The sequence below is a fragment of the Shewanella sp. KCT genome (genome assembly GCF_007636505.1).
Lineage (GTDB): Bacteria > Pseudomonadota > Gammaproteobacteria > Enterobacterales > Shewanellaceae > Shewanella > Shewanella halotolerans.
The window spans coordinates 1-57,671 of record NZ_LVDJ01000014.1 but is presented as its reverse complement, the minus strand read 5'-3'; the positions used below and the strand labels follow the sequence as shown (position 1 = coordinate 57,671).

Here is a 57,671-nt window from a genome sequence, read left to right as displayed (position 1 = left end):
GCTGATAGGTGGCGATCTGTATGGTCACCTCATCGAGCACCTTATTGTTGAGATCTTTGATCAGTACCTGGGTATCCTTGGTGAGCGTCAGCTCCAGCAGGTGATCCACGCTAAGGCGATCGAAGCACTGCTCAGGAGCTTCCTTAAGGGCTATCCAGATACAGGTTTGTTCCAATGCCTCAAGTTTATAGCTGATCTTGAGCGTCATGTGACAGGGCGTGCCGGCCTCGAGTACTGCACAGGTCTTGGGCTTAAAATTGACCTGAGTGCTGTTGGCCTGGCAGTAGAAGCTGGTGGCCAGGGCCAGTAGTAACATGCACTGTATCAGCTTGATGGCATTAGAAGGCATAGCTGACTCCGATGAACCCAGACAGGTATCCATCCTTCTCTATCATGAGGTTCTTAGTGATCTCGTCTCCTAACCAAGTGTAGGTGATAATGGCTACAAAATTAATGTCTTGCCACAGGGGCACGTTGACGACGCCGCTGGTGTGGTAGTTGATGGCCGCCGACTGAGGTTGCTGCACCCGGCTGCGGCCCAACTCCTCCTCGGTGAAATGGTAGTAGTAGCTGATCAGCTGGCTGCTCTTGCGGATCGCGCCCACCTCGAACCCCAGGGCCCCCCAGGAAAATGCCATGCTCTTCTTGGCCTTAAGATGGATCTCGTTGCCCTGGTGGACGCCGCTGATGTCGTGAAAATAGCCCAGGGTGAAATCGCTGTAGGGGGTGAGCCAGGTGGTGCTCAGTCCACCTAGGTAGGAGATGTTACGTTCGATCGGCACCTCGGGGATCGCCGGGCCGAATATCGGCTGCTTGTTGGGTTTAAAGCCGAGGATGTCGCTCAGGAAGACCTTGTTCCAGCCGTCGAGTTCGAAGAAGAAGCCATCTTCGTTCAGGCGGGTCTGTAGATCGACCAGCAGGCTATCGGACTCATACAGGCTGTAACCCAGAGTGAAATTTTCCACATAGAAGCGGTCGTCATAGTAGGACCAGCTAGGCAGGGCGTAGGTGGTGATATCGTCTGACTTGGCCCTGGGGTTCTCGATTCCGCCATAGCCTAAGGCGAGGGTGAGGTGAAATTCGCCCGTGATAATGTCATCTATCTGCTCTTCGGCCCTAGCCTCGCACAGGAAAAAAACCGTGAGGAAAATAAGACCGGACAAGAGGTACTTCATGGCCTTCATCCACATCCCGAAACTGAAATTAGCATCTAAAACCATCTCAGGTTAAAAGTCTGTAAAAATATATATAAGTGTACAAAATGCTACATGCCTTGGAGAGATTTTTCGAGTAGAGGCTTTGGGTTAGCTCATATCGAATCCCCAAGATCTGCCGCTTGCCAAATTTCAGCTTGGCAAATCTGCGCTTTCGCTTTGCTGGCATCCTTGATCGACATCAGTGCTAGAAATCAGAGTCATCCGGTCGATTTTTTCACTCATGGTGAGTCTGCTGGGCGACTCGTGTCTATTGAATGAATAATCATGCTTCAACCACTTAGTGCCGCCAGAGCATAACATTATTTTGCTATGTGGCAAGCATGGGGCTAAGCAGGTGATGCTTCATACTTGCCTATCGGTTGTGCTGTGCGCGCCTTACTTTTGTAGCGGCTTTGTTATCATGCTTTGTTTCGAGCGATTTTCGGGGGTTATGTTTTATTTGGTTGTTTTTAAATGATTTTGTTTGTATTTGAAGCTTGTTAGATAACTCTGGTCTGACCTGGTATCTTCAAAAAACACCGGGTGTTAATCAAATGTTTGTTTTTTAACAAAACTACAAAATGCTACACCAAAGCTATCCACCTTAGTTAAGCCATCATGATTATATGTTAGTCCGCTGGTGAATAAGTATGCAAACAACAAGCTTCATCAGGGCATAACTACAAAAAAGGTGGAAGTTCCATGAAGGTGAAAACATTAGTAACAGCCGTGGCAGCCGCACTCTACAGTGCCGGTATGGCCCATGCGGCGATACAGCCGGGTAAGGTCGAAAGACTCGAGCCGCTGAAGATCACCGCCGAGCAGGCGAAAAAACTCAATGCCGGTAGCACGCAAGAGGTTAACCTGTTGCAAAACGATGGCCTGAACGTTCAGATCAGCCATCAGAACCAGAAGTTCGTTGCCGAAGAGGGACTGACTGGTGAGCATGTCTACATCGTCAGACTCTATCAGAAACCTTTGGCTCAGGCGGGCGCTAGTCTGCTGGCTCAAGGCGGTGCCGAGCGTAGTGCTGTCAAGGCTAAGCCTGGTGAGGCTAAGTTGTTTGTGGCCGGTCAGCCGGTTAACCGCGAGATCAAACAGTACCGCGACCAACTGCTAAGCAAGCAGCAGGCAGTCATCTCTGAGCTGTCGGCTACCCTGGGCGATCGCCCTGTGCGTCAGCAGTTTACCAATGCGGTCAACGGTTTCTCTATGACCATGACCCAGGAGGAGGCGCAGCGTGTTTCTCAGATGGCAAGTGTCGCCTCTGTTCGTCGCTCTAAGACCTATGACCTGCTGTCCGATGTCGGCCCAGAGCTGATCGGCGCCGACAAGATCTGGACAGGTACTGTGACAGATTCGGTTCCCTACAAGGGGGAGAATGTGATCGTCGGTATTATCGATACCGGGGTGAACACAGACCACAGATCTTTTGCCGATGTGGGCGACGATGGCTATGACCATCAAAACCCTTGGGGGGCGGGCCAGTACGTGGGTGACTGTCTCAAAGAGGGCTTCGAGGGCATGTGTAACGACAAGCTTATCGGTGTGCGCTCATACCCAGTGATCACAGATTTTTTCACCAGTGGTGAATATGGCGATACCCGCCCAGCCGTAGGTGAAGACTACCAGGGCCATGGCTCTCACGTGGCCTCAACCGCCGCGGGTAACGTGCTGCTGGATGTGGATTTCGTCAATCCGGCGCCCGGCGCGGTTAACGATGGTAGCGTAGTCAAAGAGGCACTCTTCCCGCGCATGAGCGGTGTGGCGCCTCACGCCAATATCATCTCTTACCAGGTATGTCACCCATCGAACGAACTCAATCCAGGCTGTCCGGGTGAAGCCCTGATCGCCGGTATCGAAGATGCCATCAGCGACGGCGTCGACGTAATTAACTTCTCTATCGGTGGCCAGGATTCTCACCCATGGAGCGACGACGTCGAGCTAGCCTTCCTGTCGGCTCGCGAAGCCGGCATCTCAGTTGCGGCTGCGGCGGGGAACTCGGGTCAGCCAGCAGGCTACAAGGAATACTTCGGCGCTATCGACCATGCCTCGCCTTGGCTGATGAACGTGGCGGCGAGTACCCACTCTCGTGAGATCTTGGTAGAGACCAAGCTGGTCGATCCTATGGGTGGCGATGAAGCACCACGTTGGAGCGAGATCGTCGGCGGCGCGGTAAACACCAGCTCGGTGACGGGTATGGTGGTTAAGGCCAGCGACTATGGCGACGAGTACTGCGGTGAGCCGTTCCCGGCTGGCACCTTCGATCTGACCGACGCCGATGGCAACCCGACCGATGTGATCGTGGTGTGTAAGCGTAACGATCTGAACGATCCTAACGGTATCGCCCGTAGTGCTAAGGCCAACAACATTTTGGCTGGCGGCGCCGATGGCATGATCATGTACAACTACGCCAATGCCGACAGTATTGTGGCGACGGCAGCCTATTCTGTGCCAAGCATACACATCACCAAGCAGGAGTGGGATGGTCGCTGGGACAACGGCATGTCAGGTTACGGCCTGAGCGATTGGCTGGCCAAGGGTAGCAACCATGTGCTAACCATCTCTGAAACCACTATCGATCGCGACCTGGATCCAGAGCGCGCCGACTGGTTGGCGGCCTTCTCGTCACGCGGTCCTAGCCCATCGACCCCAGAAGCCCTGATCCCTGCGGTTGCGGCCCCTGGCGTTAACATCTACGCCGCCTTTGCCGATGAGCATCCATTCGTCTCTGGTGGTTCGTCAGGTGATTTCGCCTTCCTGAGCGGTACCTCTATGGCCTCGCCACATGTTGCCGGTGCCATGGCGCTGCTCAAGCAGGCCAAGCCGAGCTGGAGCGCTACCGAGATCCAATCTGCGCTGGCGATGACGGCGGAGAACAAGGTGCAATATCACAGACTCAACGATGAGAACGGTGATGTGGCGCTGGCGTCGACCTACCGTGCCGGTACCGGTCGTATCAATGTGGCTAACGCCGCTAAGGCCGGTTTCATCATGGATGAAACGGTTGAGAACTTTAAGGCTGCCGATCCGCAAAATGGCGGCGCGGTGCACAAGCTGAACATTCCTCAGCTGGTGAACTTCGAGTGTAAGCCACAGTGTCAGTGGATCCGTACCATCAAGGCGACAACCGCCGGTAGCTGGAGCGTGACCCATGACGACGTGATGAACTGGGCCTTCGATTCTCGTTCACAGATGGCACAGAACGGTGTGTCTATCAAGGTGACCCCGAGCGAGTTTACCCTGGAAGCGGGCGAAACCATGGATATCGTGGTCGAGGCGTCGATCATGGATACCCAGGACTGGTTCAGCAACGCGGAAGTTGAGCTGCACTCTAACCTGATCTTCACCGAAACCAGCGGCGCGGCGTCTGAGGCGCACTGGCCAGTGGTGTTCAAGTATGACAAGAACGGCATGCCAGGACGTCTGGCGGCAACGGCTCACCGCAATGATGGCAATGCGATCATCAAGGGGATCAGCCTGCCGGAAGGCGACAATATCCAAGGTCGCATCTTCGCGCCTGTGAAGGCGGATGTGAAAACCATCACGCTGCCGAAGGATAACGATGCTAGCTTCCCTTGGAGCAGCAATGCCGATCAGAGCGTGCCGATGGAAGAGCGCTTAGATGAGGCGACCCATGTGGAGATGATTCAGGTGCCGGCTAATGCTCGTCGTCTGATGGTCGAATCTTTCGGCACCACAGAGAGTGGCTTGGAAGGTACCTTAGAGAAAGGTAACCTGCTGGTGTACGTGGGTAAGGACTACAACGGCAATGGCAAGGCGGATCCGTTCGAAGAGCTATTGTGTGTCTCTAACCACATCCAGTACGACAACTTCTGTAACATCAACCAGCCGGAAGAGGGCCAATACTGGGCAATTTTCTACAACCCAAGAAAGGGCTCGGCGCAGAACAACTACCACGACTTCATGGAAGAGACCTTCCAGTTCGCGACAACCGTTGTGACCGACAATGTTGCCTCTGACATGAGCGTGGACGTGCCTGCCAGCAATGGTCAGGAGCCGGTGGATATTCAGGTGAACTGGAACCTGCCTGAGATGGTTGAGGGCGATGTTTACTACTCACTGATTGACTTTGGTACCTCAGAGATCAACGCCGGCAACATAGGCAAGGTTGCCTTCAAGCTTGAGCGTGGTATCGATGATGTGCATCTGGATGTACCGCAAACCGGTGCCCATCTGGGTGAGCAGGTGCCTTTCACCTTCGAGGTGCAGCCTAATGACAGCGGCGCGGATCGTGCCTTCACCATTAGTGCCGACATCCCGGCAGGCCTGAGCCTGAATGTGGAAGATGTACTGACCTCATCTAAGGCGATAGTGACAGACATCAGCCTGGAAGAAGGTAAGCTGACCATCAGCGGTGTTCAACCTAATACCGCCGACCAGACGCCTAGCTACAATGTCACCACTAACCTGGAAGACGCCATGTGTCGTACGCCAGACTTTGGTAACAAGAATCCAGGTGGTTATGTTGACCTCGAAGAGTTCCGTATCTATCCGATCTTCAGTGGCTTCGCGCCGGTGGAATACGACGCCAACGGCCGCGCCGTTAATGGTAAGGACAACAACATCCTGAGCCGCAACGGTATCGTACTGCCAGTCGATGTGATCTTCGGTGGTCGTTATGACAGCTTCCATCTGTATAACAACAATGAAGCGCTCAATGTCGGTAAGCAAAATGCCCTGGATATTCATGCGCACGGCATCGTGTCGCTATGGGAAGGTCAGCCTTTCTTCTTCCCATACCATGACATCTTCCCGTATAACAGCTTCCCGTATGAGACGATCGGCATGTTGTGGCGTGGCTTCGAGGTACTGGATCCAAGTGCACCTAAGGCTATCTTGTCGGCGCCACTGGTCAACAACTTCAGCGAGCGTTCGGGCATCTCTATCGCCAGCACGCAAACCGGTTGGGGTATCCTGGAATACGATAACGCACGTACATACCTGCCTGCGGGTCGCGATGCAAACCGCGTCTATCAGTGGCAAGAGCTGGATGACAGATTCGATTTCGAGCTGATCTTCAACGTCAATACCCGTCACGGTGACGGCGAGTACGAGATGATGATGGCCTATGACAATCTGGACTTCGGTAGCCAAGACGGTCGTGGTTCTATCGGTATCCAAGGCTTCAAGGGCGGTGTCTATTCCTATGGTCCACTGAATGCCTACCTGGGTGAGCAGTTTAGCTACGGCGAGCTGGATAAGAAATTATCTGACGGTCTGGTGATCTGTTACGACTACGTGGGCCCTGAGTCTTCGCAGTTCGAGGTTACAGCCTGGACTCGCGTGAAAGACAGCGCTGCTGGTCAAGACCTGACGGTTAACGCCGTGAGCCAGGTCGAAGGCATGGCCGACATCAGTATGAGTCACACAGTCAGTGTTGCCTCTAACATCACCCTGGGCGCCATCGCCGACCAGAGTGTGGAAGAGAACACTAGCCTGGAAGGCATCGCCGTGATGTACGCCGATGAGCAAAACAGCGTTAACCAGATCACCGTTACCGGTGAGCACATTACCGCTGTGGTCGATGGCCATACCTCAGGTAGCGAAATCACCATCACGCCGGAAGCCAACTTCTACGGCGAAGTGGAAGTCACGGTTACCGTGAGTGATGTGGAAAACCCAAGCGATGCGGCATCGACCAGCTTCATGCTGACCGTTGAGTCTGATGGCGTCGAGCCACAGCCTGAGCCAGAAACCAAACCTGAAGTCGAAGAGAAAGACGATGGTGGCGCGCTCGGTTTCGCGGCCCTGATGCTGCTGATGTTTGCCGGCCTGCGCCGCAAGCTAGCGCGCTAATCAGGTCAAGGTGTCAGGCGGTTTGCTATTGAGCCGCCTGATACTAAGCCGCCTCATACTAAGCCGGAAAGTGAGTGTGTAAAATTTGTGCTTAGCCGTCGGAGTGACACCTAAGTACTATTTGTTAGCACTATCCGTTAGCACAAACCAATTACTGAAGTGATTGCCAGTATTCCAGGGATGGAATGCTGGCTTTTTTTATGTTAGGCGGAAATTTCGGGCAAGTTGGCTAAGATTATTGATCTACTACAATTTATCTAGCATTAAGCACTGACACTGGTACTTTTTAGCTATATTTTACTTACAAATGTAATAAACCCTGTTGGAGTGGAACATGTGGCAATTAAGAATGAAAAATAAGCTGTTGGTATTTGCTCTCCTGCCCCTGATTTTGAGTTTTCTCTTTTTAGTTTCAATCACCTATAACCTGGAATCTAACTCCCTCGAAGAGAATATGTCGACCTTCAAGGCGAGCCTCTATAGCGAGCGTAAGGCGCAGCTCAAGGATCAGGTCGATATCGCCCTGGATATCGTCGAGCATCAGCTCTCCCTGGGGACGACGGGCGATGTGAACAAGGCGCTGCGTAACGTGCGCTTCGGCACCGCCGGTTACTTCTTTATCTACGACTTCGACGGCTTCAACCGTTTCCACGCGGTCAAGCCCGCGCTGGAGGGCACGGCGCAGATCGGCATGACTGACCCTAACGGCAAGAAGATAGTGGTCGGCCTGATTGATGCCGCCAGAAGCGGCGATGGCTTCTTCAATTATGACTACTCCAAACCTGGGGTCACGGGCCTGGTGCCTAAGATAGGCTATGCCGCAACCGTGCCGGGTAAAGATTGGATCTTGGGCACAGGTGCCTATACCGACGATATCGACGCCCAGGTGGAGAGCTATCGTGAGGTGATGACCAAGCACATGAACGACAAGGCGATGATGATCATGCTCTTTGCCTTGGTGCTGGTGGCGATCACCGCCGTGGTGATGCTGGTGGCCGCCCAACGCATGGTGAACCCGATTCATAACATGGTGCAGAACCTCGAAGATATCGCCAAGGGTGAGGGGGATCTGACCAAGCGCCTGGACGTGCAGGGCAGCGATGAGATCGCCATGCTGGGCCGCGCCTTCAACCAGTTTGTTGATAAGCTGCAGGGGATCATCAAGGATGTGGCCAGGGCCACCGTCGAGGTGAAGAGCGGCGCGGATAATATCTCCTCCCAGACCGCCGCCATGGCGCAGCAGCTGATCAGCCACAACAACGAGACGGATCAGGTGGTCACGGCGATCACCGAGATGTCGGCGACCGCCTCCGAGGTGGCCATGAGCACCACTCAGGTGGCCGAGGCAACTCAGGCGGCCACCCAGGATGTGGGCAACGCCCAGGAGTGTGTCGACAGCTCGCTGCATGAGGTCTCGACCCTGATGGCGGAGATCGATATGGCGGCCGGACACATTAACTCCCTCAACGAGCAGTCACAGAAGATCAACAGCGTGTTGAGTGTGATAGGTGGCATCGCCGAGCAGACCAACCTGCTTGCCCTCAACGCCGCCATCGAAGCGGCCCGCGCCGGTGAGCAGGGGCGCGGCTTTGCCGTGGTAGCCGATGAGGTGCGTAGCCTGGCCAGCCGGACACAGGCCAGTACCTTAGAGATCAACGAGATGCTGTCTGAGCTGCATAATCTGGTGTCGCTGGCGGTGAGCAGCATGGAGTCGAGCCAGCAGAGCTGTCATCGCTCGGTGACCTCGTCGCGGGCGATCTCCGATAGCCTGGGGGCGGTGACCTCGGCGGTGACCTCGATCAACGACATGAGTACCCAGATCGCCACGGCAGCCACAGAGCAGAGTTCGGTGACCGAGGAGATTAACCGCAACGTGTTTGCGATTCAGGAGATCGTCAACGAGCTGCTACAGGCCAGTAACAGCGCCTCGGATACCAGTCAGGGGCTGGCCAACGAGGGGCGCAATTTGGATATCCTGGTAGGCCAATTTAAGGTGTAGCAGCCTGATTAAGAATGACGTCTTAAGTTGCTTCGCCGCAAAGAAAAAGGCCACAACAGGAGTTGTGGCCTTTTTTACTACGTCAGCTTGCCCTAAGACCAGCAGATCGACTCGTTGGCCTTCTCGACCCTGACGGCGCAGATCTTAAACTCGGGGATCTTGGCCACAGGGTCCAGCACATTATTGGTTAGCTTGTTAGCCGCCGCCTCGGCAAAGTGGAAGGGCAGGAAAAGCACTCCCGGCTGGGCGCGGCGCGTGACGAAGGCGGCGATGTTGATGCTGCCGCGTCTCGTCGACAGAGTCAGCACGTCGCCGTTGTTCACCCCCAGACGGTCGGCGTCGATGGCCGACATCATCACCCTGGGCGACCCCAGGGTATTGAGGCCGTCCGTCTTGCGGGTCAGGGTGCCTGTGTGGAACTGCTCCAACAGGCGCCCGGTGGAGAGGGTGAAGGGGTAATCTTCGCAGGGCAGTTCGGCCGGTAGGCGGTAGCCGACGGGCGTCATCTTGCCAAGCCCGCGGGTAAAGCGCTCTTTATGCATCAGGCGGGTGCCCTCATGATCAGGCTCTGGGCAGGGCCAATGTTTACCCAGCAGGCCTTGTGGCGTACTCGGGTCTGTGTCCTGCCATTGGATGCCGCGGTACTGGGGGGTGACGCGGGTCAGCTCCTGCCAGATCGATTCCTCATTCTCATAGCGCCAGTCGGCGCCGAGTGCCTTGGCGATATCAGTGATGATCTGCCAGTCGCGGCGCGCCAAGCCTGGGCTCTCGATGGCCGCTTGTAGACGCTGCACCCGGCGCTCGGTATTGGTGAAGTGGCCAGGCTTCTCGGCGAAGCTGGCGGCCGGCAACACCACGTCGGCCAGCTGGGCGGTCTCCGTCATAAAGATATCCTGGACGATCAGCAGCTCGGCCGACTCCAGCCCCTGCATCACATGGGCCTGGTCGGGATCGCTCAGCACAGGGTTTTCCCCCATCACATAGAGGGCCTTGAGTCTGCCGTGGGCCAGGGCGTGCATCATCTCGGTTGCCGCCAGGCCTATCTGTTCCGGTAGCCATTCCTGTTGCCAGGCTTGTCTGAAGGCGGCTTGCACCTCGGGGTCGGTGACCTTCTGGTAGCCGGTGAAGTAGTTGGGCAGGGCGCCCATGTCACAGGCGCCCTGGACATTGCTCTGGCCCCGCAGCGGGTTGATCCCCGCGCCCTCGACGCCTATGTTGCCGCACAGCAGTTGCAGGTTGGCGATGGCGGTGACATTGTCGTGTCCCGAGGTGTGCTGGGTGATCCCCATGGCGTAGTAGATGGCGGACTTCTCTGCCGTGCCTATCATGCGCGCCAGATGCGCTATCTCATCGGCGTCGACGCCTGTGATCTTGGCGGCGTTAGTCAGGCTGTAGTCGTCCTTAATCACCTCGGCGCGAAGTGCGTCGAATCCTTCGACACGGCGACTGATGTAGTCGCTGTCGTGCCAGCCCTGCTTGATGATCTCCTGCATGATGGCGTTGAGCAGCATGACGTCGCTGCCGGGGCGGTGACGCAGGTAGAGCTCGGCGCTGTCGGCGATGCTCACCCGTTTGGGGTCGGCTACTACCAGGCGGGCACCGTGTTGGTTCACCGCCTGTTTGATCTTGGAGGCGATGATGGGGTGCGCCGCCTCGGTATCCGAGCCCAGGATGAAGATGAGATCCGAGGATTTTATCGACGGAATATCATTGGTCATGGCGCCGCTGCCCAGGCTTTCTTGCAGGGCGGTGACCGTCGAGGCATGACACAGGCGGGCGCAGTGATCTATGTTGTTGGTGCCGATGACGCTTCTAAACAGCTTTTGGAACAGATAGTTATCTTCGTTGGTCGCCTTGGCCGAGGCCAGGCCGGCGATGGCGTCGCCGCCATGTTCTGCCTTGATGCGATCTAGCTGGGTGCCTATGTAGTCGATCGCCTCATTCCAGCTGACCGGCACCAGCTCGCCATCTTTGCGCAGCAGCGGCTGGGTCAGGCGTTGCTGGCTGTTGATGAAGTCGAATCCGAAGCGGCCCTTGACGCAGAGCATCCCCTCGTTGACCTGAGATCGGTTGTCGCCCGAGACGCGTTTGATCTCGCCCGTTAAGGGATCGCTGTGGATGATGACACGGCAGCCCACGCCGCAGTAGGTGCAGACGGTGGAGGTCTGTTTCAGCTCATGTTTAACCCCCTGACGCTTGTCTCTGGCATCGGTCAGTGCCCCAGTGGGGCAGACCTGGACACAGTTACCGCACTGCACACATTGGCTGTCGGCCATGGTGGCGCTGAACCCGGCGCGAGGCGCCTGGCGAGTATGCGAGGCGGCCATCTCCTGGGGCAGGGCTAGATAGCTGTCGGGCTCGAAGCTGATCGCCTGATGGCCAGACTGCTCGCGGCACATGGCGACGCAGGCACCGCAGCTGATGCAGCGGTTGGGGTCGAAGTTGATAAAAGGTGTGCTGGCATCTTGGGTAAAGGCGCGGTGGCCCTGTTTATCGAGCGCGGCGCCATCGACACGGTACTCGGTGGCGTAGTCCCGCAGGGCACACTCTGTGTTGGCCTGACAGCCACACTCCAGGCAGCGGGCGGCCTCGAGCATCGCCTCCTTATCGTTAAAGCCAAGTTCAATCTCGTCGAAATTATCCAGGCGCTTGTTGATGGCCAGTTCCGGCATTTTGGCCTTGGCCTGTAGCAGACGGGCAGGGAAGTGACGGCTGTTTGGCTTCTGCTCATCCTGCTTCTGGGAGTTGAAGGGCGCGGGTGTCAGCTCACAGCTCAGCTCGCCGCTCAGCAGTTTCTCGATGGCGTTAGCCGCCTTGCGACCATCGGCCACTGCGGCGACTGCCGTGGCGGGGCCGGTGCGCGAATCCCCAAGCACGAACAGCTTCTCTACCCCTGAGGACATCGTATGTTCACAGCCGGAGAAGGTGTTCCAGCGGGTCAGGGCCACCTCGCCGGTGGAGAGCTGGCTCTCGGGATGTTCGAGGAAGGTCATGTCTGGTGTCTGGGAGACCGCCGGGATCACTGTATCGAACGCCTCGGTGAAGGTCTCGCCCGTGGCCTGGGGTGAGCGTCTGCCAGAGGCATCGGGCTCGCCCAGGCGCATCTTCTCGAAGGTGACGGCATTGATACGGCCATTGGCGTCGCCATGGTTTTCGATGGGATTAGTGAGGAAATAGAAGCGCACGCCCTCATGTTCGGCCTCCTCTATCTCATAGCGCTCCGCCGGCATCTCGTCGCGGGTGCGGCGATAGACCAGGGTTACCTCGGCGCCCTTGCGCAGCGCGGTGCGGGCGCAGTCGATGGCGGTGTTGCCGCCGCCGATCACCGCCACCTTCTGGCCTGTGTGGTAGTTGTTGTCTGTGCAGTGATCCTTAAGGTAATCCACGCCTAAATAGCAGCCTTCGAGGTTTACGCCAGGATAGTTCATGGGCACCGCCTTCTGGGCGCCGATGGCGAGACAGACGGCGTCGAATTGGCTGACCAGCTCCTTGAGGTGGATGTCTCGGCCGAGGCGAGTATCTGTCTGTATTATCAGGCCATTTTGACACAGGAGGTCTATCTCTCTGTCCAGTATCTGCTTGGGCAGACGGTACTCGGGAATACCGTATCTTAACCAGCCGCCCGCCTTGGGCATGGATTCATAGATGGTCACCTCGTGACCTGAATTGGAGAGGTAGTAACCCGCGCTGATCCCCGCCGGGCCGCTTCCTATGATGGCGACGCGTTTGCCGGTAGCGGGCGCCTTGGGCGGCACATAGGTGTCTTCACTGTCCAGATCCAGATCGGCGGCGTGACGCTTGAGCTGGCGAATGGCCAGGGGCTCATCCAGCTCGCCGCGGCGACAGGCCGATTCGCAAAACGCCGGGCAGACACGGCCGATAGAGAGCGGCAGCGGTAGGGTTTGTTTGATCACCTTGACCGCTTCCTTGTGGTTGCCCTGGGCGATATGCAGCAGATAGGACTGCACGTCTACGCCAGCGGGACAGGCCTGTTGGCAGGGGGCTTCGCAGTCGGCGAAATGGTCGCTCAAAAGGTGTTTCAGCGCCGCTTGGCGGCGTTTGCTGAGAGCGGCCGAATGGGTGATCACCTCGAGCGGTGCCTCGACCTGTGTCTTACAGGCCTTGACTGTGTGAAAGTCGCCCTTTTCGTCGCGTACCTCAACATAACAGAGGTTGCAATCTTGTTTGCCGGCGAGTTTGTCATCCAGTTGTTTGCCCAGATGACATAAATTTGGGATCGCTATGCCTGCGGCCTTGGCCGTGCTGAGCAGATCGTCGCCCCGGTTGGCTTTGACGACCTGGCCGTCGAAGGTGAGTTCTATCATGGTAGGGACCTTTTATTAGAATCTAAGCTTGAGCTTGGCTACCTTGGTCTCGTCGATGATTTTTTATGGACTGCCTATGGGTAAAGAGGCTTATCGTAAATTAGCGAAACAAGGTTTGCTTGAGTATACCCAGAGGCTTTTTCACCACAGGTCTTAGTAGTGATTTTTTGTGCTGCATTTGCAGTGCTGCTCACAAATTGTGCTGAGTTTGTTGGCTTGCACCGTGGCGGAATTAGTGTGATTTGAGGTGGATCACACTCTGGTTTTAGCGGGTCATCTTCTTAACGAATACCACCACGAACAGGGCGATGGTAAAGCTGCCGGTGAAGGCCTCGACGGCAGCGATGGCGCGGGAATAGCCAATGGGGGTGAAGTCGCCATAGCCTAGTGTGGTGAAGGTGACGACCGAGTAATAGATGCAGTTGAAGAAGAGTGCCAGGTTGGTGGTGAGATCGTTTTGCCAGTTGAAGACATGAATATTGCCGTCATAGTTGAGACCGGTAAACAGATAGAGCAGGGCGCAGACGAAGATGAGCCCCATGGAGAAGCCGATCACCCTAGTGGGCGCCTCGCCATAGCCGCAGAAGATGTCGATCATCTTGGAGAGGGCGCGGGAATAGCTGTATTTGGGCATCTGATGGCGGCGCATGGTGAGCTCTTTACGCAGGTAGTCGCCGCCCATGGCAAACAGACCTTCACGCTCGGCGGCCTTGCGCAGATCCCGGTAGATCTCCTCTGCCTGTTCGAAATAGTCGAGGGCGATCTCGTTTTCGCCGACCCTTTCCGCCTCGTTGGCCAGGCGTTCCTGCCTGAGGAGCTTACCGGTATTGATGTTCTCTATCTTGGCGCCGTTCCACTTGATCCCCAGCAGGTTGGTGCCTACCAGATTGGCGCAGTGAACATTGGCCTCACGTAGATCTGCCTTCATCAGGCTGGCGTGTTGCAGGTTGAGATTAAACATGTGCGCCCCCTGGAGGTTGGCGCGATACAGCTCGGCGTGGCTCATGTCGAAGCCTGTCTTCTGATGGTGCCTCACCAGATCGATGCCGGGCAGGTTGGCACGCTTGAGGGAGATCCCCCTCAGCATGCCGCCGTTGCGGGCGAAGGCCTCCAGACGGGCGACATCTTCCGGCTTATCTTTAATGATTTTAGGATCATGCCAATAACAGAGCCCTGAGGCTTCGGCTGGCTCGGTGCAGGAGAAACCTTCGTCTTCGTGATAGCAGCATTGGTTCGTCTGTTTCATATTGAACATTATAGCCAGCCTGTCGAAAAGGGGCGGGGATTCTCCCGTCGAGTCATTGGGAGCAATAATGCTGTTTTTTGCGATGAAATTCGCTCAATAAGACTGAGTGTGCCCCTATGCGAATTGGGGCGATTGCGTTAAAATACCGCGTTTGCATTCCTGCCAATCGAATTTTAAGTAGAAAGAGTCATGTTTGAAGTAAATCCGGTTAAATTTAAAATCAAGGAGCTGGCCGAGCGCACCCAACTTCTTCGGGGGTATCTTTGACTACGATGCCAAGAGTGAGCGTCTAGAAGAAGTCAGTCGTGAGCTAGAGAGCGCCGACGTTTGGAACAATCCCGATAATGCCCAGGCCCTGGGTAAAGAGCGCGCCTCCCTTGAGGCAGTGGTCAAGACCATAGACGATATGGACAGCGGCCTTGAGGATGTGGAAGGCCTGCTGGAGCTGGCGGTCGAAGAGGAAGATGAAGACACCTTCAACGACGCTAACAGCGAGCTGGCTGGTTTAGAGAAGCGTCTGGAAGAGCTGGAGTTCCGCCGCATGTTCTCGGGTCCGAACGACGCCTCTGATTGCTACCTTGATATTCAATCGGGTTCTGGTGGGACCGAGGCTCAGGATTGGGCCAACATGGTGCTGCGCATGTATCTGCGCTGGGGCGAAGCCAAGGGCTATAAGCCTGAGCTTATCGAAGTCACCGACGGCGATGTCGCCGGCATCAAGGGCGCCACCATCAAGTTTACTGGCGAGTACGCCTTCGGGTCGCTACGCACCGAAACCGGGGTACACCGTCTGGTGCGTAAGTCGCCGTTCGACTCCTCGGGTAAGCGTCACACCTCGTTCTGCTCTGTGTTTGTCTATCCGGAGATCGACGACTCTATCGAGATCGATATCAATCCGGCGGATCTGCGCATCGACGTTTACCGCGCCTCGGGCGCTGGTGGTCAGCACGTTAACCGTACCGAATCTGCGGTGCGTATTACCCACTTGCCGACCAATACCGTAGTGCAGTGCCAGAACGATCGTTCACAGCACAAGAACAAAGACACGGCGATGAAACAGCTGAAAGCTAAGCTGTTCGAACTGGAAATGCATAAGCAAAACGCCGAGAAGCAAGCCGCCGAAGATGCCAAGTCTGATATCGGTTGGGGCAGCCAGATCCGCTCTTACGTGCTTGACGATGCCCGTATCAAAGATCTGCGTACCGGCGTGGAAAACCGTAATACCCAGAGCGTCCTCGACGGCGATCTGGACAAGTTTATTGAAGCTAGCCTGAAATCTGGCCTTTAACGAGAGAAGAAGATGACTGAACAAACTCAAGACGAAAACAAGTTAATTGCAGAGCGCCGTGCCAAGTTAGATCACGTTCGCGCTTCTTGCCCTGCTAACGGTCACCCGAACAACTTCGATCGAAAACATAAGGCTGCCGACATCCAGGCCGAATATGGTCAATACAGCAAGGAAGAGCTGGAAGAGATGAATGTCCAGCGTTCTATCGCCGGTCGTATCATGGCCAAGCGTGGCCCCTTCCTGGTGATCCAGGATGTGAGCGGTCGTATCCAGGCCTATGCCGGTAAAGACGTTCAGAAAGATCTTAAGGCCAAGTATCAAGGTCTTGATATCGGTGACATTATCGGTGTTACCGGCCAGCTGCACCTGTCTGGCAAGGGCGACCTCTATGTCAACATGGAAGAGTACCAGCTACTGACCAAGGCGCTGCGTCCGTTGCCCGAGAAGTTCCACGGCCTGACCGACCAGGAGACCCGCTACCGTCAGCGTTATGTAGATCTCATCGTGAACGAAGAGTCACGTGCGGCCTTCATCATGCGCTCTAAAGTGGTAACCGCTATCCGTAACTTCATGGTAAGCAAAGAGTTCATGGAAGTGGAAACCCCTATGATGCACAGCATCCCGGGTGGTGCCTCTGCGCGTCCTTTCATTACTCACCACAATGCGCTGGATATCGAGATGTACCTGCGTATCGCGCCTGAGCTATACCTCAAGCGTCTGGTGGTAGGTGGTTTCGAGCGCGTGTTCGAGATCAACCGTAACTTCCGTAACGAAGGCCTGTCGCCACGCCATAACCCAGAATTCACCATGATGGAATTCTATATGGCCTATGCCGACTACAAAGATCTGATGGATCTGACCGAAGAGATGCTCTCGTCAATCGCCAAAGATCTGCTGGGTGATACCAAGCTGCCATACGGCGATCACACTATCGACTTCGGCGGTCCATATGAGCGTCTGAGCATGCTGGATGCGATCAAGAAGTACAACCCAGACAACGAGACGATTCAGTCTATGACCTATGAAGAGGTTAAAGACGTCGAGTTTATGCGTAATCTGGCCAAGAGCCTGGGCATGACTATCGAGAAGTTCTGGACCTGTGGTCAGCTGCTGGAAGAGATCTTCGGTGAAACCGCCGAGCCTAAGCTGATGCAGCCTACCTTCATCACTGGCTACCCGGCAGATATCTCGCCGCTGGCCCGTCGTAACGATGAAAACCACTTCATCACCGACCGCTTCGAGTTCTTCATCGGCGGTCGCGAAGTGGCTAACGGCTTCAGCGAGCTGAACGATGCCGAAGATCAAGACAAGCGCTTCAAGGCGCAGGTCGATGCTAAAGATGCGGGCGACGATGAAGCCATGTTCTATGACGCCGACTACATCACGGCGCTGGAGCACGGTCTGCCACCGACTGCCGGTCAGGGTATCGGTATCGACCGTCTGGTGATGTTATTTACCAACACCCACACCATTCGTGATGTGATCCTCTTCCCGGCGATGCGTCCTCAGGGATAAGCAGGCAACGCTTAAGAAAAAACCAGCCTCAAGGCTGGTTTTTTTATCTGCGGCATTTGCAGTTAAAATGACCGTCTGAGATGGAGTTTTAGATTAAACCACTGATAAATTAATTGATTTCTAGTATAAGATGGGTTGGGCCGCTGCCTGCGCCATTTTTTGTCGGGACTAACACACTTTTGTTAAATTAAGGTTAATTTATCGCATTTGCAGGTGTCCATTGCGACTAATTGGCGATAAGCTAGCGTAAAGGATTCAGGGATAGTGACACTCGGTCGTCGCTCTCGGAGTAGGATAGTGATAGATATCAAGATTCCAGATGAAGCGTTACAAGATTGGCAGGAAGCGTTAGAGAGCTTAGCCCTGGCATTTGACGGCAGTCTATTCCTGCTGGCCCTAACGGCCACTGATGGTCTGACGCCTCAGCTAAGCCTGTGCGATGACAATCAGGTCCATCGCCAGAGTATCGCCCAGCTCTGCGCCCAGGGACTCACCCTGTTTCGTGACTATATCGAACATCCTCATCATCCCCACGCACCGGTGGACGTTGGCGGTATCATACTGCATCCGCTCTTCTGGCCTTCCCAGGCCCTCTATGGCGCCCTGTGTCTGGTGCCAAACGAACAGCCTAACCACGACAAGCGGCTAAATACCCTGGTCAAGCTGACCTGTCAGGCGGTGCAATATGCCCTGGTCAACCTCTACCAGACCCATCGCCAGCAGTTACTGGAGATAGAGCCGCATCCGGCGCCGAATGTGGATCTGCAACTCTTTATCGACAGCTTGCCTGAGCATGTGTGGATGAAGGATGTAGCGGGGCGCTATGTGCTGATCAACCAGAGCGTCGAGATCGCCTGGGGGCGCAGCAAAGAGCAGCTGCTCAATCGCACCGACGATGAGATCTTCTCCCCAGAGCTGGCCGAAGAGTTTGTTCAGGGGGATTATGAGTCAATTGTGCGCGGCGTGCAGGTGACGGCCGCCGAGTGCGAGGCTAAAGATATCGACCAGTCCAACTCCTGGCTGGAGACCACTAAGGTTCCTGTCGTCTCACCTGACGGCACTCTCGAAGGGGTGATCGGCATCTCCCGTAACATCACTTCCCATAAGGCGGCTCAGGAACAGCTGGAACTGGCGGCTAACATCTTCGAGAACTCGGTGGAAGGGGTGGTGATCACAGACGCCAACGGCAATATTGTCGAGGTTCATGGCGCCTTTACCGAGATCACCGGCTATAGCCGCGACGAGGTGCTGGGGGAAAACCCACGCATTTTAAATTCCGGCCGTCACGACAAGGCCTTCTTCGAGCGCCTGTGGCGCTCGTTGCTGACCAACGGCAAGTGGCACGGCGAGATCTGGAACCGACGCAAGAGCGGCGCCATCTATCCCGAGCAGCTGACCATCAGCTCCATGTATGGTGACGATCATCAGGTGCGCTATTTCGTCGCCGTGTTCGCCGATATCTCGGCGCAGAAGCAGAGCGAGAAGGAGCTGGCGCGGTTGGTGTACCACGACCCGCTGACCAAGCTGCCCAACCGCCTGATGCTGTCGGCGAACCTGGAACAGGAACTGCGCCACGCGGCCCGTGAAGAGACGCAACTGGCACTGATCTTCATCGACGTGGATCTGTTTAAACATATTAACGACAGCTATGGTCATGTGACCGGCGATGCCATCCTAATGGAGGTGTCCAGGCGCCTGGAGCAGAAGCTGGGCGAGGAAGCCACCTTGGCCAGGCTGGGTAGTGATGAGTTTATCGCCGTCCTGCCCCATGTGGAGAGTGACGACAGCGTCTCCCTCATGGTGAGCCGGCTGCGCGAAGCCTTCGACGCGCCCTTCTTGCTGGATGACGAGGGCAGCGTGCGCCTCACCGCCAGCATGGGGGTGGCCATCTACCCGGGTGATGGCGAGAGCGGCGACACCCTGCTGCGTAACGCCGATACCGCCATGCACAGGGCTAAGGCCAATGGCCGCAACAACTACGCCTTCTATACCCAATCTTTAACCCTGGCCTCGGTGGAGCATCTCAAGCTACAGAGTGCGCTGCACGATGCCATCAACAAGGATGCCTTCTACCTGGTGTACCAGCCCAAGTTGGCGCTGAGCACGGGTCAGTGTGTCGGCTTCGAGGCGCTGCTGCGCTGGGAAGACCCACAACTGGGCATTATCTCGCCGGCCATCTTCATTCCGGTGGCGGAGAATATCGGCCTGATCAACGAGATAGGCCTCTGGGTACTGAAACAGGCGGCGACCCAGGGCGCCCAATGGCTAGCCGAGGGCAAGCGTTTTGGTCGCATCTCGGTGAATGTTGCCGGGCCTCAGCTGCAGCAGAAACAGTTTTGCGCCCAGGTTAAAAGTGTGCTCGATGAGGCTGGGCTGCCGCCCGAATACCTTGAGCTTGAGGTCACCGAGAGCTGCATGATGTCCGATCCCTTGGCAGTGATCGAGGTGCTTAAACAATTGGGCGAGCTCGGGGTCGAGCTGTCGGTGGATGATTTCGGGACCGGCTATTCGTCGCTGAATTACCTGAAGCGTCTGCCTATACATAAGCTGAAGATAGATCAGTCCTTCATCCGTGATATTCCCAGAGACGGCAACAACACGGCAATTGCCAAGGCGGTGATCGCCCTTGGCCATGCGCTGAACCTCTGCATCATAGCTGAAGGGGTGGAGACGCCGGAGCAGGCGGCCTTCCTTGAGGCGGCGGGGTGCGATCAGGCCCAGGGCTATCTCTACAGCAAGCCAAGAGTGGTCGAGGAGCTGGCCGAGTTCTTAGGTTAGCCCTAGGACTAGTATTTAGATTTGCTCTTGGACTAGCGCCTAGCCTAGTGTCGCGAGCGGTTTAACTTCGCCTGGCTGCAACGCACCCAGGTGGATGTCACCTATGCGTACCCGCACCAGCCTCAGGGTGGCAAAGCCGACGGCGGCGGTCATCTTACGCAGCTGACGATTCTTGCCCTCGGTAATGGTGATCGCCAGCCAGCTGGTAGGCCCGTGGCGGGCGTCTCTGATCTTGCGTCCCCGCGGTGGTAGGTCTGGCGCCTGGTCGAGGCGGCGCGCGCGGCAGGGGAGGGTGCGATACTTCTCGCCCTTGATGCCTATCTCAACCCCCTCGCAGAGGCTCAATATCGCCTGCTCCGTGATCTCGCCATCGAGCTGCAGATAATACTCTTTCTCGATCGACTTGCTGCGCACCGCATGGCTGGTCTTGCCATCAGTGGTCAATAGCAGTAATCCCTCAGAGTCATGATCCAGCCGGCCGATCGCCATGATGCCCGTTGGGAAGTTGGCCAGCTCACCAAGTAAAGGCTTACGTTTACGGCGCTCGCCGACAAACTGGCTCAGATAGCCGTAAGGCTTAAAGATCATAAAGTGTTGGGCAGGCGTGCTTGTTTGCCCAGTCAATTGCATCTGTTCTTGGGCTTCGCCTTGAGTCTGTTCAATTGAATCTGGGGTAACTTTTCTAGGCGTGACTTTTGTTGGTATACGCGCTGACATTGGCTTTTCTGTGGTAGTGGGCGGGGCAGTTTACCATAAAAGGTGCGTCGTTTTTATGGTCAGATTAATAATGACAACGCTGTCATTTGTGGTTATAGTAATGTTAATTTCTCTCATCGGCGCATAGAACTGCTGCTGTCAGCTGCCGTGAGAGGGCGTTAACTACCAGGGCCGAGACGAATCAAATCATGCAAATTGTTATTCTAAAAGACAGCGCCGAGGTGGCGGAATATGGTGCCAATCTCATCATCAATCAGCTTAAGCGTAAGTCGGACTCTGTGCTGGGGCTGGCGACTGGCTCGACCCCAGTGTCCCTCTATCAGCGCCTGGTGGCCGCAAATCAGGCGGGCGCCGTCACCTTCAAAGGGGTGACCAGCTTTAACCTGGACGAATATCTGGGGCTGGAGGGCAGTCATCCTCAGAGCTATCGCTACTTCATGGATAGCCAGCTGTTCGATGCTATCGACATCAATAAGGACAATACCCATGTGCCGCCGGGGGATGCCGAAGATCCTATCGCCGCCTGCGAGGCCTATGAGGCGCGGATCCAGGCCGCCGGCGGTATCGATATTCAGCTGCTAGGGATAGGCCGCAACGGGCATATCGGCTTCAACGAGCCCTCGTCTGGCCTGATGTCACGTACCCGGGTCAAGACGCTGACCCAGGCGACCATAGAAGACAATGCTCGCTTCTTCGCCGAGGGAGAATATCAGCCCCACCTGTCGATCACCATGGGGATAGGCACCATTTTAGATGCCAAGAAGGTGCTGTTGCTGGCCACCGGTGAGAGCAAGTCCGACGCCATTCGCGCCGCGGTAGAGGGCGCCCTGAGCGCCGCCTGTCCGGCATCGGCGTTGCAGCTGCATCGCGATGCCGTATTGGTGATCGATGAGGCGGCCGCATCTAAGCTGGCCGACAAGGAGTTCTATCGTCATATCGAGGCTGAGAATCAGCTGCTGCAGGCCAGGCTGGCGGCGCTCAAGGCCGGTGAGTAGTAATAGCTATTGATAAACAGAAAGGGCGTCTCTCACCGGAGGCGCCTTTTCTGTTTTGGAGGTTTTGTTGTCAACGCCTTGTTAGTGATGGTCCCACTCATGGCAATTGGGGCCTGGCATTAGGAGCCGATGTTAGCTGCCGGCGCCGCTTTCCAACACCCTGATTTTTGACTATGTTATGACAGATACAACTAGGCCAGACCATTTTGTACCAGCCAAAAGGTTATCGCCCGCCTGCTAAGGAACTCGTCATGCTAAAGAAACTCCTGATACTCGTACTCCTGCTACTCTCATCCCCCTTTATTGCCGCCTTGTTTATTGAAGAAGATTACCGTGTGGATACCCAAATCGTCATCGACAGGCCGGCGGACCAGGTGTTCGACTTCTTGAGAAAGTTGAAGAACCAGGATCAATTCAGCGTCTGGGCCAAGATGGACACGGCCATGGAGAAGAGTTATCGCGGCGAGGATGGCACAGTTGGGTTTGTCTCAAGCTGGCGCAGCGACAACCCGGATGTCGGCGCGGGAGAGCAGGAGATCATGGCTATCTTCCCCGGTAAGCGTATCGAGTATGAGCTGAGATTTAAGACACCCTTCGAGGCGGTCTCGCCCGCCTATATCACCACTCAGGCGCTAGGGCCGAATCAGACCGAGGTGCATTGGGGCTTTAGTGGCCACATGGCCTATCCCATGAATATATTGCTGCCGCTGATGCAGGTAGATGCCATGGTGGAGCGGGATCTCAGCCAGGGGCTGAGTAACCTCAAGACCCTACTCGAGAGCAAGTGAACCTGAGGGAGATGGTCATGGAAAAGCACAACATCTTTGCGTCCCTGCCGGAGGATCTCACCCTGGAGGTGTTCGAGCCCCTGGTGGATACCGGCGGCGTGTTGATCGAGCGTATCGTCTCTAAGGCCCATCGTACGCCAGAAGGACAATGGTACGATCAGGACAGAAACGAGTGGGTCATGGTGCTTAAGGGGGAGGCGACCTTAGTGTTCGAGGGCGCCGAGGTGGTGCACCTTAAGGTGGGCGATCATCTTAATATTCCTGCCCATTGCCGCCACAGGGTCAGCTGGACCAGTGAGCATGAGGAGACCCTCTGGCTGGCGGTGCATTACTGAATATAAGGCGACCAGTACTAGCAAAAGTCGATGCTCGAGTGGATTGTGAGCCTGATGAATCGCTGGCTTGGTGAAAAAATGCGCGATACCGAGGTGTTTTGTGAGCTAGGTCTGGTATAATCGCGCCCCTAATTTTTATCTATCTGTGATCTGATTCGAGACTCCTCATGGACAAGCCTGAGATTTTTATCCCCGATAGCGCCCCGATCGCGCCGGTAACTACCCGCTCAAACCGCCTCGAGCTCTTGGCCCCCGCCAAGAATGCCGACTATGGTATCGAGGCCATCAAGCATGGTGCCGACGCCGTCTATATCGGTGGCCCAGCCTTCGGTGCCAGGGCGACCGCCGGCAACAGCGTCGAGGATATCGCGCGTCTGTGTGAGTTTGCCCACCGCTATCACGCCCAGGTGTTTGTCGCCATCAACACCATCTTGATGGACGATGAGTTAGACGCGGCGCAGAAGTTGATCTGGCAGGTGTATGAGGCCGGTGCCGACGCCCTGATCGTGCAGGATATGGGGGTGCTTCAGCTGGATATTCCGCCTATCGCCCTGCACGCCAGTACCCAGATGGATAACCGTAACCCAGAGAAGGTTGCCTTCTTAGAGCAGGTAGGCTTCTCACAGGTGGTGCTCGCCCGTGAACTGGGCTTGAGTCAAATCCGCGATGTGGCGGCTAAGACTAACATGCAGCTGGAGTTCTTCATCCACGGCGCCCTGTGCGTCGCCTACAGCGGCCTGTGTAACCTGAGTCACGCCTTCAGTAACCGTAGCGCCAACCGCGGCGAATGCTCGCAGATGTGCCGTCTGCCGGGGGATCTCAAGACCCGCCAGGGTGAGGTGTTGGCGCAGAACGAACACTTGCTGTCGCTCAAAGACAACAACCAGACAGATAACTTAGAGGCGTTGATCGATGCCGGTATTCGCTCCTTTAAGATCGAGGGCCGCCTTAAAGATCTTAGCTATGTGAAGAACGTGACCGCTCACTATCGCCAAGAGCTGGATAAGATCATCGCGCGTCGCCCCGAGTTTGTGGCCTCGAGCCATGGCCGCTGCGAGCACAGCTTCACGCCGAACACGGAGAAGACCTTTAACCGTGGCCGCACCGACTACTTCGTCAACGAACGTAGCCAGGGGGTCAGCGATTTCCGCTCGCCGAAATATATCGGCGAAGAGGTGGGCAAGGTCGCAGCCCTGGGTAAAGACTTTATTCAGGTGGAATCGAGCCACAGCTTCAACAACGGTGACGGCCTATGTTACTTCCCGCCAAACTATGAGAAGGCTAAGCAGTCTGACGATAAGCTGCAGGGGCTCAGGGTTAACCGCGCCGATGGCAACAAGCTGTATGTGATCGCCGTACCGGGCGATCTTAAGGTGGGCGCTACCCTGTATCGTAACCATGATCAGGCGTTCGAGACAGTGCTGGCCAAGGAATCCTCCAAGCGTATCATCAAGGTGGATATGACCCTGAGCGATACCGAAAAAGGGGTCGCGCTGACCATGACCGACCAATATGGCCTGAGCGCCACCCGCGAGCTGGAACTCGACAAGACCCCAGCCACAGATACCGAGAAGGCGCTGAAGAATCTGCGTAAGCAGCTGGGTAAGCTTGGTAGCACAGACTTCGAGGCCCGCGAGATCAATATCGAGACCGCCAGTCCCTGGTTTATGCCGGCTTCCCTGCTTAACGGCCTGCGCCGTGACACGGTTGCCGCCCTGGAACTGGCGCGCGTCGAGGGCTACGAGCGCCCTCAGGCATGGAAATACAACCAAGACGCCGTCTATCCCTTTAAGCACCTGAGCTTCATGGGTAACGTGGCCAACGAGAAGGCGAAAGACTTCTACACACGTCATGGGGTGATCGAGATCGAAGACACCTATGAGAAGAACGGCGTGACCGAGGATGCGCCGCTGATGGTGACCAAGCACTGCCTGCGCTTTAACTTCAACCTCTGCCCGAAAGAGGTGCCCGGCATCAAGGCGGAGCCGCTGCAGATTGAGATAGGTAAGGATGTGCTCAAGCTGGTCTTCGACTGTCCTAAATGCGAAATGATGGTTGTCGGCGCTAACCGTCAGGTATAGGCTAGGGAACAAATTAAGTTCACTTTCAAGGAGATCAAATATGGGACTGTTAGATGCGCTGATGGGCAATGCTGCCGAAGTGAACCTGGATGAGTTAGCCCAGGAGCTGGGGCCTATCATGGGCGATAACGAGCAGTTAGCGCTGGCTTACCGTGTCATCCGCGACATGTTCGTGTTTACCAACAAGCGACTTATCCTCATCGACAAGCAGGGCGTTACCGGCAAGAAGGTGAGTTATCACTCTGTGCCCTATAAGGCGATCACCCATTTTGAGGTGGAAACCGCCGGGACCTTCGACATGGACGCCGAGCTAAAGCTATGGATCTCGGGGCAGAAAGATCCTCTGGTGAAGGAGCTGAAGAAAGGCACCGACGTCGTGGGCATTCAGAAGACGATTGCTAACTTTTCTCTATAACACTAGTTCGCTTTAACGCGACGCGCCCTCGTTATTTTTTAAGCCCAGGCCTAGCCCTGGGCTTTTTGTTGCCAGTTCCAGCTTGGGGTGGAGAGCAGATCTTGCCCCACTATCTTGGTCTGCCCCAGCTGCTTGTCGAGTTCGATTAGCTGACACTGCTCAAATTCGTTGAGGGCATTGATCAGCCTATTGGCGTGGGAGACCACCCAGAGCTGACACAACTTAGATGCCTTGGCGATAAGCCGGGCCAGAGCAGGTAACAGATCTGGATGCAGGCTGGTCTCCGGCTCGTTGAGCACCATCAGCTCAGGCGGCCTTGGGGTGAGCAGGGCGGCGATCAGCAGCAGATATCTGAGGGTGCCGTCGGAGAGCTCCTGGGCGTTGAGGGGCCTTAGCAGCCCCTGCTGATGAAAGTTGACGCTTAACAGGCCACCGGCCTGGTAGCCAATGGTGACATGGGCGCCGGGAAAGGCATCACTCACCGCCTCATCGAAGCTTTCCCTGTCGCCTATTTCGAAGATGGTCTGAATCGCCGAGGCCAGATCCCGGCCGTCATGGTGCAGCACTGGGGTGCGGGTACCCAGCTGTGGCTGACGCGCGGGCGCCTCGCTATCGCTGCGAAAATGATCGTAGAAGCGCCAGGCGCGAATGCTGTCTCTGAGCCTGAGCACCTCGGGCGTGCGGGTGGGATCCGACAGCTCGGTGAAGATGCTGTCGCCGTGCTGCATATGCTGATTCAGGCTCTGCCAGCCATCTTGCCCTCCTTGCTGGGCGCGCCCCTTCACCATGGGGCCACGTCGCTCCACCAGTACGGCGGCGGGTCGATACTTGTTGCCGACCCAGATCGCCTCACGCTTAATCTGAGGATCTAGCCCGAAGAGGGTGGTGCTGTCTGGCTTGGGTAGCCCAAGCTCGATGAGGTAGCTGAACTCATCGCCGGCAAAGCCCAGTTTAAGCCGCTTGGTCTGCTGGCGTACCGTGGGGGTTATCTCGGTATCGCCGCTCAACATCCCCTTGGTGAGGTTTTCCGGCCCCGCCCAGAAACAGGAGTCCAGCCCGCCCTCTTGGGCCAGGGCATTGACCACGCCGCCTTGGGCCGTTTGTGCCAGTAGCCTAAGCGCCTTGTAGAGGTTGGACTTGCCACTGCCGTTGGCGCCCGTGACCAGATTGAGCTGCCCCAGGGGCAGACGTATGTCTCGCAGCGAACGGTAGTTGTTGATGGCTAAGGTGGTCAGCATGGCGCTCTTTTTTGTGGTTTTAGTTTTGGTTGAGCATGATTCTAATTTTGGCTTGGGGCAATAGTGGCATCTTTAGGCTCTCGATGCCATAAGTGCTCAAACGCTGGGCGAGCTTATCTTTTAGCCGCTCATCCCTGTTGCAGCTTGGCCAGATGCGCCTTGCGCTCAGGGGTATAGTGCCACCAGGGCTGGGAATCTTCCCCTTCCATGAAACGCACCGCGGCGATAAACACATCTATGACGCAGGGATCGTGACGACACTGGGTGATGGCTTCGAGCTGGGCGTGCATCTGATATGGATCCAGCCCGATAAGCTCCCTGGGGTGATGCAGGCCGAGCTTGTAAAAATCCTCCGCTGTGGCCTTACCCACGTTGGGGATCATGGTGAACTCTGTGATGGTTTCGCGGGCTGACATCTGGCTTCTCTTATTATCTGTGTGGTTTTAAGTGTACGGCGTTTAACGCGGCTTGTCAGCGGCTCCCTAGGCCAGCAAGGCATAACCGACCGCGACTAGCATGGCGACGGCGAAGAAGATGCGCAGCGCCCTCGCGGCCTTTGGCCTGGAAAATAGCGGGCGTAGCAGGCCGCCGAAGATCAGCCAGAGGCTGTCTACCAGAGTCGCGACCAGCAAGGCGCAGATCCCCGTGACCAGATAGCCCAGGGCCGTGTTTCCAGTGGCAGTAAAAACTGGGAGAAGATGGCCAGGAAGGCGGCATAGGCCTTGGGATTGAGCAGGTTGAGGATAAAGCCATCTTTGAAGCTCGGCGCCTGCTGCGCGTTATCTAACTGGGTGCAGGGGGCACTGGCAATCTTATAGGCGATGAAGGCGATATAGGCGCCGCCGAGCAGCTGAAAGGTGAGCCTGAGGTCGGGAAAGTTGCTAAACAGGGCGGCGAGTCCGGCGCTGGCGCCTATGATTGCTACCGACAGCCCAAGGAGTATGCCCGCCAGGAAGGGGGCGCCGCGTCTTATGCCAAAGGTGGCGCCCGTGGCGGCCAGTGCCAGCGGCGCTGGGCCGGGTGAGCCCAGGAGTAATCCGGTGGCGGCGATTAACGAAACGAGTGATTCCAACATGCCAGGCTCCTTGTGGCGCACTTTTGACGGGCAACCCATTTGCCCAGATTGAGCATCTTAGCCTGATTGGTTTATCTGTAAAGCCAAGGGGGCGATTTGGCGCGGCGCATCGCTGCAAGGCTAACGCTACACCTAGCACTGCCCTCTTGGTAACTCGGCGATAAACCTGGCGATAGAACTTGCGATAAACCTAGGGCGACACCTCGCGAGATCTGCACAGGTTTCATTACACTTTCGAAATCCTGCCTATCGGACCGCAGCGGGGTGCTTGAGGATATCTTGCTGCCAGCGCTCGGCGAGAAAATCGATGAAGTGGCGAATCAGGTGTTGCTGATAGCTGCGCGAGAGGTAGACGGCCCACAGCGTCTTACCCGGCAGGTGATATTCAGGCAGCAGCTCGACCAGCGCCCCCGAGGCCAGATGGGCATTGGCGAGATCGCAGGGTAGATGAATGAGCCCCATGCCCCGCAGCGCCGCCTTGAGGAGGACGCCCATGTCGTTGGCCTGTAGGTTACCGCCGACCTTTTTATCAATATTTTGATTGTCTTTGACAAACAACCAGTTGGTTTGGCTGGCGTGCAGCAGGCAGTTGTGCGCCGTGATATCGTCGAGACTGGTGATGGGCTCATGGCCGGCGAGATAGTCAGGCGAGGCGCACAGCACTGAGTCTATATGCATCAAGCGGCGGGCGATCAGGCTCTCATCGGGCTGCTGGGTGTAACGCAGGGCGATATCAACCCGCTCATCGACCAGCTGCACCATCTCATCTGATAGCAGCAACTGCACCTTGACCTCCGGATGCTCGCGGGTGAAGTCATCGATCGCATCGAACAGCAGCGCCTGACCCAGGCCGATGGGGGAGGCGATACGTATGCTGCCGACCAGCTCCTGCCTATGACGCTGGGCGCGGTTTTGCAGCGCCGCGACTTCATCGAGGATCTTCTGACAATAGATAAAGGCCTCTTCGCCCTGCACGCTCAGGCTGACACTGCGGGTGGTGCGATGCAGCAGGCGCAGTCCCAGCCAACGTTCCACTTCCTGAATATGGCGGGAGACCTGTAGTCGGCTGAGGCCTAGTTGTTCGGCGGCCTGGGTAAAGCTGCCGCAACTGGCCACCTCGACGAAACTACGGATCGCGCTGATCTTATCCATATTAGTGACCTTATTTAGTAACCTAAAATGAAACAATGATGCTCTATCTACGCTGTTTATCACGATAAGCGGGCTAAGTAAACTGATGCCAATTTAGTCAGATAGTGAGGAACAGAAGATGAATATCGCGATTATTGGTGCCACAGGTTGGATAGGCAGTACCTTGATGCAGGAGGCCTTGAGCCGCCAATTGTCGGTCACCGCCCTGGTGAGAGACCCGGCTAAATTAACCGGTGAGTTAGCCAGTCAGGTCACGGCGCGGGTCGTCGATCTCGAGCAGGGTATCGACCCTCAGGTATTCGAGGGGATCGATCTGGTGATCGCCTCCGTGGGTGGACGAGCCTCTGGCCAGCATCAATTGGTGCCCCAGAGCGCCAAGGCGCTGCTGGATCTGCTGCCCAAGACTCAGGTTAAGCGCCTGCTGTGGGTCGGCGGCGCCGGCAGTCTGGAGCTGGCTCCAGGCCAGACCCTAGTGCAATCGCCAGGATTCCCGCCTGAGTACAGGGATGAGGCCTTGGCCCAGGGCGAGGCGCTTAAGGTATTCAGGGCGAGTGACTCGCCGCTTAACTGGACCTTTGTCAGCCCGGCGGCCGAGATCTATCCCGGCGCCAGCGAAGGGCCCTATCGTATCGGCGGCGACAGGTTCTTTACCGACGAGGAGGGACGCAGCCGCATCTCGGTCGCGGACTACGCCAAGGCGATGCTGGATCTAATTGATTCAGGCGACTATGCCCGCCAGCGGATCAGCGTGGCTTACTAGTGCTCGTGGCTTACTAGAGTCGCGGTTTATGGATAGCGATCCACCTGCTTTGCAGGTGGATTTTTTATCAACGAGCGGGACTGTTAGCGAGGCTGTCGAAGGGCCTGTCTATGTCGCACAGCATCTAAATTATCTGCATTGATCTGCTTGTTTAATGCTGTGAGGAATTCGCTTAGATTGTCCGAGGCAAAGTAATGCTGACTAGCCTGTAATAAATTGAGCGCGCCTTGGGGAGTTTCGCCCTTAAGCCTTAGCCGTTGAATGGCTTGCTGCTTGGCGATTGTAAGATCTTTCTCGGTTAGCGAGGCAACAGTGCTTTGAAAAAACTCTGTGTAAACAGAAGTGAGGGCTTCCCCGCTTCGATGGCCGTTACTCTCAATAATGAAATCCAGCGAGGGGCGATGAATTGAGCGGGATACTCTAACCCCCGCATGATAGGCAATACGCTTTTCCTGGCGCATATATGTCTTGAATTTGGTTTCCCAGAGTTCTCTATCGACCAGTGTGGCCGCTAATTCAGCTAGCCCTTTGCGTCGCGTAGCCAAGCGCCAGGAAACCACATTCGGTGTTGAGAGGTTGTACGCCAAGGGCACATAGGCAGTAGCTGCAGGATCAATCTCCGGTGAGTTTGTCAGGGATTTTTTTTGTGCTGGCTCGACTTTATTTTGCCCCCAATTTTTAAAAGGCGCGTTGACCTTGAAGTAGACTAAGTCACCGGCATAGAAGATCTGGAAAACAGCGTTTGCTTGAGCATCGGCGATAATCTGGGTTGTAAACAAAGGCCGTGCCCCTTCATCATCTCTCATTTTTTTCAGGCTTTTGATGATCTCATCTGCATTACTGTCGCCGTAGCCGCGTATTTTGAGCTCGGTGTCGAAAGAGGCCTTGTTGAAATGCTTTGCATTGAAGTAAGTCTTAAGTCTACTTAGCGCGTGATCTGTGATGGCTTTAAACTCAGCCTGAGAGATTGGCTGTGTCAAACTTGCCTGGATGACATCGGCCATATATTTGGCAATACCTTCTCTTCTCCCTGTAAAGGTCAGCCTAACTCCCTCTTGTGTGTCCTCTGTTCGAACGCTATAACCTACTAGCGATGCGAAATATTGTCTATCCGCCAACGCGGTTTCGAAGCGACTCATCAAGATAAATTTTTGCGCCAGGTAAAATGGCGTTGCCGTCTTGGCTGACAGCGTTAGGTTATGAGTAGTGAGATTAACCACAACTGTCGCATCTAAACTGTCTTTAACCTCAACTAGATGTATTTGTGGTGTGAGCTGGCCAAATGGCATCACACTTTCAATCATCTGTGTTTCTGACTCTATGTTCAGGTAGGGATTCTGCGCCGGAAAATGTAACGAGTCGCTCTTTTGAGAGGCTTGCCAGTTTTTCAGCTGAGAATCCGTAAACTTGCGCAGTGAATAAGGTGTGTCGAAGTAAGGCGTTTTCTGCTCACCCGTCACCCTTGGTGAACTAAAGACGGCTTGCATCGCCTTGGGCGTTATCCAGGTGCTTAGCGTCTCGGTTATATCCGATTGTGAGACGTTAACTGTTTCATATCGATATTGGAGCCAATTTGTTGTCGGCATCCTTAGCATGTCATTGGATAGCTCACCCAGCCAGTCTCCGACTTCTTGGGTGCCCACCTGTAGTCGGTTGCGGGTTAATACCTGGGCTCGCTCTTCCTGCACGTATGACGGCAATTCTTGGGTGGATAGCAAGTTGATATAGCTAAAGGCCACACCTATGACAGTATCTAACGAGCGGCTACCACGGTCCGTCAAACGAATATAGATATCAAAAACTTCGTTTCGGCCATCACCCTGAAAGACTGTGTTTAGCGCTGTGGCTAGGCCAAGCTTTCTTAATCTGGCGATGATAGACCCCTTGGTTTCATGCCCGATTAACTCAGAGATTAGTTGATAGAGTGCATAGGTTTGATGATCTCTAGCCGGTGGTAGCTCAAAGCGTAGATCTAATGTTTGGTCTGGTGAGTGCGTTTGTACGGCGATCAGTGAACCTAAGTTTTTCTGGTTAAATAGCGGGATAGCCGAAGCCTTCAGCTGGTTCATGTTTGCTGCTGGGCGCATATTATTTTGGCTATATGCGATTTGAGACGACGGGGGTTTGCGCTGCCCAAATGTGCTTTCGATAAATTGTCTCATCTCGGTCAGTTCGGTTTGGGTATAAACTGCCAGAGTCATATTCCACGGAACATAATATTTTGTCTGGTAACTTTCCAGCGCCGCTTTTAATTGACCAGGACTTGCCTGTAAGCTTTCGCCGTTACCCAAGCCAAACTTAGAGCCTGGATGGCTAGGATTAGCCATGGCGCGCAGTACAGAGAGAATCCCCTGCCAGTCATTATCCTTTTTAGAAGTGAACTCCTTATTCACTTCAGATAGCCCTATCTCGATCGTCTCATCGTTAATCCTTGGCTGAAAGAGCATAGTGCTCAGCCTTGATAATCCTTCCTTAAGCCCATCATTTTGAAGTTGAAACTGAAAGCGGGTAAGGTCGCTGAGGGTGGAGCCGTTGGACCATCCTGTGTGCCGGCTGATGAACTCATGCCAATCACTGGTCCCCGGATATTTGTCACTTCCTAAGAAGACAATATGCTCAAGCAGATGCGGGAGGCCTTGCAGCTGCTCGGGAGTCGACATCTGACCGCCGGCAATAGAGATAGCGGCGCCGCTGATTGAGGTATTTTCATTGCGAATAAGCAGCACCTTCAAGCCATTGGTTAACTCGAAACTCTCATATCTTCCACCATCAATTTCTGCAATTTTGTCGCCTTTGGGTGCAGCCCAAGTTACAGGAACCAGACCCAATTGGAGCGAAACCAAGATAACTAGTGAGCGAAAGAGTATTCGCAATTGCATGTGTTAATCCCTTAAATGCGATGAAGTCGACTTACCTGTCTTGTGTAGCTTGAGGCGTGAGAGCTGTACCTTACTTAAAAGTGGTGGTGTTTACAACTCGTTCACAAATCAGCAGGCCGTTGACATAAATGGGTAGCGTTGGAGGGAGCTAGGGTCTTAATAAGTGGCTAGTCGTGAACGAGATACTGAGACCCGGAAACCCTGAACGAGAAGGCATCAACCGGAGGCCTGACCTTGAAAAACAAAAAGCCACTCAATGAGTGGCTTTTTTTAATGGCTTTTGGCTCAGCCTATGGCTTAACCGTCTTCACGCCTTCAGGGGTGCCGACCAGCAGGACGTCGGCGCCGCGGTTGGCGAACAAGCCGTTGGTGACCACACCAACGATCTGATTGATCTGCTCTTCAAGCGCCTTTGGATTGAAGATCTTCATGTTGTAGACATCCAGGATCACGTTGCCGTTATCTGTGACTACGCCCTCGCGGTAGACAGGGTCACCGCCTAATTTGACCAGCTCGCGGGCCACGTAAGAACGTGCCATAGGAATCACTTCTACTGGCAGCGGGAACTCGCCCAATACCTCGACTTCCTTAGTGTTATCCACTATGCAGACGAACTTGTCGGCCACGGCGGCGACAATCTTCTCGCGGGTCAGCGCGGCGCCGCCACCCTTGATCATGTCCATGTGGCCGTTGATCTCGTCGGCACCATCGACATAGACAGAGAGCTGATCGACAGAGTTAAGGTCGAATACCGGGATCCCCAGCGCCTTCATCTTCTCGGTCGATGCCTCAGAGCTAGACACCGCACCTTCGATATCGGCCTTGATGGTGGCCAGTGCATCGATAAAGTGGTTAACGGTCGAGCCGGTACCCACGCCGACAATACTATCTTTCTCTACATACTCGAGCGCTGCCCATCCGGCGGCTTTTTTCATTTCATCTTGAGTCATAAGGAGTTCCTATAAGGATAAACGAAGCATTTTGTCGTCATTATACCTTTAGTTCTCCTCAGGAGTATGTCAAATGACGCAGTTTGTTGCTTTAGCGCAGAATTTATTCCCCAGATCCTAGGGGAAATTTGTGTGAAATCTCCCAACTTGAGCCTGAGCCCGGGGTTTTGTCTAGCGTCCTCTGGAAAAATGCATTGAGGCAGAGTACTTTAGCTCTCAACAAGCGTACTTTAGCTTGCCGTTAGCGTTAAAGATTAGCGCTTAATTCGCGAGAGCGCCCTCACGCCCAAGGCGATGGGTAAAGGATATAGAAGAGAGTAAGGAGAGAGCATGGCGGGCGCGAGTCTGTTGACCCTGTTGGATGATATCGCGGCAATATTGGATGATGTTGCCCTGATGAGTAAGGTGGCGGCGCGCAAGACGGCCGGTGTGTTGGGGGACGATCTGGCCTTAAACGCCCAGCAGGTGTCTGGGGTGAATGCGGATCGCGAGCTGCCCGTGGTGTGGGCGGTGGCTAAGGGATCGCTGCGCAATAAGTGTATCTTGGTTCCGGCGGCGCTGCTGATCAGTGCCTTTATCCCCTGGGCGGTGACGCCGCTTTTGATGTTCGGTGGCCTGTTTCTCTGCTATGAGGGTTTCGAGAAGGTATATCACTCCCTGACCCACAAGCATGAACCTGCCATGAGTCAGAGCGAGATGGCTAAGGCGGTCGAGGATCTCAAGGCCTTCGAGAAGCAGAAGGTGGCCGGTGCTATTCGTACCGACTTCGTGCTCTCGGCGGAGATCATCGCCATCACCCTGGGGGTGGTGGCCGAGAGCAGTTTCATGACCCAGGTGGTGACCCTGGCGATCATCGCCGTACTGATGACAGTCGGTGTCTATGGTCTGGTGGCGGGCATCGTCAAGCTGGATGATGCCGGGCTCTACCTGAGTCAGCGTCAGGGGGATGGCCTGCTGCGCCGTCTGGGACGTAAGTTAGGTAGTGGCCTGGTGAATGCGGCGCCTTACCTGATGCGTGGTCTCACAGTGGTGGGCACCATCGCCATGTTTATGGTGGGCGGCGGTATCCTCACCCATGGGGTACATCAGATTGCCGAGGTGTTTGAGCAGGCGGCCCATTGGGTGGCAGGGCTTGCTATAGTCGGGCCAGTCTTGGCCTGGATGACCCCGAGTCTGCTCAACGCCCTGTTTGGTGTCTTGGTAGGCGCGGTGGCTCTTATTCTGATGTCGCTGATTGGGCGGTTTCGCAACTGATATTTGAAGGTCAGATGTAGCATAATGTATCAGTAACAACTTGTATCTTATATTGTTTTCTAATTTAGTGCCTCGTAACATCCTTAATGTGACACGCGTTGGGGACTGTGATGAAAAAGCAAATAAGAGGCAAGTTGGCGCTGGGAATATTGCTGCTCTTGGGCTTAACCGCCTGCGGCGGTGAAGAGGGCAGCAATGGGGCGATAGTCAATCCTCCGGTGACCGGCCCAGTGCCCGATATGAGCATAGATGCCTGCTTCACCATGACCACGAGTCTGGGGGAGATTAGGCTAGGTATCGATAGCCGCCATACGCTACAATCGGCGGCCAACTTCATCGGCTATGTTGACGATGGCTTTTACGATGGCACCCTGATCCACAGGGTGATCCACAACTTTATCATCCAGGGGGGCGGATTTACCTCTGGTATGGTGCCTAAGCCCGGCAAGGCGCCCATTAAAAACGAGGCTAGCGTGGGCTTTAGCAACCTCAGGGGCACCCTGGCCATGGCGCGCGCCCGTCAGAGCGATTCGGCCACCTCTCAGTTTTTCATCAACACCTTAGACAATCCGCAGCTGGATTATAGTGCCAGCAGCGAAGGCTACGCCGTGTTTGGCCGGGTGCTGTCTGGCATGGAGGTGGTGGATCAGATTGGCATAGTCGCCACCAACCGGGTAGGGGAGTACGCCGATGTGCCGCTGGAGGAGATAGTGATCCAAGGTATCACCCCCAGCGAGTGCCCTATGCTGGAAGAATGATACGCTATTCGCCGCTTGCCTGATGATGTTTGACCAGATCTATCATCGCCTGGGCGGCGAAGGAGAGGCTGAGATCTTTACGCCAAAACAGGCTCATCTGCCAGCTGAGATCCGTCTGGGTCAGGGGGCGGGTGATCACTGCGTCGGGGCGGTAGCGCTCGGCAATAAATTTAGGCAGTAGCATCAGGCCTATCCCGGCGGCCACCAGGGCGACGCCAAATTCCGGCTGATTCACTAGGGTGGGGTTCTTGATGCTCACACCGGCCTGCTGGCAGGCATTGATCACCATCTCATGCAGAGAAAACTCCGATTCAAACAGGATCTGCGCCTGGCCATTGAGCTCGCCAAGGGGGATCTCCGAGCGCCTGGCCAGCAGATGCTCGCGGGGGAGTACCACCACCATTGGCTCGGTATGGATGGCGATCCCCTCATAGCGGTCCTTGAGATCGATAATGCCGGTGGCGAGTTCTATCTCCCCCTGTTGCAGGGCCTGGGTCTGCTCGACGCCGCCGCGAACCAGCAGCTGGGTCTCTATCTCTGGGTAGGTCTGGCGATACTTGGCGATGATGGGGGCGAACAGCTCGGCGCTGCCCAGCGGTGCCAGCCCCAGTTTTAGTATGCCGCGATTGAGGCCCTTCAGCTGTGCCAGCTCCTCCATCATCGCCTGCTTATCTTCCAAAAGCCTGAGGGCGTGGCGGTAGACCACCTCGCCATGGGGGGTGAGCTGCACCTTAGTGCCGCGTTTGCCCCGGGTGAGCAGGGGCAATGCCAGCTCGCTCTCCAGCTGGGCGATAGACTTTGAAAGCGCGGGCTGGCTGATATGGATCCGCTCGGCGGCGCGGTTAAAGCCTCCCGAGGCGACGATCTCGACGAAGTAGTGTAGTGCCTTAAGATCCATTAAATAGCTTTTGGTGATTTATTTTATAAATAATATTCATTTTTTTTATTTAAATGGCAAGCGTAAGATCGCCATATCATCTCGTTAGACAGAGTTTTTCATGGCAACTTATCTCCCCCCACTTAGAAACTTGCTGCAGCTGTTGTTGCAGGTGGGGTTATTGTCTCTATTGGCCCTGGCCGCCCAATGGTTGGTGACTCGCCTGGCATTGCCGCTACCCAGTGGCGTGATTGGCCTGGCGGCGCTTCTGGCCCTGCTGGCGCTAAACTGGTTGCCGGAGCGTTTCGTGGCCCGCGGCGCCGCCTGGCTGCTCGGCGAGCTGCTGCTCTTCTTTATTCCGCCCGTAGTGGCCTCGATGCATTATGCGCCGCTGCTGGAGCAGTATGGCATCAGCCTGCTCTGTACCTTAGTGCTGGGGAGTGTCAGCGTCTTGCTGATCACCGGCTTCGTGATAGACAGGGTCTTCAAGTATGAGCGCCGCCTCAGACAGGCCGGCGCGGCCAAAGCGGTGGGCGTCTGATATGTTGGCTTCCATGCACCTGTCGCTGCTTGGCCTTGGCTGTTTGCTGGCGACCCTGGTCAGCTATGGCCTGAGTAAGCGTCTCTATCGCCGTTTCGGTCACTGGTGGCTGTCACCCATGGTGCTGACGCCGGGCTTCTTGCTGGCCTTGGTGGTGGGGTTTGCCATTCCGCTGCCTACTTATTTCGAGTACAACCACTATCTCAGTTTGTTGCTGGCACCGGCAACCATCGCCTTCGCCCTGCCTATCTACCGCGAGCGTCATCTTATCCGCCGTTATCCGCTGACCCTGAGTCTGGGCGTGCTCACCGGCCTGTTGGCGGGTTTGGTCTCCTCCTGGCTGCTGACCCGGGTGATCTATCTGCCGCCCGAGCTGTCCCACAGCCTGCTGGTGCGTTCGGTCTCGACCCCTTTTGCTTTGGAGGCGACCCGAGAGTTTGGCGGCGTGCCGGATCTCACCGCCGTGCTGGTGTTGATGACGGGTGTGCTGGGCATGTTGCTGTGCGGCCCTGTGTTCAGGCTGGCGAAGATCTCTAGCCCTTTGGCTAAGGGCGCCGCCTTAGGCGCTAGTGCCCACGGGGTGGGGGCGGCCAAGGCCGCCGAGTATGGCCGGGAGGAGGGCGTGGTGGCCAGCCTTACCATGATCTTTACCGGCATCGCCATGGTGATCGGCGCGCCGCTGTTCGCCTATCTGCTGGTCTAGCCTGGCTTTACCGGTTAGAGCGGATATCTATTCTGATGCCTCATTGTTTTAGCAGTGAGGCGCACAGCTTAACGAAGTCCGACGAGGTCAGGATGCCGATCACCTTGTGATTCTCGTCGACTACAGGCAGGCAGCCCAGCTTGTTGTCGATGAAGTAGTCCACCACGACCGCAAGTGGCTCGTCCAGCGTGACCTTTTGAAACTCCCTATCCATGATCTCGGCCACCGAGGTCCGCCGCTCCTGACGATCTAGCCCTTCGTTGCCGTAATGGGTCAGCATGCCCATGACGGTGCTGATCATCTTCTTGTGCGTCAGTATGCCTACTAGGCTGCCATCGACTTCGCTGATGACGGGCAGATGGCGCACGCCGCGGCTACTCATCAAGAGGTGGGCATCCTTGGTGGTGGCCTGATCGCTGATGCACACAGTGTCTTTGGTCATGATATCGCTGACTCTCATGGTCGACTCCTTCAACTATGGGGATGCCTTCATCATAACAGTTATTTACGCCGTGGTTGAAAAACGCACTCTTGCAAGTGGTGAGCTTGACCTCTGACTGGCGAAAAATGCTGTGCTATGGCGATAAGCAAGCCTCTGCCGAGATGTTCTGCTGCCGCCGCTGCGTCCCTTAGTCGAAACTAGCGGTTGCCGTGATCATAATAATTTTGCAATATTGTTAATTGATAATTAGAGTCATTAGACCTCTTACCAGGAATAACAATAACAAGGTCAGTTATCTTTCGCAGTACGCGTTTTCAGCTTCACATGGTGTGAACCGAGGGCACAAGGGATAACCGGCTCAAATAAAGGAATAACAATGAAAACCAATTATTCTCGCAGGGATTTTCTGGCCATGTCGGCCAAGGGTGTCGGTGCCGCCGTTGTCTCCTATGGCCTGATGGGCTGTTCAAGCAGTGACGACGATAAGCAAGAAACCGCCCCTAAGGTTCAATTTCTACACGGTATCGCCAGTGGTGACCCTACCCACAGCGCAGTGATTCTCTGGACTCGAGTAACCCCCGACACAGACGGTGACGTCAAGGTCGGTTGGGAGATAGCTTCCGACGCCAATTTTACCCAGATGATCTCAAACGGCGAGACCACCACTAACGCCGATCGCGATTACACAGTGAAGGTCGATGCCATCGGCCTGGATTCGGGTACCGCTTATTATTATCGCTTCATGTCGGGTGAGCAGGTCTCAAGCGTCGGCATGACCAAGACGCTGCCTGAAGGCGCCGTCGAGCAGGTCAAGCTGGCGGTGATGTCTTGCGCCAACTTCCCTGCCGGTTACTTCAACGTCTATGAGCTGGCGAGTCAGCAGGAAGGGCTGGACGCCGTGGTGCACCTAGGCGACTACATCTATGAGTATGGCCGCGGCGGTTATGCCAGCGAGCATGCTGCCGAGCTTGGCCGTGAGGTATTGCCTGCCGGTGAACTCTTTACCCTGTCTGACTATCGCACCCGTTACGGTCAATACCGCAGCGACGAGTCTCTACAGGCCCTGCATGCCAAGGTGCCTTTCATCACAGTTTGGGATGACCATGAGGTGGCGAACGACACCTGGTCTGGCGGCGCCGAAAACCACAACGAGGGTGAGGGTGACTTCGAGGCTCGCAAGATGGGCGCCCTGCAAGCCTATTTCGAATGGCTGCCTATCCGTCCATGGCGCGAGGGCAACCACGAGGAGATCTATCGCTCATTCAGCTTCGGCGATCTGGTCGACCTGCATATGTTAGACACCCGCGTACTGGCTCGTGACAAGCAGCTGGACTACGCCGACTATGTCGATGCCGCCACAGGTGCCATGGACAGTGCCCGCTTCATGGCGGATGTCACCAGCACAGAGCGTACTCTGCTGGGTGCCGATCAGCTGCAGTGGCTGCAGGCCAGCCTGCTCAGCGCCACGGGTAAGTGGCAGGTGCTGGGACAACAGATATTGATGGGCACCATGATGCTGCCTGCGGCGATCGCCATGCAGAAGCTCTCCGTCTATGAATATGCCGAGTTCGGTGCGCTGGCGCAGCTGGCGGCCCGTGCGGCGGCCAACGATCCCACCCTTACACCACAGGAATACAGCTACCTCATAGGTAATCGGCACAAGCTGACCCCTGAGGTGATGGCGCTGCTGCAACTGCCTTCTATCCCCTACAACCTGGATGCCTGGGATGGCTACGCTTATGAGCGTGAGGTGATCCTGGCAACGGCCAAGCAGAAGGGCGCTAACCTGGTGGTGATCGCCGGTGATACCCATAACGCCTGGGCCAACGAGCTTAAGGACAGCCATGGGGACCTGGTGGGCGTCGAGTATGCGACCAGCTCGGTATCCTCTCCTGGACTCGAGTATTACCTTGGCATTCCTGCCGACCAGCAGAGCGTGACCGAGGCTGGCGTCGTCGACCTGGTCGATGGCCTCAAGTACACCAACTTGAGAGATCGCGGCTTCATGGTGCTGACCTTCACCTCAGAGGCGGTACGCAGCGACTGGCACTTTGTCGATACCATTCTCGACAGCGAGTTCAGCGAGGCGACTGACAAGCACTACGCGGCGATGACCATGGCGGGTGAGCCTAAGATCACCGCAGCATAAGCCTGTTTTCGACCCATAAAGCCGCCTTCGAGGCGGCTTTTTTACCTTTAAAAGTGCATCCTCCGTCCAAGTTTCGTTATTTAGTTCTGCATGGGGGAATTTTTTAGTATAAAATTCAGCTCCAAATCCTGCTGCGCCGATTGTCGTCGTGTTGAAGTTCAATACGCGCCCCTTGTGCTACGCTGGATTTGGGGCGAAGCCTAATCGATGGATTAACTTCCTCCCTCTCAAAGACCAAATAGAACAAGATGGGGACGGCCTGATGTCTGAGAAACACTTTATTACCGCACAGGAATTGCTGGAAGATTCTTTTCGCCTCGCGGCGCAAGTTTATGAGAGCGGTTTTAGACCACAGTTTATTGTCGGCATATGGCGTGGCGGTGCCCCGATAGGGATCGCGGTCCAGGAATATTTCGATTTCAAGAAGGTCGAGACGGACCATATCGCCGTGCGTACCTCCTCTTACTATGGCATTGGCACCGATAAGCAGAGCAAGCAGATCAAGGTGCATGGCCTGCACTATATCGTAGAGAACGCTAACGCCGATGACGGCCTGCTGATTGTCGACGATGTGTTCGACTCTGGCCGCAGCATCCACGCCCTGAAAGAGAAGCTGGCGGAGCTGATGCGCCTCAATATGCCAACCGACGTGCGTATTGCCTGCCCTTACTACAAGCCGAAGAATACCGCGGTATCTTTGAAGCCGGACTACTTCATCCACGAGTCTGAAGACTGGTTGGTGTTCCCACACGAGGTTTCTGGCCTGTCGCCAGAGGAGATCGCCAACGGTAAGGGCGATTTGAAGAACATCAAAGAGCTTTTCGTATAACGCGTCTAGCCATGATTAGCACCAATAAAAATGCCACCCTAGGGTGGCATTTTTATTGGTGCTAATTCTTGCTCTAGCCAGGCTAGAGCTTGTCGATCTCGTCACCCAGCTGATAGGCCTTGTCGGTGACTATTTTCTCCAGGGTGGCGATGCGGGATTTGAGTTTATCTATTTCGGCCTTAAGCGCATCAATTTCGCTGTTGTCTACGCTTGCCTGTCGCCTGTTATGCTCCTTAAAGGCGGCGAAGGCGAAGGCGCCTATGATGGCGATGGCGGCGAGTTGAAAAATGCCCATGGGCTTGCTCCTGTTTATGCTAGGGCCTGTAGACCTAGACGTCCCAATGTCTGTTATCTCACTATAACCCAAAAATGTTTCGCTACCAGGCCCTTATCCTGTTTTATCTATTCTGCTTACGAGGGGCTGACTAGATCTACTTATGTTAGGGATTTGGCTGCATCGCCTCTTGCACCCGGATACATTCTTGCTCGGCGGCTATGGTCCGATTGATGCCTCTCAGGGTCGTTGGGCTATAGCCCTCTGGCTTATCGAGTAGTGCCTGCAGCCTGAGTAGGCTGGCGTAACTGCAGCTCCTGGGCAGCAGGTTAGCCGTGTAGCTCTGCATGAATGCCTGGCTGTTGCGTTTGTCCACCTCGGCAAGTTCTGCCAGACGCTGCTCGGCGCTGGCCTGGCTCAGGGCCTTCTGCTCGCTGGGGTAGAGGTGGCGCATCACCTGAGTTAATTTCGCCAGCAGTTGAGGATCGCTCTCCTTGCTGTGGGCCTGAATGCGCTCGAACCATTGGCGTTTTTCCTTGGCGCTGGGACGGGCCACCAGGGCGCCGAGCGCCGCCGTTTGCCCCTCGGGCGAACTATCCTTCTGCTTCTCCTTGAGTAGCAGGCGTTCACTGCCCAGGTAGTCATAGCGATTAAGATGAGTGATTATCTGCCAGCGGCGCTCTGGTGTGAGCGTGATGCCGGGCAGTGACTCTCTCTCATCGAGCAGCGCAGCAAGGTGACTCTTGGCCTGATGACTGACGGCAAAGTGCAGGTAGTTGTCGAACCACAGAGATTGCAGCGCGGGATCTGCCTTGTTGCTGATGGTCAGGCGCAGGCTCATCTGGGCAATGGCGTTGAGGGCCTGACGGCTATAGCGCTGCTGATTGGGACTCATCTGCTCCAGCAGGGTCTTGGCCTGTTTAAGCTGGTCTTGAGCACCGACCAGCACCTGGGGATCGGTTTCAGCTGGCAGGTTCACCAGGGTACTGCCGATAAAGCGGGGCAGGGGCAGTTCGCCGGCCAGCACAGACTCCCACAGGGATTGCCACAGCATGCGCCTGAGATCGGCTTCTTCCAGGCTGCTAAGGTGCAAGAGGGCCGTCTCGAGAGAGGCTTTATCCAGCTTGACCCTGACGTAGGCCTTGTTCTGATAGTTGCTAAACACCAAGTCGGGACAGCGTACTCCCTTGAGGCGCTTAACCTCGGTACTCGCGCCCTGGTAATCGACTTCGCTCACCAGATTCTTGTGCAGGCCATGTCGCCCCAGGGTAAACAGACCTAGCTTGACCCTCTGTGTGCTTCCCAGATCGCCATTATGCTGTTTGAGGTCAAAGCGCGATATGCGATCGCCAGCGCAGCTGAACGCCGCCTCAAGGCGGGTGACGCCGGCGCGCTTAAAGGCCGCCTGGCTCCATTGGCTCAGGGGCTGTTTGGTAACCTGCTCTAGGCTCGAAATAAAGTCATTCAGGTCGGCATTTTGTAGGGCGAAATGTTCGAGATAATAGCCTATGCCCTGGTAGAAGCTGGTATCGCCCAGCATAAATTTCAGCTGATTTAACTGGGCGATCGCCTTGTTTTGACTCGGCAGGGGATCTTGCGAAAACAGTTCCAGGCTGTTGGCGATCTGCTGCTCCACCTGCTCGGGGCTGCGGATAAAACTCTGCTGCTCATCGGCCTGAGTCGAGCCAAACAGCTGGGCCTCGCCGTCGTCGGCAACCAGATAGGCCAGGCTCTGATTGAGCCAGAGCTGATCCCACCACTTGAGAGTGACCAGATTGCCCAGCCACTGCTCGGCCAAGGCCCGTAGGATCTCACGGCGAGGTTGGGGCAGGCTTCGCTCATCGAAGCTGGTCTGTGCCTGACTGGCGCGAAATTCACTCGGCAGGTGAGGCACGATTGCCTGGGTGTAGTGACCGAAGGGGTATTTGCTGCCCAGGCGCCGCTGATAATAGTTAAGGGCCTGCTGGGTCTGTGACAGCCAGGTCTCGGCATCGATTGATTCTGCCTGGGACTGGCGGGAAAACAGCTGCAGCGCTATGCCTTCGGCTTCACTCTGCCAGGTGTGATAAGGCCCCGCGAGCAGGGAGAAGTTATGGGGGCTGACCGGCTCACTTAGCATAAACTGCCAAAGACTGCTTTGGCTTATTGGCTGATGGCTCTCGCCCACAGTCTGATGGCTCTCACCTTCTGGCAGACGGCTCTGCACCTTGGCTGTGCTGGCGATCTGCCAGTCGCTGGGCGCCAACACGCTCAGCCGATAGCTGGCCCTGAGATCTGGCTGATCAAACTGTGGTGCCAGGGTCTGGGCGCTGGAGGGCAGGAAATGGCTGTAGAGATAGCGAAGGCCATCCTTAGGGTCGATAAACTCGATAAGTCCTTGGTCTTCATGGCTATAGGGACTGCTAAAGTCCACCTTTATCAGGTTGGCACCGCCTTGCAGCAGGCTGGCCGGGATCACCAGCCTGTGGCCATCATAGTTGGGGTATAGTTTCTGGCCGTTGATGACAAGTTGGCTGATGAGCGCCTGCTCCAGATCTAGGCTCAAGGCTTGCTGGGTGTCGGCTAACTTAAACTGGATCTGCGCCTCGCCCTTGAAGCGCCTCGCCTGGGTAAGGTCGAGATGTAGCTGGTAGCTGACCTGACTGACTCTGCTGGCGCGCTGCTTGGCGATACTGGCGCTGATGCCGAGGGACTTTTCGCTGCCCTGTTTGCTGCCGGGGGAGGTGCTTTGACATGCGCCGATAAGGAGGCAGAGGAGGAGGCTAGCGCACAGGGAAAACAGTCTCAAAATGGGTCCTTCTTATTCTATATGCTCGAGGGCTTTTCGGTTTGGCTGGCAGTCAAGGGGCGGGTAAATAGCCGCATTACGAATGAGTGCCAAAGGCCGCCACATTCTACCCGACTCTACCGCTCGGCAGTAGAATTTATCGACAAAAATTCTGTATCTTCGCCTGCTTTAGGCGTTTGCTAGCCGATGACAAGAGATAAAAAAACCAGCGCTGGGCTGGTTTTTTTTAAAAGAGAAGCTGGCTTACATGCCGAGGAAAGACTTCGACTTGGTCTTGCGGATCTCTTTCTCGTCAGACCATTCGATCAGGCCGGTTTCCAGATCCATCAGGCGCATGGTCATCTTGTAGTAGACATCCTTGGTGCTGCCATCTTGCTTAACTATGCTCGACAGGTTGCCGTACAGCATATATTGGGCACCGATCTGACGGCCGAAGTTGATGGCGGTCGATGGGTCGACCATGCCGGCATTGTTCTGATAATCCAGTTGCTTGCGTACCGTGTCGACCTTGGTCATGTCGATGAAGCGGAACTTACCCGAGCGCAGCAGCTTGTTGCTGATGGAGTCGGTAACCGATTCGGTGTCGATATGCTCTGAGGTCTTGTTCTTGATCTTGTCGACGAAGATGACCGGACGATCTTTGGCTGTCATGGCGACCACTGGCGGGAAGCTCAGCATGCTGTCGACCATCTTGGCAGTGATTGCCTGAAGATCCGTAGAACCGAAGTTTTCATTAACGGTTTCGACTTCAGTTGCATCACCGTACTGCACCTTAGATTGACAGCCCGCCAGGCCAATCGCCACGGCGATGATAAAAATGAGGTTGAATTTTTTCATAAAAATACCGATTCCTTAGTCTTGATTAGATGATTATTGAATAAAAACGGGTGAAATTACCAGTCTCAATTATCCAAATTAATGTGGTTTTATCGCTTTGTACGTCAATCGCTTGCGTCTGGGACTGCCCCAGGCGGATTTGATACTGGCCCGCATCCAGATAACGACGTCCTAACTGCGCCTGCTTGGGCAGGGTCAGCCAGCTACGTCTGTCGGCCTGCTCTGTGACCACGTTAAAAATCTGCATGGCGATGGCGCCGGCATCGAACTCATCTTTGCGCCGCTTCGATTCACTGCGTACGCTGCGGGCCATCTCAGCCTTGGCGTAGATCCTCGCGGCCTGACGAAACAGGGCGCTGGGGAGCTCCTCCTTGAGGGCGGTGATCGCCAGGGCGTCGACATTGGCGATTGGCGCCGCTTTCAGCACAGTGCCCAGGCCGACGATCTCCCCTTGAGGCACGCTTACCCTGCCCGGGGCATAGGTGGCCAGGGAGGCGGTCTGCCAGTTGCCATGGATACGAAATGGCACGGTAAAGCTTTGCTTCTCGGGGACAAATCCCCGCTCGAGCAGGACCACCACCTGGCCTTGTCCCGCCTTTGCCAGCTTAGCGTCGCCCCAACGACGCTTAAACTCTTCATATTGTGGCATGGCCAGTTTCTTGGCCAGACGCACCAGATCTTGCTGCAGATAGGGGTTGTCAGGGGTTATCTGCGCCGCCTTGCGATAATCGATGAAGGCGTCGTTCTCTTCCCCCAGCAGCTCATGCAGCAGGCCTGTGGTGTAGTAACTATAGGCGTTGAGGAAGGAGCTTGTGGTGGTGCCTGCCGCCTGCCCGAGTCGATTGACCTCGGCGTCTATGGTGCCGTTGGCCATCGCCTGCACCGAGGCTTGGGATTTCTGGTATCTGGCCTGCTCGCTCTGTTGTAGCTCGTTGCTGCGCCTGACCTCCACCAGTGCCCCCTGACTGTCTCGGCTAAAGAGATAGTTTAAGGCCTGATATTGGTGCAGCATGATGCGCTCATAACCCGGGCCGCGATAGGGGATGACATTGTCGTTGATAAACAAACTGCTGGCGGTGGCGCCAAGGTCGGATGCGCTGATCACCGCCTGCTCATCAAACTTCTGGTAGGCGTCGACCGCCTGCTGGTAATAGGCTTTGCTGGCCTCGAAGTTGCCGGTGATCTGGGCGATACGCCCCGCTTCCTGGGCGTACAGCAGCCCATCTTGTCCGGTGATGGCATCGTCGAACTGTCGATAGAGGGCGGTATCGCCTTGCCTGCTGAGATCGGCCTTCACAGGTGCCAGCTGAGAGGGGTAGCTGATGAACACGCTGTTAAAGGCGCAGCCCGATAGGGTGAGCGACAAGAGCGCGCCGGCAAACGCCGCGCGGTGTCGTCTTGAGACTCTGTTGTATGGGCTGCTTTGGTGTGGCATAGCGGGTCAGATCCTTTGTAAAGCAAGTTCCGTCAAATGGCTCCGCGCCCAGCGCGGCATCGATTTAATAGTGAGGAGGTGGCGTCTCTTCTGCCTGACTGGCGATGTTGCTGGGTTCGACCTGGGAGAGCTTGCTGGTGAGCAGGCGTAACTTTTCCTGTTGGTCCGCCAGCAGGTCATTGAGCCTGATCACCTGCTGGTTCAGCGACTCTATGGTGTCATCCTGAAAAGCCAGTTTCATCTCAAGATCTTCGATTCGTTGTTCTAGTTGCACCAATTTAAATCCTCTATTAATCGGGCTTGGGCCAGGTCTCCAGCAAGCCATTGCTGCTAAAGCTGATGATCTGCCCATTAATGGTTTCAGCCACAGAGTATACAACGGCGCCCTTGATTTGGGCACGCTCGGTACGGGTAACTTGCCAGTTGGCGCGCATTTTTCCATCGGCGACCCGCCAAACGCTCACTTCTCTGGCGGGGGTGCCCGTTAGCAGTGTCTGGTTATCTTTGGTAAAGCGCGCGGTGGAAAAGTTCATTGTGCGGCGTTTTATTTTGAGCGACGACACAGGTTTTCCGGTCTGGGTCTGCCAGATGTCGGCCTTGTTGGTGCTGTCGGCCGCAAACGCCAGGCTAGCATCCTGACTCAGGCTTACCTCTAGTACCCGGCTGGGGAGCTGCCACTGGTGAAGGGGCTGGCCGGTGTTGGCCTGCCAGAGGAAGACTTTACTGTCGTTACCGCCGGACAGTGCCCAGCGGCCGTCGGCGGACAGGGCGACGCTGTTGACCTTCTCGCTGTGGCCGAGAAACTTGATCAGGGTATCTGTCTGGTGATTGAGGGACATGACGCTGCCGTCGGTGAGGCCGATGAGTAGGGTACCGTTATCGGCCAGCGCCAGACACTGACCGTTGGCGGGCAATGACCACCATCCCAAGGGCTGGCCGTCGTCCATGTTCCACAGGGCCACCGAGTCGCGGCTGAGGGAGGCAGCATATTTCAGGTTGTTCGACAGGGCCGTGGCTATCGCCGTGCCGCCCGCTTTGCCGTGGATCCACTGATATTTAAGCGCTTTCTTGGTGAGATCCCAGAGCTGTAGGTTGTTGCTGGTGGTGCTGACCAAAAGATATCGGGCCTGGGGGGAGAGGCTGGCGTCATAGCTGGGTTCGGCGACCAGGCTGCTCACCTCGGGCTTAGGCTGGCAAGCGCTCAGCAGGAGCGTACAAGCAATCAGTGTACAAAAATGTAGCAATCTGGTTCTGCTCATGAACTTGTTCCTGGTTGCGTTGTCTCTAGCTCAAAGGTTTTCGCCTGGCGTAAGGGCGCCAGGCGACATTGATGAAACTTAATCAATGTAATTGGTATATGTTAATTAACTAGTATAAAGTGGTTCGTCTTAGAAGAGTAAGGTTATTGTAACCACAAGAAAATGCTGAGGAAGCTTTAATGAAGTCCATTTATAAAATGTCACTGGTCGCGTTGGCGGTGGTTGGTCTAACTGCTTGTAACCAAGAACAAAAAGTAACAAAACCGGCAGAAGTTAAACTTGAGACCCAGGCGCAGAAGCAAGCCTATAGCGTAGGCGCGTCTATCGGTAAATATATGTCTGGTCATATCAAAGAGCAGGAAGAGCTAGGTCTACCAGTTGATCGTAGCCTGATCATTCAAGGCTTTAGCAATGGTCTGAACGATGAGCTTAAGCTGACCGAAGAAGAGATGCAGACAGTACTGCAAGGCCTAGACGAGCAGCTAAATGAGAAGCGTCAGGCGCAAGCAACAGCACTAGCCGAGAAAGCCCAGGCAGAGAGTGCGGCTTTCTTAGAAGCCAACAAGGCGAAAGAAGGCGTAACGACTACAGATTCAGGTCTGCAGTATGAAGTGATCACCGAAGGTACTGGCGACAAGCCAAGCGCCGAAGATACGGTTGAAGTGCACTATGTGGGCACACTGATCGACGGCACCGAGTTCGATAGCTCTATCGCTCGTGGTCAGAGCGCTAAGTTCCCGCTAAACCGCGTTATCCCAGGTTGGACCGAGGGTGTTCAGCTGATGTCTGTGGGTTCTAAGTACCGTTTCGTGATCCCAGCAGAGCTGGCCTATGGTAGCCGCGACACAGGTAGCATCCCAGCTAACTCTACGCTGATCTTCGAAGTTGAGCTGCTTTCTATCGAGAAAGCTGCGCCAGCAGAAGAAGCCGCAGCGGCTAAGTAAGCCTGGCTATTAAAGATTTGAAAAAGGGCGCTTAGGCGCCCTTTTTTGTGGGCGAAAGAAAAGACAGCGTGAACTGAGTGTAGGACTGTCTGTGTAAACCGCATGTGTGACCAGCTAGGGGGAATTTTCGCCGCTTAGCGCAAGGGGAATCGGATAACTCTGGCATTGTCTCGGCCTTAGGTTAGAATTTGCAAGGTAACCTTGGGGAAGACAGCTTATGGAATATGAATTTCGCCGCAACACATTGACCGGCACCCTGGTGGCTCAGTTCACCATGGATCATGAGATTATGGGGCTTTGGTTTGTCGATGAGCTGGGCGAAGACAAGGCCCTCATCGAGCAGATAGCCTCGACCATAGCGGCGCTGCAGCAGGGGAGGCTGACAGAACAACGTTTTGTCGGCCAGGGGATCTCTCTCGAGCTGGATGAGGAGCAGGCCAGAGTATTTGCCAACGCCCTTGAGATGGATGACGACACCCTGCTGGATGAGTCCATGTCCCTGTATGACGGTGAGTCACAGGCCTTCTGCGGCCTTGAGGATTTTGAGGCGGCGCTCAAGAGCTGGCAGACCTTCATCGAAGAGAGCCGATAGGCAGGGACTATGCAGGGCAAGTGTGTAGAGAAATCGTGTAGATAAAGCGTGAGAAATCTTGCAAAGAAAAAGGCAGCTTAGGCTGCCTTTTTACGTTTTAGCTGTTTTGACCGGCGTAGCACCTAGGCTCATTGGTTAAGGTAGCGTACCGCCATCTCTGTGCGCGACTTGGCGTTGGCCTTGCGCAGCAGATTCTTCACATGCACCTTGACCGTGCCTTCGCTGATATGCAGCTGCTCTGAGATCACCCGGTTGCTCTTGCCTTCGGCCAGTTGCTCGAGGATCTGTAGCTCTCTCGGGGTCAGGTTGTCTATCCAGGCCTGCTCGTCGGCGCCATCTTTTAGCTCATAGATGAAGTCTTCCACCGACTCAGAGATCACTCGGTGACCCTGCATGGCATTCTTCAGCTTCTCCAGCAGTAGATCCGGCTCTGTGTCTTTGAGCAGGTAACCGTCGGCGCCAGCCCTGACCAGGCGGATAACGTCTTGCTTGGCATCGGATACCGTGAGGATCACGATGCGGCTGGTGACCCCTTCCTGACGTAAGGCATTGAGGGTATCTAGCCCTGTCATCCCCTTCATGTTGAGGTCCAGTAGTACGATGTCCGGTTCGTTTTCGGCAATTGCCGACAGGGCATCTAGGCCGCTGCCTGCTTCACCAAATAGGGTGAAGTCTGAGTCAGAGGTGATAAGTTGACAGATCCCGCGACGTAGCAGGGGATGATCGTCTACAACCAAAACTGAATATGGTTTGCCCATTTTATTGCCTCCACTGAGGTCTGTTTTATTTAAAAATTAGTATCTTATATCACCAGCATCCCTACTGGCGCGGCTCTTGTTCGGGCGGGAACAGCAAGGTGACCGTGGTTCCGCCCTGTTCATTGCTGCTGAAGTCTACCACACCCGAGAGGCGACTTGCGCGTTCATGCATGATTCCTATGCCAAAATGTTGATCCCTCTCCTTGAGCTTCTCCAGGCCGACGCCGTCGTCGCTGATGCTGATCTTGACGTTGTTACCGCTGCGGGTGCAACAGATATGAATATGATCCGCCTGGGCATGCTTAATGGCGTTGAGGGTCGCCTCACGGGTAAGCTGCAGCACATGAATGTGTTGGTGAGCACCGAGCAGCTGGATCGGCAGCTTGTCTTCCAGGGTGATCTTGGCCGTGGTTTGTCCCCTGAGCTGGTCGAGCATCATCTCGATCGCATGATTGAGGTTGGGATCTTTAATGGTCAGGCGGAAGGTAGACAGCAGTTCACGCAGCTGTACATAGGCGGTGTTGACTCCTTCGTTGATCTCCTTGAGCTGTTCCTCTACCTGAGGGCTGCGGCACTGGCTGTCCAGCCCCTTGGAGAGCAGGTTGACCTGGATCTTGAGAAACGAGAGTAGCTGACCCAGAGAGTCGTGCAGCTCGCGGGCGATCACGCCGCGCTCCTCCATCAGTGCCAGCTGCTGGCGCTGCTCGCCGGCGTTATAGATGACGATTGAGCGGGCTAGCATGATGGCGAAGTTCTCGAACAGGGGATGATTGATCTCACCCAGGGCAGTGACCTCAAGATAGCCCAGTTCGTTGTCGGCAAATTTTAGCGGGAAACGGGTCTGGCTGCGCGAGGCGATGGGCCAGCCGCCGTCGGCATCTATGTAGAGCTTCTCTTTGTCATCCTGGGCGATCACCAGGCGCAGGAAGCTGTTGGGTTCATGGGCCCTGAGCTGATTCAGCGCCTGTTTCAGGGTGCTGATCTCCAGCTTGCCCGAGTGCAGCATCACTAGGTTGTCGTAGAGTAACTTGAGCTCGTTGTTGGCGCGGGTGAGGGCGAAGGTCTTCTCTTTGACCTGATTTTCCAGGTTGTTGTAGAGGGTCGAAAGTTCTCTGGCACTGGTGGCCAGCGCGTTGCTGAGCGAGCTGAGCTCGATATATTCGCTGTCTGGCATGGTGACATCGAACTCCCCCTTAGAGATGGTGTTGGCCGACTCCATCAACTGATTGAGGGGAGTTACCACCTTACGCTTGGTAAAGCGTACGGCGAAGAAGGCGATCAGTAACATGAGCCCCAGGCCGGTGATCTGGCTGGCGGCCAGGAGCTTGAGCTTGAAGGCAGCGAATTCCTCGGTTTCCAGCACGAAGAGATCTATGGTGTCGACGAAATCTTTGAGGGCGGAGACATAGAGGCGGGAGTTCTCCTCTTCGATATACTGCTTCATCACCTGCCACTTCTGGATAACCAACAGGTATTGGGAGGCGAGATCGTCCGGCGTCATCCAGTCGAGTGAGCGTTTCAGCGCATCCGAGTGGAGGGTGGCCTCAAACTCTCTAATTTTGTCGTCGGCTCCCTCGCTGCCGGAGTTGGCGTAAAACATCAGACGGTAACTCTGCATTCGCAGCGAGCCGGAGGCGTTGATGGCTCTGGCGTCTCCCAGGCTATAAGCCAAATTAGCTATGGCGAAGGTGGCGAGTCCACTGGAAAGTAAAATTAAGGCCAGCATTAACCTTAATATGGTGGAGGTGAGGCTGCCTTTCTTCATGTATTAGAACTCATTAAATTATAGGGAAAAATCGGAAATTTGGAATATGATACTTGTTTAGCAATTGCTGATAAAATTAACAAGGTGATAAAAATGTGACCAACAACACATTCACATTATGATCTGCCTCAAGTTTTAACTCGGATACCCCATAAGGGGTATATTTTTAACGGGGTTAAGGGACTAACTTTGGCCTTGGAGATGTTGTGGTTTTTAAGACTACTATAAAAAGTAACACGGAGATGAGATGGTGAGAACATTAACTACAAAAACCTTTGCACTGAGTGCTTTGGTCGCCGCTGGCCTGATGGCTACCGGCGTGATGGCAAGTGACAAGACTGAGCCACGTAACGAAGTCTACAAAGATAAGTTTTCTAAGCAGTACAACAGCTGGCATGACACCGCCGAAAGCAAAGAAGTTGTCGATATGCTTGAAGAAGTGCCTAGCTTGGTTGTGTTGTGGGCAGGTTACGGCTTCGCCAAAGATTACAATGCACCTCGTGGTCATATGTATGCGGTAACCGATGTACGCAATACACTGCGTACCGGTGCGCCTAAGTCTGCCGAAGATGGTCCAATGCCAATGGCATGTTGGTCATGTAAGAGCCCAGACGTGCCTCGCGTGATCGAGGAGCAGGGCGAAGATGGCTACTTCACTGGTAAGTGGTACAAAGGCGGCGCAGAAATCGTGAACACTATCGGTTGTTCTGACTGTCACGAGAAAGGCTCTTCTAAACTACGTATGTCTCGTCCATTCGCCGAGCGCGCCATGGCGACATTAGGCACGCCATTTGACAAGGCTTCTAAGAAAGACAAGCAGTCTATGGTGTGTGGTCAGTGTCACGTAGAGTACTACTTCGAGAAGACCAAAGATCGCAAAGGTTTTGTTAAGTTCCCTTGGGATATGGGCACAACTGTTGAGCAGATGGAAGTCTACTACGACAACATGGAGTTCAAAGACTGGACTCACGCCGTATCTAAGACGCCTATGCTGAAAGCACAGCACCCTGGTTATGAAACTTGGCAGCTAGGCGTACACGGTAAGAACAACGTTACCTGTACTGACTGTCATATGCCTAAGGTGAAGAATGCTGAAGGCCGTAAGTTTACCGACCACAAGGTAGGTAACCCATTCGACCGCTTCGAAGAGACTTGTGCGACTTGTCATACTCAAAGCAAAGAGTTCATGGTTAACCTGACTAAAGAGCGCAAAGTTAAGGTTGCTGACCTTAAGGCACGTGCCGAGTCTCAGCTAGTTAAGGCGCACTTCGAAGCTAAAGCGGCTTGGGATGCGGGTGCAACTGAAGCTGAAATGAAGCCAATCTTAATGGATATTCGTCACGCACAATGGCGCTGGGACTATGCAACCGCCTCTCACGGTGTTGCGGCTCACGCAGCTGACGAAGCGCTACGCATCCTAGGTACTGCGGTAGATAAGGCTGGTGATGCACGCGTCAAACTAGCGCAACTGCTAGCAGCTAAAGGTGTTAAGCAACCTATCGCCTTCCCAGATGTTTCCACCAAGGCCAAGGCGCAAGCTGCACTGGGTATGGACATGAACAAGTTGAATGCCGACAAGGCAGAGTTCAAGAAGACTGTACTGCCTAAGTGGGATGCCGAAGCTAAGAAGCGCGAAGCAACTTACTAATTTCTCCCCCCCTGCATAGTAAAAGCCCCGGTTATCCGGGGCTTTTTTATATCTTCACGACTTTATACTTGCACGATCTTATATTTTCACCGCTTTATTTCGTCACTACTTTATCATCTTCAGCAGGGCCCGGAATCTGTCGCCACTAGCCTCTGCCTGTAACTCGAATAATAAAGACTCGCTATTGGTCAGCAAGGCGCCGTTCTGGGTCATCATCTCACAGCCTAACTGCTTATTGGCCTCGGTTCGCGAGGAGACGGCATCGGTCACCAAGTGCACCTCATATTCGTTGTCCAGCAGATCCCGGCAGGTCTGGTAGACGCAGATGTGGGTCTCTATGCCCGCGAGCAACACCTTGGGCCTGCCATACTGCTGCAGTGCCTGCCTGAAGGACTCGGCGTGCCAGCCGCTAAAATGAGCCTTAGGGATAGGCTGATAATGAGGCGTAAGCAGCTCGGCCAATGCCGGGCTAGTGACCCCCAGCTTATCGGGCAGCTGCTCCAGCCAGACGACAGGGATATCAAACAGCTCGGCCGCCTTTATCAGTGTGGTGAGCCGGGTTTCGAGTTCCTCAGCCTGGTGCATCAGGGTGGCCAGCTTTCCCTGAACATCGACGATGATGAGTACACATTCCTGTGGTTGCAACATAGGGCGCTCCTCTATGGGTGATGACTCCATCATACCCGGATAATTTCGCCACCCAATCCGTCATAAGTCGAATAGGCGACTGCGCTATTTTTGTGCGCTCTGTGCATAGTCGCACCTAATTGGTGCATTTATATGCAGCATGAAGGGCGTCGTTATTACTAAGTTTATGAATGTTAAGGTTTTGTAATATTGGCCTGATGATTGAATTGCCTTTGGCATCAGCAAGAATACTAAGATGAGTCGGAGGCGGTAATGAAATTAATCAGCGCAATAATCAAGCCATTCAAACTCGATGATGTGCGAGAAGCCATTGCAGGGTTGGGGATTGAGGGGATGACGGTGACCGAGGTGAAGGGGTTCGGACGTCAGAAAGGCCATACAGAGCTCTATCGTGGCGCCGAATACCAGGTGGATTTTCTGCCTAAGGTCAAACTGGATATCGCCACTAAGGCTGAAAACGTCGATCACCTTATCGAGTCAATCGTCGCTGCGGCGCATACGGGCAAGATAGGCGACGGCAAGATTTTCGTGACGGATCTCGATCAGGTGATCCGTATCCGTACCGGCGAACTCGATAACGAAGCACTTTAAGGGGGAATTCCAATGGAAGAGTTAGTAACACTAGGTGCGACAGTATCTGAGTTGAAGTTTGCTCTCGACACCTTTTATTTCTTGATCTCAGGCGCGCTAGTGATGTGGATGGCAGCCGGGTTTGCCATGTTGGAAGCGGGTCTGGTGCGCTCCAAGAACACCACAGAGATCTTAACCAAGAACGTCTGTCTCTACTCCATCGCCTGTATCATGTATCTGGTGGTGGGTTACAACATCATGTATGTGGATAATGCCGAGGGTGGCTGGTTGCCATCGTTCGCCAGCCTCATTGGTGCTCAGGCAAGCGATGCCGATCACGCGTTGGAATCGGATTTCTTCTTCCAGGTGGTGTTTGTGGCGACCGCTATGTCTATCGTCTCTGGCGCCGTTGCCGAGCGTATGAAGCTGTGGGCCTTCCTGATCTTCTCAGTGGTGATGACTGGGGTTATCTATCCTGTCGAAGGCTACTGGACCTGGGGCGGCGGTTTCCTCTCTGAGGCTGGGTTTGTCGACTTCGCCGGTAGTGGCATAGTACACATGGCGGGCGCGGCCGCGGCTATCTCGGGCGTCTTGTTACTCGGCGCTCGTAAGGGCAAGTATGGCCCTAACGGTCAGGTGAATCCTATCCCTGGTTCTAACCTGCCGATGGCAACCTTAGGCATGTTCATATTGTGGATGGGTTGGTTCGGCTTTAACGGTGGCTCTCAGCTTTTGGTGTCTGATGCCGAGAACGCGTCGGCGGTGGCGAAGATCTTCGTTAACACCAACTCTGCAGCCGCCTTCGGCGCCGTCTCTGCCCTGGTGGTGTGTAAGATGGTATGGGGTAAGGCGGACTTGACCATGATCTTAAACGGCGCATTGGCGGGCCTGGTGGCGATCACCGCAGATCCTTTGTCGCCATCACTGCCTCTGGCCGGGGTTATCGGCATGGTGGCCGGCGGTCTGGTGGTCTTTTCCATCGTGATGTTCGACAGAGTCAAGATTGACGATCCTGTCGGGGCGATTTCGGTGCATGGTGTTGCCGGCCTGTTCGGTGTGATGCTGGTGCCGCTGTCAAATGCCGATGCGACAGTCTTGGGTCAGCTCTATGGCGCCTCGGTCATCTTCGCCTGGGTATTCGGGGTTTCCTTCGCGGCCTGGTATATCCTCAAGATCACCATGGGGATCCGTGTCTCGGAAGAGGAAGAGTACAACGGTATGGATGCATCGGATTGCGGCATAGATGCTTACCCAGAGTTTGTCTCACTCAAGAGTGCCAGCTAACCGCTAGTCAAAACAGATTGCCAAAACTGATAGTAGAATTAATAGGGTCCGTACCTCATGGTGCGGACCCTGTCTTTAGTATTATGCTATCGAAAAGTGTGGTGTGAGGAGCGCTAACATGAAGCAGTCTCTCTGGGTGTTGTTTTCGTTGCTGGTCTCAATTCAGTTGCAGGCGGGCCAGGTGGTGGTGCGTAAGTCGAGCGACCCCTTCGATGCCTTCGCGGTGCGCGACAAGGTGCAGCAGGACTTTGAGTGGCGGGAATCCCTGCGTTTGCAGCAGCAGATCCGGATATTACAGAGTCTGCCCCTGGGCTGCGTGTTGTTTAAGTCGCCTTATGCCTACTATCGTTGCGGCGCGATGTTCTATCGCCCCTATCTGTATCAAACCAAGGGCGCAAATCCTCAACAGCTCTATATTCAGGTCGATCCGCCAGAATCTCAGTGATTGTTAATATTTTGTAACGCTTTGCGTGGGGCAAAATGAAAAAGCCTACTTTATGATAGATCTTACGGTGCCCTCATCAGCGTAGGTTTAATATGAAAAGGCTAATTGAGTATAAGCGCGCTATCTTGTTGTTATTCTTCATAGTGAGCGGTTGTGCCAGCGGCCCGGGTAAGGAAACCCTCGCTAATATCGATCAGTACTTTGCCGACGATGAATTTGCGGCGGTTGCGGTTCAAGTCACGCCGGATAAGCTATTTGCGCTGCCGACTCAGGTAACGATCGATCTGCGGCAAGATTATAAGCGCAGCCGAATGGCGCGAGACTATATTGCCGCTAACTTGTGGCTAGCTAACTACATCAACGCCGATAAAGGCGGTTTCAAATACCAAGATAATCTAACAAAGATCCCGGCGGATACCTTTAATGCGCGCGCCGGTAACTGCCTGTCGCTGGTGCTGCTCAGTGCCTCGCTCGCCGATGCCTTGGGGGTCGATGTCGAGTTTCAAGAGGTCGAGGTGCCGCCCGTGTGGGACAAGGCCGGTGACTTCTATTTAGTGAATGGTCACATCAATCTGCGCCTAATTCCAAGAGAGACGAGTGATACCTTCCTTGCCGACAAAAATGCGTTGCAGATAGATTTTCTGCCTGAGCGTACCATGCGTGGCTATGCCAAGCGGCGTATCGACAGAACCACTGTCATGGCGATGTTCTATAACAATGTCGCGGCAGAGTCTCTGGTGGAGGGACGTTACGATCAGGCCTATGCCTACCTGAAGCAGAGCCTAATGTTAAAGGCCGATTTTATTCCCGCCTTAAATACCCTGGCGATCCTCTATCGTTACAAGGGGCTGGATGATAGGGCGGAAAGTCTCTATAAGCTGGCGCTTTCCAGAGACAATGAGGATATGAATGCCCTGTTTAACTATGGGGTGTTACTCGCCAGTCAAGACAGGCTAGAGGAGTGGGCCAAGGTACATAAGACCCTTGAGCTGGTCAGGATCCGCAATCCCTATTACTACTATGACATGGCGCAGCAAGCCTACTCGGAGCATGAATATCAGACGGCGCTAACCTGGTATAAACGTGCGGTAGAGAAGGCAGATTATCGCCATGAGTTTTACTTCGGTCTCTCCAGGGCCTATTGGGCCACGGGCGATGAGCGCAGGGCTAAGCTGAACATGCAAAAGGCATTGTCGCTGTCGGTGGATGAATATAATCAGCGGCGCTGGAGGATCCCCTCATAATTAGGGCCTCCCAGAGGTGTTAACCAGTTTAAGAAATTCACCCCAAGCCCAGCGAAAATGCGATTCTTTGATTGA

The 57,671-nt window shown here is 55.0% G+C and carries 46 protein-coding genes and 1 pseudogene (1 of these 47 running past the window's edge); 24 read left to right on the top strand and 23 right to left on the bottom strand.

Annotated features, from left to right (window positions below; translation table 11 throughout):
• On the bottom strand, window positions 1–349 hold the 5' portion of the coding sequence (locus AYI87_RS17430; RefSeq protein ID WP_186300664.1) for a DUF3019 domain-containing protein. 47 nt of this gene lie to the left of the window's left edge; only the first 349 of its 396 coding nucleotides appear in the window; the start codon lies at window positions 347–349; its stop codon lies off the left edge, out of view.
• Entirely contained in the window at window positions 339–1,175 is an 837-nt protein-coding gene (locus tag AYI87_RS17425; protein WP_260865172.1) for a MipA/OmpV family protein, read from the bottom strand. The genes AYI87_RS17430 and AYI87_RS17425 overlap by 11 nt, the downstream gene beginning before the upstream one ends.
• Window positions 1,176–1,898: 723 nt before the next feature.
• On the opposite strand from AYI87_RS17425, the pseudogene AYI87_RS21520 reads away from it, so the two are divergent.
• Both AYI87_RS21520 and AYI87_RS17415 read left to right on the top strand, forming a co-directional pair.
• Window positions 1,899–4,097, top strand: a pseudogene (locus AYI87_RS21520) (S8 family serine peptidase); the annotation flags it as partial.
• A 3,253-nt stretch (window positions 4,098–7,350) separates the two neighbouring features.
• Window positions 7,351–9,015 carry a methyl-accepting chemotaxis protein gene (locus AYI87_RS17415; protein WP_144203954.1) on the top strand — a complete coding sequence of 555 codons (1,665 nt, stop codon included), beginning with the start codon at window positions 7,351–7,353 and terminating at the stop codon, window positions 9,013–9,015.
• Between the two features lie 92 nt (window positions 9,016–9,107).
• On the opposite strand, the gene fdhF is transcribed toward AYI87_RS17415, so the two are convergent.
• Entirely contained in the window at window positions 9,108–13,340 is a 4,233-nt protein-coding gene (gene fdhF, locus AYI87_RS17410) for a formate dehydrogenase subunit alpha (protein ID WP_144203953.1), read from the bottom strand.
• A 265-nt stretch (window positions 13,341–13,605) separates the two neighbouring features.
• Complete coding sequence (locus AYI87_RS17405; RefSeq protein WP_144203952.1) at window positions 13,606–14,586, bottom strand: pentapeptide repeat-containing protein; 981 nt, start codon at window positions 14,584–14,586, stop codon at window positions 13,606–13,608.
• 189 nt (window positions 14,587–14,775) lie between these two features.
• Here AYI87_RS17405 and prfB point away from each other — a divergent pair.
• The 3 genes from prfB (at window position 14,776) to AYI87_RS17390 (ending at window position 20,167) form a co-directional block, all read left to right on the top strand.
• Window positions 14,776–15,874, top strand: a protein-coding gene (gene prfB, locus AYI87_RS17400; protein WP_186300663.1) for a peptide chain release factor 2 whose coding sequence is annotated in 2 segments (ribosomal slippage) — window positions 14,776–14,850 and window positions 14,852–15,874 — 1,098 coding nt in all. Because the reading frame shifts where the segments join, the coding sequence is not laid out codon by codon here.
• A gap of 12 nt (window positions 15,875–15,886) precedes the next feature.
• Window positions 15,887–17,389, top strand: a complete 1,503-nt coding sequence (gene lysS, locus AYI87_RS17395; protein WP_144203950.1) for a lysine--tRNA ligase — start codon at window positions 15,887–15,889, stop codon at window positions 17,387–17,389.
• A gap of 297 nt (window positions 17,390–17,686) precedes the next feature.
• Window positions 17,687–20,167: a bifunctional diguanylate cyclase/phosphodiesterase gene (locus AYI87_RS17390; protein WP_260865171.1), complete on the top strand. Its 2,481-nt coding sequence runs from the start codon at window positions 17,687–17,689 to the stop codon at window positions 20,165–20,167.
• Window positions 20,168–20,206: 39 nt separating this feature from the next.
• Here the strand turns inward: AYI87_RS17390 and AYI87_RS17385 are convergent, their stop codons facing one another.
• Window positions 20,207–20,755 (bottom strand): pseudouridine synthase, encoded by a 549-nt coding sequence (locus AYI87_RS17385; protein ID WP_409928981.1) that lies wholly within the window; start codon window positions 20,753–20,755, stop codon window positions 20,207–20,209.
• A gap of 317 nt (window positions 20,756–21,072) precedes the next feature.
• Between AYI87_RS17385 and nagB the strand changes: the two genes are divergently transcribed.
• The 5 genes from nagB to AYI87_RS17360 all read left to right on the top strand — a co-directional run bounded on the left by nagB (window position 21,073) and on the right by AYI87_RS17360 (window position 25,498).
• Complete coding sequence (gene nagB, locus AYI87_RS17380) at window positions 21,073–21,879, top strand: glucosamine-6-phosphate deaminase (RefSeq protein ID WP_144203948.1); 807 nt, start codon at window positions 21,073–21,075, stop codon at window positions 21,877–21,879.
• A 251-nt stretch (window positions 21,880–22,130) separates the two neighbouring features.
• The gene (locus tag AYI87_RS17375; RefSeq protein ID WP_144203947.1) at window positions 22,131–22,667 is read left to right on the top strand and encodes an SRPBCC family protein; all 537 of its coding nucleotides are present in this window, start codon (window positions 22,131–22,133) and stop codon (window positions 22,665–22,667) included.
• A 17-nt stretch (window positions 22,668–22,684) separates the two neighbouring features.
• A complete protein-coding gene (locus AYI87_RS17370) occupies window positions 22,685–23,002 on the top strand; it encodes a cupin domain-containing protein (protein WP_144203946.1) in 318 nt (105 codons plus the stop codon).
• Window positions 23,003–23,169: 167 nt separating this feature from the next.
• A complete protein-coding gene (locus AYI87_RS17365) occupies window positions 23,170–25,083 on the top strand; it encodes a peptidase U32 family protein (protein ID WP_144203945.1) in 1,914 nt (637 codons plus the stop codon).
• Between the two features lie 40 nt (window positions 25,084–25,123).
• A complete protein-coding gene (locus AYI87_RS17360; protein ID WP_011864625.1) occupies window positions 25,124–25,498 on the top strand; it encodes a PH domain-containing protein in 375 nt (124 codons plus the stop codon).
• Between the two features lie 50 nt (window positions 25,499–25,548).
• Here AYI87_RS17360 and AYI87_RS17355 read toward each other — a convergent pair whose 3' ends face one another.
• The 5 genes from AYI87_RS17355 to AYI87_RS17340 form a co-directional block, all read right to left on the bottom strand.
• Complete coding sequence (locus AYI87_RS17355; protein ID WP_144203944.1) at window positions 25,549–26,736, bottom strand: AAA family ATPase; 1,188 nt, start codon at window positions 26,734–26,736, stop codon at window positions 25,549–25,551.
• Window positions 26,737–26,864: 128 nt separating this feature from the next.
• Window positions 26,865–27,152: a helix-hairpin-helix domain-containing protein gene (locus AYI87_RS17350; protein ID WP_144203943.1), complete on the bottom strand. Its 288-nt coding sequence runs from the start codon at window positions 27,150–27,152 to the stop codon at window positions 26,865–26,867.
• A 66-nt stretch (window positions 27,153–27,218) separates the two neighbouring features.
• Window positions 27,219–27,368: a hypothetical protein gene (locus tag AYI87_RS21465; protein ID WP_260865170.1), complete on the bottom strand. Its 150-nt coding sequence runs from the start codon at window positions 27,366–27,368 to the stop codon at window positions 27,219–27,221.
• Window positions 27,347–27,811 carry a LysE family translocator gene (locus tag AYI87_RS17345; protein ID WP_260865169.1) on the bottom strand — a complete coding sequence of 155 codons (465 nt, stop codon included), beginning with the start codon at window positions 27,809–27,811 and terminating at the stop codon, window positions 27,347–27,349. The genes AYI87_RS21465 and AYI87_RS17345 overlap by 22 nt, the downstream gene beginning before the upstream one ends.
• Before the next feature lie 246 nt (window positions 27,812–28,057).
• Entirely contained in the window at window positions 28,058–28,963 is a 906-nt protein-coding gene (locus AYI87_RS17340; RefSeq protein WP_144203942.1) for a LysR family transcriptional regulator, read from the bottom strand.
• Window positions 28,964–29,081: 118 nt separating this feature from the next.
• On the opposite strand from AYI87_RS17340, the gene AYI87_RS17335 reads away from it, so the two are divergent.
• Window positions 29,082–29,723 carry an NAD(P)-dependent oxidoreductase gene (locus AYI87_RS17335; RefSeq protein ID WP_144203941.1) on the top strand — a complete coding sequence of 214 codons (642 nt, stop codon included), beginning with the start codon at window positions 29,082–29,084 and terminating at the stop codon, window positions 29,721–29,723.
• An 83-nt stretch (window positions 29,724–29,806) separates the two neighbouring features.
• Here the strand turns inward: AYI87_RS17335 and AYI87_RS17330 are convergent, their stop codons facing one another.
• Window positions 29,807–32,602, bottom strand: a complete 2,796-nt coding sequence (locus tag AYI87_RS17330; protein ID WP_144203940.1) for an insulinase family protein — start codon at window positions 32,600–32,602, stop codon at window positions 29,807–29,809.
• A gap of 290 nt (window positions 32,603–32,892) precedes the next feature.
• Window positions 32,893–33,552 carry a ribose-5-phosphate isomerase RpiA gene (gene rpiA, locus AYI87_RS17325; RefSeq protein WP_144203939.1) on the bottom strand — a complete coding sequence of 220 codons (660 nt, stop codon included), beginning with the start codon at window positions 33,550–33,552 and terminating at the stop codon, window positions 32,893–32,895.
• 330 nt (window positions 33,553–33,882) lie between these two features.
• Here rpiA and AYI87_RS17320 point away from each other — a divergent pair, with 330 nt between their 5' ends.
• Window positions 33,883–34,806, top strand: coding sequence for a DUF808 domain-containing protein (locus AYI87_RS17320; protein WP_144203938.1), 924 nt, complete (start codon window positions 33,883–33,885; stop codon window positions 34,804–34,806).
• A gap of 110 nt (window positions 34,807–34,916) precedes the next feature.
• Complete coding sequence (locus tag AYI87_RS17315; RefSeq protein WP_144203937.1) at window positions 34,917–35,564, top strand: peptidylprolyl isomerase; 648 nt, start codon at window positions 34,917–34,919, stop codon at window positions 35,562–35,564.
• Window positions 35,565–35,568: 4 nt separating this feature from the next.
• Here the strand turns inward: AYI87_RS17315 and AYI87_RS17310 are convergent, their stop codons facing one another.
• Entirely contained in the window at window positions 35,569–36,462 is an 894-nt protein-coding gene (locus tag AYI87_RS17310) for a LysR substrate-binding domain-containing protein (RefSeq protein WP_144203936.1), read from the bottom strand.
• A gap of 100 nt (window positions 36,463–36,562) precedes the next feature.
• On the opposite strand from AYI87_RS17310, the gene AYI87_RS17305 reads away from it, so the two are divergent.
• Complete coding sequence (locus AYI87_RS17305) at window positions 36,563–36,982, top strand: CidA/LrgA family protein (protein ID WP_144203935.1); 420 nt, start codon at window positions 36,563–36,565, stop codon at window positions 36,980–36,982.
• Between the two features lie 13 nt (window positions 36,983–36,995).
• Complete coding sequence (locus tag AYI87_RS17300; RefSeq protein WP_144203996.1) at window positions 36,996–37,685, top strand: LrgB family protein; 690 nt, start codon at window positions 36,996–36,998, stop codon at window positions 37,683–37,685.
• A 40-nt stretch (window positions 37,686–37,725) separates the two neighbouring features.
• On the opposite strand, the gene AYI87_RS17295 is transcribed toward AYI87_RS17300, so the two are convergent.
• The gene (locus AYI87_RS17295; RefSeq protein WP_144203934.1) at window positions 37,726–38,145 is read right to left on the bottom strand and encodes an HPP family protein; all 420 of its coding nucleotides are present in this window, start codon (window positions 38,143–38,145) and stop codon (window positions 37,726–37,728) included.
• 358 nt (window positions 38,146–38,503) lie between these two features.
• On the opposite strand from AYI87_RS17295, the gene AYI87_RS17290 reads away from it, so the two are divergent.
• Both AYI87_RS17290 and AYI87_RS17285 read left to right on the top strand, forming a co-directional pair.
• Entirely contained in the window at window positions 38,504–40,276 is a 1,773-nt protein-coding gene (locus tag AYI87_RS17290) for an alkaline phosphatase D family protein (protein WP_144203933.1), read from the top strand.
• A 262-nt stretch (window positions 40,277–40,538) separates the two neighbouring features.
• Window positions 40,539–41,105: a phosphoribosyltransferase gene (locus AYI87_RS17285; RefSeq protein WP_011864639.1), complete on the top strand. Its 567-nt coding sequence runs from the start codon at window positions 40,539–40,541 to the stop codon at window positions 41,103–41,105.
• 82 nt (window positions 41,106–41,187) lie between these two features.
• Here AYI87_RS17285 and AYI87_RS17280 read toward each other — a convergent pair whose 3' ends face one another.
• The 6 genes from AYI87_RS17280 to AYI87_RS17255 all read right to left on the bottom strand — a co-directional run bounded on the left by AYI87_RS17280 (window position 41,188) and on the right by AYI87_RS17255 (window position 47,698).
• On the bottom strand, window positions 41,188–41,400 hold the full coding sequence (locus AYI87_RS17280; protein ID WP_011864640.1) for a hypothetical protein: 213 nt from the start codon (window positions 41,398–41,400) through the stop codon (window positions 41,188–41,190).
• A gap of 145 nt (window positions 41,401–41,545) precedes the next feature.
• Complete coding sequence (locus AYI87_RS17275) at window positions 41,546–44,167, bottom strand: ERAP1-like C-terminal domain-containing protein (RefSeq protein ID WP_144203932.1); 2,622 nt, start codon at window positions 44,165–44,167, stop codon at window positions 41,546–41,548.
• 243 nt (window positions 44,168–44,410) lie between these two features.
• A complete protein-coding gene (lpoB, locus tag AYI87_RS17270) occupies window positions 44,411–45,004 on the bottom strand; it encodes a penicillin-binding protein activator LpoB (protein ID WP_011864642.1) in 594 nt (197 codons plus the stop codon).
• Between the two features lie 25 nt (window positions 45,005–45,029).
• The gene (locus AYI87_RS17265) at window positions 45,030–46,439 is read right to left on the bottom strand and encodes a COG3014 family protein (RefSeq protein WP_144203931.1); all 1,410 of its coding nucleotides are present in this window, start codon (window positions 46,437–46,439) and stop codon (window positions 45,030–45,032) included.
• A gap of 64 nt (window positions 46,440–46,503) precedes the next feature.
• Window positions 46,504–46,716: a SlyX family protein gene (locus tag AYI87_RS17260; protein ID WP_011864644.1), complete on the bottom strand. Its 213-nt coding sequence runs from the start codon at window positions 46,714–46,716 to the stop codon at window positions 46,504–46,506.
• 13 nt (window positions 46,717–46,729) lie between these two features.
• On the bottom strand, window positions 46,730–47,698 hold the full coding sequence (locus tag AYI87_RS17255; RefSeq protein WP_144203930.1) for a WD40 repeat domain-containing protein: 969 nt from the start codon (window positions 47,696–47,698) through the stop codon (window positions 46,730–46,732).
• Between the two features lie 179 nt (window positions 47,699–47,877).
• On the opposite strand from AYI87_RS17255, the gene fkpA reads away from it, so the two are divergent.
• Window positions 47,878–48,642 carry an FKBP-type peptidyl-prolyl cis-trans isomerase gene (gene fkpA, locus AYI87_RS17250; RefSeq protein WP_144203929.1) on the top strand — a complete coding sequence of 255 codons (765 nt, stop codon included), beginning with the start codon at window positions 47,878–47,880 and terminating at the stop codon, window positions 48,640–48,642.
• A 217-nt stretch (window positions 48,643–48,859) separates the two neighbouring features.
• Window positions 48,860–49,234, top strand: coding sequence for a YacL family protein (locus AYI87_RS17245; protein WP_144203928.1), 375 nt, complete (start codon window positions 48,860–48,862; stop codon window positions 49,232–49,234).
• A 128-nt stretch (window positions 49,235–49,362) separates the two neighbouring features.
• Here the strand turns inward: AYI87_RS17245 and AYI87_RS17240 are convergent, their stop codons facing one another.
• The gene (locus AYI87_RS17240) at window positions 49,363–49,992 is read right to left on the bottom strand and encodes a response regulator (protein WP_011864648.1); all 630 of its coding nucleotides are present in this window, start codon (window positions 49,990–49,992) and stop codon (window positions 49,363–49,365) included.
• 61 nt (window positions 49,993–50,053) lie between these two features.
• The gene (narQ, locus tag AYI87_RS17235; RefSeq protein WP_144203927.1) at window positions 50,054–51,757 is read right to left on the bottom strand and encodes a nitrate/nitrite two-component system sensor histidine kinase NarQ; all 1,704 of its coding nucleotides are present in this window, start codon (window positions 51,755–51,757) and stop codon (window positions 50,054–50,056) included.
• Window positions 51,758–52,004: 247 nt separating this feature from the next.
• On the opposite strand from narQ, the gene nrfA reads away from it, so the two are divergent.
• Window positions 52,005–53,405 (top strand): ammonia-forming nitrite reductase cytochrome c552 subunit, encoded by a 1,401-nt coding sequence (gene nrfA, locus AYI87_RS17230; protein ID WP_144203926.1) that lies wholly within the window; start codon window positions 52,005–52,007, stop codon window positions 53,403–53,405.
• A gap of 105 nt (window positions 53,406–53,510) precedes the next feature.
• Here the strand turns inward: nrfA and AYI87_RS17225 are convergent, their stop codons facing one another.
• The gene (locus AYI87_RS17225) at window positions 53,511–54,053 is read right to left on the bottom strand and encodes a hydrolase (RefSeq protein WP_144203925.1); all 543 of its coding nucleotides are present in this window, start codon (window positions 54,051–54,053) and stop codon (window positions 53,511–53,513) included.
• 252 nt (window positions 54,054–54,305) lie between these two features.
• Here AYI87_RS17225 and AYI87_RS17220 point away from each other — a divergent pair, with 252 nt between their 5' ends.
• The 4 genes from AYI87_RS17220 (at window position 54,306) to AYI87_RS17205 (ending at window position 57,596) form a co-directional block, all read left to right on the top strand.
• Window positions 54,306–54,644, top strand: a complete 339-nt coding sequence (locus AYI87_RS17220; protein WP_011864652.1) for a P-II family nitrogen regulator — start codon at window positions 54,306–54,308, stop codon at window positions 54,642–54,644.
• A 12-nt stretch (window positions 54,645–54,656) separates the two neighbouring features.
• On the top strand, window positions 54,657–55,907 hold the full coding sequence (locus tag AYI87_RS17215; protein WP_011864653.1) for an ammonium transporter: 1,251 nt from the start codon (window positions 54,657–54,659) through the stop codon (window positions 55,905–55,907).
• A 118-nt stretch (window positions 55,908–56,025) separates the two neighbouring features.
• Window positions 56,026–56,352 (top strand): hypothetical protein, encoded by a 327-nt coding sequence (locus AYI87_RS17210; RefSeq protein WP_144203924.1) that lies wholly within the window; start codon window positions 56,026–56,028, stop codon window positions 56,350–56,352.
• A gap of 92 nt (window positions 56,353–56,444) precedes the next feature.
• Window positions 56,445–57,596, top strand: coding sequence for a tetratricopeptide repeat protein (locus AYI87_RS17205; RefSeq protein ID WP_144203923.1), 1,152 nt, complete (start codon window positions 56,445–56,447; stop codon window positions 57,594–57,596).
• The last annotated feature ends 75 nt before the right edge of the window (window positions 57,597–57,671 follow it).

Coding starts and splice junctions, on each gene's coding strand:
- AYI87_RS17425 (WP_260865172.1), bottom strand. CDS start 1,175: ATGAAGTACCTCTTGTCCGGTCTTATTTTCCTCACGGTTTTTTTCCTG.
- AYI87_RS17415 (WP_144203954.1), top strand. CDS start 7,351: ATGTGGCAATTAAGAATGAAAAATAAGCTGTTGGTATTTGCTCTCCTG.
- fdhF (WP_144203953.1), bottom strand. CDS start 13,340: ATGATAGAACTCACCTTCGACGGCCAGGTCGTCAAAGCCAACCGGGGC.
- AYI87_RS17405 (WP_144203952.1), bottom strand. CDS start 14,586: ATGAAACAGACGAACCAATGCTGCTATCACGAAGACGAAGGTTTCTCC.
- lysS (WP_144203950.1), top strand. CDS start 15,887: ATGACTGAACAAACTCAAGACGAAAACAAGTTAATTGCAGAGCGCCGT.
- AYI87_RS17385 (WP_409928981.1), bottom strand. CDS start 20,755: ATGATCTTTAAGCCTTACGGCTATCTGAGCCAGTTTGTCGGCGAGCGC.
- nagB (WP_144203948.1), top strand. CDS start 21,073: ATGCAAATTGTTATTCTAAAAGACAGCGCCGAGGTGGCGGAATATGGT.
- AYI87_RS17375 (WP_144203947.1), top strand. CDS start 22,131: ATGCTAAAGAAACTCCTGATACTCGTACTCCTGCTACTCTCATCCCCC.
- AYI87_RS17370 (WP_144203946.1), top strand. CDS start 22,685: ATGGAAAAGCACAACATCTTTGCGTCCCTGCCGGAGGATCTCACCCTG.
- AYI87_RS17365 (WP_144203945.1), top strand. CDS start 23,170: ATGGACAAGCCTGAGATTTTTATCCCCGATAGCGCCCCGATCGCGCCG.
- AYI87_RS17360 (WP_011864625.1), top strand. CDS start 25,124: ATGGGACTGTTAGATGCGCTGATGGGCAATGCTGCCGAAGTGAACCTG.
- AYI87_RS17355 (WP_144203944.1), bottom strand. CDS start 26,736: ATGCTGACCACCTTAGCCATCAACAACTACCGTTCGCTGCGAGACATA.
- AYI87_RS17350 (WP_144203943.1), bottom strand. CDS start 27,152: ATGTCAGCCCGCGAAACCATCACAGAGTTCACCATGATCCCCAACGTG.
- AYI87_RS17345 (WP_260865169.1), bottom strand. CDS start 27,811: ATGTTGGAATCACTCGTTTCGTTAATCGCCGCCACCGGATTACTCCTG.
- AYI87_RS17340 (WP_144203942.1), bottom strand. CDS start 28,963: ATGGATAAGATCAGCGCGATCCGTAGTTTCGTCGAGGTGGCCAGTTGC.
- AYI87_RS17335 (WP_144203941.1), top strand. CDS start 29,082: ATGAATATCGCGATTATTGGTGCCACAGGTTGGATAGGCAGTACCTTG.
- AYI87_RS17330 (WP_144203940.1), bottom strand. CDS start 32,602: ATGCAATTGCGAATACTCTTTCGCTCACTAGTTATCTTGGTTTCGCTC.
- rpiA (WP_144203939.1), bottom strand. CDS start 33,552: ATGACTCAAGATGAAATGAAAAAAGCCGCCGGATGGGCAGCGCTCGAG.
- AYI87_RS17320 (WP_144203938.1), top strand. CDS start 33,883: ATGGCGGGCGCGAGTCTGTTGACCCTGTTGGATGATATCGCGGCAATA.
- AYI87_RS17315 (WP_144203937.1), top strand. CDS start 34,917: ATGAAAAAGCAAATAAGAGGCAAGTTGGCGCTGGGAATATTGCTGCTC.
- AYI87_RS17310 (WP_144203936.1), bottom strand. CDS start 36,462: ATGGATCTTAAGGCACTACACTACTTCGTCGAGATCGTCGCCTCGGGA.
- AYI87_RS17305 (WP_144203935.1), top strand. CDS start 36,563: ATGGCAACTTATCTCCCCCCACTTAGAAACTTGCTGCAGCTGTTGTTG.
- AYI87_RS17300 (WP_144203996.1), top strand. CDS start 36,996: ATGCACCTGTCGCTGCTTGGCCTTGGCTGTTTGCTGGCGACCCTGGTC.
- AYI87_RS17295 (WP_144203934.1), bottom strand. CDS start 38,145: ATGAGAGTCAGCGATATCATGACCAAAGACACTGTGTGCATCAGCGAT.
- AYI87_RS17290 (WP_144203933.1), top strand. CDS start 38,504: ATGAAAACCAATTATTCTCGCAGGGATTTTCTGGCCATGTCGGCCAAG.
- AYI87_RS17285 (WP_011864639.1), top strand. CDS start 40,539: ATGTCTGAGAAACACTTTATTACCGCACAGGAATTGCTGGAAGATTCT.
- AYI87_RS17280 (WP_011864640.1), bottom strand. CDS start 41,400: ATGGGCATTTTTCAACTCGCCGCCATCGCCATCATAGGCGCCTTCGCC.
- lpoB (WP_011864642.1), bottom strand. CDS start 45,004: ATGAAAAAATTCAACCTCATTTTTATCATCGCCGTGGCGATTGGCCTG.
- AYI87_RS17265 (WP_144203931.1), bottom strand. CDS start 46,439: ATGCCACACCAAAGCAGCCCATACAACAGAGTCTCAAGACGACACCGC.
- AYI87_RS17255 (WP_144203930.1), bottom strand. CDS start 47,698: ATGAGCAGAACCAGATTGCTACATTTTTGTACACTGATTGCTTGTACG.
- fkpA (WP_144203929.1), top strand. CDS start 47,878: ATGAAGTCCATTTATAAAATGTCACTGGTCGCGTTGGCGGTGGTTGGT.
- AYI87_RS17245 (WP_144203928.1), top strand. CDS start 48,860: ATGGAATATGAATTTCGCCGCAACACATTGACCGGCACCCTGGTGGCT.
- AYI87_RS17240 (WP_011864648.1), bottom strand. CDS start 49,992: ATGGGCAAACCATATTCAGTTTTGGTTGTAGACGATCATCCCCTGCTA.
- narQ (WP_144203927.1), bottom strand. CDS start 51,757: ATGAAGAAAGGCAGCCTCACCTCCACCATATTAAGGTTAATGCTGGCC.
- nrfA (WP_144203926.1), top strand. CDS start 52,005: ATGGTGAGAACATTAACTACAAAAACCTTTGCACTGAGTGCTTTGGTC.
- AYI87_RS17225 (WP_144203925.1), bottom strand. CDS start 54,053: ATGTTGCAACCACAGGAATGTGTACTCATCATCGTCGATGTTCAGGGA.
- AYI87_RS17220 (WP_011864652.1), top strand. CDS start 54,306: ATGAAATTAATCAGCGCAATAATCAAGCCATTCAAACTCGATGATGTG.
- AYI87_RS17215 (WP_011864653.1), top strand. CDS start 54,657: ATGGAAGAGTTAGTAACACTAGGTGCGACAGTATCTGAGTTGAAGTTT.
- AYI87_RS17210 (WP_144203924.1), top strand. CDS start 56,026: ATGAAGCAGTCTCTCTGGGTGTTGTTTTCGTTGCTGGTCTCAATTCAG.
- AYI87_RS17205 (WP_144203923.1), top strand. CDS start 56,445: ATGAAAAGGCTAATTGAGTATAAGCGCGCTATCTTGTTGTTATTCTTC.